Source organism: Ruegeria sp. CI5 (assembly GCF_056536885.1).
Window position 1 is genome coordinate 169,963 of the sequence record NZ_JBQFQN010000002.1, and the last position, 57,671, is coordinate 227,633.

General features: G+C 60.9%; 46 protein-coding genes, 1 tRNA gene and 1 pseudogene (2 of these 48 only partly in view). 25 read left to right on the forward strand and 23 right to left on the reverse strand.

From position 1 onward, the window contains the following. Positions 1-825, forward strand: the end of a protein-coding gene (locus tag ACR0BA_RS09655; RefSeq protein ID WP_480727671.1) for a SulP family inorganic anion transporter. Its footprint begins 912 nt before the window's first position; the window shows 825 of its 1,737 coding nt (coding positions 913-1,737); its start codon lies off the left edge, out of view; its stop codon occupies positions 823-825. Between the two features lie 150 nt (positions 826-975). Here the strand turns inward: ACR0BA_RS09655 and ACR0BA_RS09660 are convergent, their stop codons facing one another. Both ACR0BA_RS09660 and ACR0BA_RS09665 read right to left on the reverse strand, forming a co-directional pair. Then, complete coding sequence (locus ACR0BA_RS09660) at positions 976-1,287, reverse strand: hypothetical protein (RefSeq protein WP_480727673.1); 312 nt, start codon at positions 1,285-1,287, stop codon at positions 976-978. Beyond that, positions 1,284-2,709, reverse strand: a pseudogene (locus tag ACR0BA_RS09665) (ISNCY family transposase). The gene ACR0BA_RS09660 and the pseudogene ACR0BA_RS09665 overlap by 4 nt, the downstream one beginning before the upstream one ends. Positions 2,710-2,874: 165 nt before the next feature. Between ACR0BA_RS09665 and ACR0BA_RS09670 the strand changes: the two are divergent. The 8 genes from ACR0BA_RS09670 to ACR0BA_RS09705 all read left to right on the forward strand — a co-directional run bounded on the left by ACR0BA_RS09670 (position 2,875) and on the right by ACR0BA_RS09705 (position 13,534). Continuing rightward, the gene (locus ACR0BA_RS09670) at positions 2,875-6,435 is read left to right on the forward strand and encodes an AAA family ATPase (RefSeq protein ID WP_480727675.1); all 3,561 of its coding nucleotides are present in this window, start codon (positions 2,875-2,877) and stop codon (positions 6,433-6,435) included. A 30-nt stretch (positions 6,436-6,465) separates the two neighbouring features. Next, positions 6,466-6,723: a DUF4242 domain-containing protein gene (locus tag ACR0BA_RS09675; protein ID WP_093963294.1), complete on the forward strand. Its 258-nt coding sequence runs from the start codon at positions 6,466-6,468 to the stop codon at positions 6,721-6,723. A gap of 105 nt (positions 6,724-6,828) precedes the next feature. Beyond that, entirely contained in the window at positions 6,829-8,244 is a 1,416-nt protein-coding gene (locus tag ACR0BA_RS09680) for an FAD-binding oxidoreductase (protein WP_480727677.1), read from the forward strand. 105 nt (positions 8,245-8,349) lie between these two features. Then, positions 8,350-9,165 (forward strand): ABC transporter substrate-binding protein, encoded by an 816-nt coding sequence (locus ACR0BA_RS09685; protein WP_480727678.1) that lies wholly within the window; start codon positions 8,350-8,352, stop codon positions 9,163-9,165. A 1-nt stretch (position 9,166) separates the two neighbouring features. Further along, a complete protein-coding gene (locus tag ACR0BA_RS09690; RefSeq protein WP_170359543.1) occupies positions 9,167-10,000 on the forward strand; it encodes an amino acid ABC transporter permease in 834 nt (277 codons plus the stop codon). Further along, the gene (locus ACR0BA_RS09695) at positions 10,000-10,731 is read left to right on the forward strand and encodes an amino acid ABC transporter ATP-binding protein (protein ID WP_480727680.1); all 732 of its coding nucleotides are present in this window, start codon (positions 10,000-10,002) and stop codon (positions 10,729-10,731) included. The genes ACR0BA_RS09690 and ACR0BA_RS09695 overlap by 1 nt, the downstream gene beginning before the upstream one ends. Positions 10,732-10,829: 98 nt before the next feature. Next, positions 10,830-12,674, forward strand: coding sequence for an amidohydrolase (locus ACR0BA_RS09700; protein ID WP_480727681.1), 1,845 nt, complete (start codon positions 10,830-10,832; stop codon positions 12,672-12,674). Positions 12,675-12,715: 41 nt separating this feature from the next. After that, entirely contained in the window at positions 12,716-13,534 is an 819-nt protein-coding gene (locus tag ACR0BA_RS09705) for a M90 family metallopeptidase (protein ID WP_480696559.1), read from the forward strand. 7 nt (positions 13,535-13,541) lie between these two features. Here ACR0BA_RS09705 and nadC read toward each other — a convergent pair whose 3' ends face one another. From nadC to ACR0BA_RS09745, 8 genes are all read right to left on the reverse strand, one after another. Next, positions 13,542-14,390 (reverse strand): carboxylating nicotinate-nucleotide diphosphorylase, encoded by an 849-nt coding sequence (gene nadC / locus ACR0BA_RS09710; RefSeq protein ID WP_480727682.1) that lies wholly within the window; start codon positions 14,388-14,390, stop codon positions 13,542-13,544. After that, on the reverse strand, positions 14,363-15,955 hold the full coding sequence (locus ACR0BA_RS09715; RefSeq protein ID WP_480727683.1) for an L-aspartate oxidase: 1,593 nt from the start codon (positions 15,953-15,955) through the stop codon (positions 14,363-14,365). Before ACR0BA_RS09715 ends, nadC begins: the two co-directional genes overlap by 28 nt. 8 nt (positions 15,956-15,963) lie before the next feature. Beyond that, positions 15,964-17,016: a quinolinate synthase NadA gene (gene nadA / locus ACR0BA_RS09720; RefSeq protein ID WP_480727685.1), complete on the reverse strand. Its 1,053-nt coding sequence runs from the start codon at positions 17,014-17,016 to the stop codon at positions 15,964-15,966. A gap of 143 nt (positions 17,017-17,159) precedes the next feature. Further along, on the reverse strand, positions 17,160-18,170 hold the full coding sequence (locus tag ACR0BA_RS09725) for an endonuclease/exonuclease/phosphatase family protein (RefSeq protein WP_480727890.1): 1,011 nt from the start codon (positions 18,168-18,170) through the stop codon (positions 17,160-17,162). Continuing rightward, positions 18,170-19,210 (reverse strand): ABC transporter ATP-binding protein, encoded by a 1,041-nt coding sequence (locus tag ACR0BA_RS09730; protein WP_480727686.1) that lies wholly within the window; start codon positions 19,208-19,210, stop codon positions 18,170-18,172. Before ACR0BA_RS09730 ends, ACR0BA_RS09725 begins: the two co-directional genes overlap by 1 nt. A 10-nt stretch (positions 19,211-19,220) precedes the next feature. Next, positions 19,221-20,105, reverse strand: coding sequence for an ABC transporter permease subunit (locus ACR0BA_RS09735; RefSeq protein ID WP_170391668.1), 885 nt, complete (start codon positions 20,103-20,105; stop codon positions 19,221-19,223). Positions 20,106-20,141: 36 nt separating this feature from the next. Next, a complete protein-coding gene (locus ACR0BA_RS09740) occupies positions 20,142-21,023 on the reverse strand; it encodes an ABC transporter permease subunit (RefSeq protein WP_093963282.1) in 882 nt (293 codons plus the stop codon). Positions 21,024-21,086: 63 nt separating this feature from the next. After that, entirely contained in the window at positions 21,087-22,394 is a 1,308-nt protein-coding gene (locus ACR0BA_RS09745) for an extracellular solute-binding protein (protein ID WP_437342651.1), read from the reverse strand. Between the two features lie 218 nt (positions 22,395-22,612). Here ACR0BA_RS09745 and ACR0BA_RS09750 point away from each other — a divergent pair, with 218 nt between their 5' ends. Next, positions 22,613-23,626, forward strand: a complete 1,014-nt coding sequence (locus tag ACR0BA_RS09750; protein ID WP_170359559.1) for a LacI family DNA-binding transcriptional regulator — start codon at positions 22,613-22,615, stop codon at positions 23,624-23,626. 22 nt (positions 23,627-23,648) lie between these two features. Here the strand turns inward: ACR0BA_RS09750 and ACR0BA_RS09755 are convergent, their stop codons facing one another. From ACR0BA_RS09755 to ACR0BA_RS09780, 6 genes are all read right to left on the reverse strand, one after another. Beyond that, positions 23,649-24,422 (reverse strand): LamB/YcsF family protein, encoded by a 774-nt coding sequence (locus ACR0BA_RS09755; RefSeq protein ID WP_480727688.1) that lies wholly within the window; start codon positions 24,420-24,422, stop codon positions 23,649-23,651. Between the two features lie 16 nt (positions 24,423-24,438). Further along, on the reverse strand, positions 24,439-25,455 hold the full coding sequence (locus ACR0BA_RS09760; RefSeq protein ID WP_480727691.1) for a 5-oxoprolinase subunit C family protein: 1,017 nt from the start codon (positions 25,453-25,455) through the stop codon (positions 24,439-24,441). Beyond that, positions 25,452-26,180 (reverse strand): 5-oxoprolinase subunit B family protein, encoded by a 729-nt coding sequence (locus ACR0BA_RS09765; RefSeq protein WP_480727692.1) that lies wholly within the window; start codon positions 26,178-26,180, stop codon positions 25,452-25,454. The genes ACR0BA_RS09760 and ACR0BA_RS09765 overlap by 4 nt, the downstream gene beginning before the upstream one ends. An 8-nt stretch (positions 26,181-26,188) precedes the next feature. Then, complete coding sequence (locus tag ACR0BA_RS09770) at positions 26,189-27,484, reverse strand: TRAP transporter large permease (RefSeq protein WP_170391549.1); 1,296 nt, start codon at positions 27,482-27,484, stop codon at positions 26,189-26,191. Positions 27,485-27,493: 9 nt separating this feature from the next. Continuing rightward, the gene (locus ACR0BA_RS09775) at positions 27,494-28,045 is read right to left on the reverse strand and encodes a TRAP transporter small permease (RefSeq protein ID WP_480727695.1); all 552 of its coding nucleotides are present in this window, start codon (positions 28,043-28,045) and stop codon (positions 27,494-27,496) included. A gap of 64 nt (positions 28,046-28,109) precedes the next feature. Next, complete coding sequence (locus ACR0BA_RS09780) at positions 28,110-29,081, reverse strand: TRAP transporter substrate-binding protein (RefSeq protein WP_170582766.1); 972 nt, start codon at positions 29,079-29,081, stop codon at positions 28,110-28,112. 182 nt (positions 29,082-29,263) lie between these two features. On the opposite strand from ACR0BA_RS09780, the gene ACR0BA_RS09785 reads away from it, so the two are divergent. Continuing rightward, the gene (locus ACR0BA_RS09785) at positions 29,264-29,785 is read left to right on the forward strand and encodes a winged helix DNA-binding protein (protein ID WP_093963275.1); all 522 of its coding nucleotides are present in this window, start codon (positions 29,264-29,266) and stop codon (positions 29,783-29,785) included. A 44-nt stretch (positions 29,786-29,829) separates the two neighbouring features. Here ACR0BA_RS09785 and ACR0BA_RS09790 read toward each other — a convergent pair. Continuing rightward, positions 29,830-29,914: transfer RNA gene (locus ACR0BA_RS09790), tRNA-Leu, on the reverse strand. Positions 29,915-30,652: 738 nt separating this feature from the next. On the opposite strand from ACR0BA_RS09790, the gene ACR0BA_RS09795 reads away from it, so the two are divergent. From ACR0BA_RS09795 to ACR0BA_RS09850, 12 genes are all read left to right on the forward strand, one after another. After that, complete coding sequence (locus ACR0BA_RS09795; RefSeq protein ID WP_093963272.1) at positions 30,653-31,081, forward strand: hypothetical protein; 429 nt, start codon at positions 30,653-30,655, stop codon at positions 31,079-31,081. Positions 31,082-31,083: 2 nt separating this feature from the next. Further along, a complete protein-coding gene (locus tag ACR0BA_RS09800) occupies positions 31,084-33,096 on the forward strand; it encodes a dynamin family protein (protein WP_480727697.1) in 2,013 nt (670 codons plus the stop codon). Positions 33,097-33,103: 7 nt separating this feature from the next. Further along, positions 33,104-34,822, forward strand: coding sequence for a dynamin family protein (locus ACR0BA_RS09805; protein WP_480727699.1), 1,719 nt, complete (start codon positions 33,104-33,106; stop codon positions 34,820-34,822). Positions 34,823-34,948: 126 nt separating this feature from the next. Beyond that, positions 34,949-35,350 carry a hypothetical protein gene (locus ACR0BA_RS09810; RefSeq protein ID WP_170367238.1) on the forward strand — a complete coding sequence of 134 codons (402 nt, stop codon included), beginning with the start codon at positions 34,949-34,951 and terminating at the stop codon, positions 35,348-35,350. Between the two features lie 26 nt (positions 35,351-35,376). After that, complete coding sequence (locus ACR0BA_RS09815; RefSeq protein ID WP_480727701.1) at positions 35,377-36,231, forward strand: hypothetical protein; 855 nt, start codon at positions 35,377-35,379, stop codon at positions 36,229-36,231. Between the two features lie 71 nt (positions 36,232-36,302). Next, complete coding sequence (locus ACR0BA_RS09820) at positions 36,303-38,345, forward strand: dynamin family protein (RefSeq protein WP_170367236.1); 2,043 nt, start codon at positions 36,303-36,305, stop codon at positions 38,343-38,345. Further along, complete coding sequence (locus ACR0BA_RS09825) at positions 38,342-39,625, forward strand: dynamin family protein (RefSeq protein WP_480727703.1); 1,284 nt, start codon at positions 38,342-38,344, stop codon at positions 39,623-39,625. Before ACR0BA_RS09820 ends, ACR0BA_RS09825 begins: the two co-directional genes overlap by 4 nt. 340 nt (positions 39,626-39,965) lie before the next feature. Beyond that, positions 39,966-42,107: a serine/threonine-protein kinase gene (locus ACR0BA_RS09830; RefSeq protein WP_480727705.1), complete on the forward strand. Its 2,142-nt coding sequence runs from the start codon at positions 39,966-39,968 to the stop codon at positions 42,105-42,107. Between the two features lie 207 nt (positions 42,108-42,314). Then, positions 42,315-43,322: an FHA domain-containing protein gene (locus tag ACR0BA_RS09835; RefSeq protein WP_170529932.1), complete on the forward strand. Its 1,008-nt coding sequence runs from the start codon at positions 42,315-42,317 to the stop codon at positions 43,320-43,322. 3 nt (positions 43,323-43,325) lie between these two features. Next, positions 43,326-44,111, forward strand: coding sequence for a PP2C family protein-serine/threonine phosphatase (locus ACR0BA_RS09840; RefSeq protein ID WP_170439748.1), 786 nt, complete (start codon positions 43,326-43,328; stop codon positions 44,109-44,111). A gap of 22 nt (positions 44,112-44,133) precedes the next feature. Continuing rightward, the gene (locus ACR0BA_RS09845; protein WP_170359584.1) at positions 44,134-45,384 is read left to right on the forward strand and encodes a transporter substrate-binding domain-containing protein; all 1,251 of its coding nucleotides are present in this window, start codon (positions 44,134-44,136) and stop codon (positions 45,382-45,384) included. 44 nt (positions 45,385-45,428) lie between these two features. Then, entirely contained in the window at positions 45,429-46,538 is a 1,110-nt protein-coding gene (locus tag ACR0BA_RS09850; protein ID WP_170365726.1) for a transporter substrate-binding domain-containing protein, read from the forward strand. Positions 46,539-46,588: 50 nt separating this feature from the next. Here the strand turns inward: ACR0BA_RS09850 and ACR0BA_RS09855 are convergent, their stop codons facing one another. Together ACR0BA_RS09855 and ACR0BA_RS09860 are read right to left on the reverse strand one after the other, a co-directional pair. Further along, positions 46,589-47,452, reverse strand: a complete 864-nt coding sequence (locus ACR0BA_RS09855; protein ID WP_480727707.1) for a polysaccharide deacetylase family protein — start codon at positions 47,450-47,452, stop codon at positions 46,589-46,591. Then, positions 47,449-49,224 carry a carbamoyltransferase family protein gene (locus tag ACR0BA_RS09860; RefSeq protein ID WP_480727709.1) on the reverse strand — a complete coding sequence of 592 codons (1,776 nt, stop codon included), beginning with the start codon at positions 49,222-49,224 and terminating at the stop codon, positions 47,449-47,451. Before ACR0BA_RS09860 ends, ACR0BA_RS09855 begins: the two co-directional genes overlap by 4 nt. A 476-nt stretch (positions 49,225-49,700) precedes the next feature. On the opposite strand from ACR0BA_RS09860, the gene ACR0BA_RS09865 reads away from it, so the two are divergent. Next, complete coding sequence (locus ACR0BA_RS09865; RefSeq protein WP_480727711.1) at positions 49,701-51,278, forward strand: carbamoyltransferase C-terminal domain-containing protein; 1,578 nt, start codon at positions 49,701-49,703, stop codon at positions 51,276-51,278. Positions 51,279-51,290: 12 nt separating this feature from the next. Here the strand turns inward: ACR0BA_RS09865 and ACR0BA_RS09870 are convergent, their stop codons facing one another. Both ACR0BA_RS09870 and ACR0BA_RS09875 read right to left on the reverse strand, forming a co-directional pair. Further along, positions 51,291-52,451, reverse strand: coding sequence for a glycosyltransferase (locus tag ACR0BA_RS09870; RefSeq protein WP_480727713.1), 1,161 nt, complete (start codon positions 52,449-52,451; stop codon positions 51,291-51,293). Between the two features lie 64 nt (positions 52,452-52,515). Next, entirely contained in the window at positions 52,516-53,832 is a 1,317-nt protein-coding gene (locus ACR0BA_RS09875; protein WP_480727715.1) for a lipopolysaccharide biosynthesis protein, read from the reverse strand. A gap of 289 nt (positions 53,833-54,121) precedes the next feature. Here ACR0BA_RS09875 and ACR0BA_RS09880 point away from each other — a divergent pair, with 289 nt between their 5' ends. Then, the gene (locus ACR0BA_RS09880) at positions 54,122-55,135 is read left to right on the forward strand and encodes a sulfotransferase (RefSeq protein ID WP_480727717.1); all 1,014 of its coding nucleotides are present in this window, start codon (positions 54,122-54,124) and stop codon (positions 55,133-55,135) included. A gap of 228 nt (positions 55,136-55,363) precedes the next feature. Here ACR0BA_RS09880 and ACR0BA_RS09885 read toward each other — a convergent pair whose 3' ends face one another. Continuing rightward, entirely contained in the window at positions 55,364-56,524 is a 1,161-nt protein-coding gene (locus ACR0BA_RS09885; RefSeq protein WP_480727719.1) for a glycosyltransferase family 4 protein, read from the reverse strand. Positions 56,525-56,608: 84 nt separating this feature from the next. Continuing rightward, positions 56,609-57,671: the 3' portion of a glycosyltransferase family 4 protein gene (locus ACR0BA_RS09890; protein ID WP_480727721.1), read on the reverse strand. It continues 71 nt past the right edge of the window; the window shows 1,063 of its 1,134 coding nt (coding positions 72-1,134); its start codon lies beyond the right edge, outside the window — the gene reads right to left on this strand; its stop codon occupies positions 56,609-56,611.

Genomic DNA, 57,671 nt, shown 5'->3' on the forward strand with positions numbered 1-57,671 from the left:
GAACTGATCGGACTCGGCGCGGCCAATCTGGGCGCCGCGTTCACCGGGGGCTTTCCGGTCACCGGCGGGTTCTCGCGTTCGGTCGTTAACTTCGACGCGGGCGCCGAGACCCCGGCGGCCGGTGCCTTCACCGCCATTGGGCTGGCGATTGCTGCGCTGTTTCTAACACCGCTGGTCTATTTCTTGCCCAAGGCGACGCTGGCCGCGACGATCATCGTGGCGGTGCTCAGCCTGGTGGATTTTTCAATCCTCAAAAAGACTTGGGGCTATTCACGGGCTGATTTCACCGCCGTCGCCGCCACAATCGTCCTGACCCTGATGGCCGGTGTCGAAGCGGGTGTTGCCAGCGGCGTGGCAATCTCGATCCTTCTGCATCTGTACAAGACTTCACGTCCTCATGTGGCCGAACTGGGGCTGGTGCCGGGCACTCAGCACTTCCGCAACATCCTGCGCCACAAGGTCCAGACCGACCCCACGCTGGTCACGTTGCGGGTGGATGAAAGCCTGTACTTCGTGAACGCCCGCTTCCTCGAGGATCTGATCCAGTCGCGCGTGACCGAGGGCTGCGAGATCCGCAACGTGGTGCTGATGTTCTCGGCGGTGAACGAGGTCGACTACTCGGCGCTCGAAAGCCTTGAGGCGATCAATCACCGACTTCGCGACATGGGCGTCGGCTTGCATCTGAGCGAGGTCAAGGGCCCGGTCATGGATCGCCTGAAACAGTCGCACTTCCTGGATGAGCTGAACGGCCAGGTGTTCCTGTCGCAATATGACGCTTGGCAAAGACTGACCGCGCCTGACCGGATCACGTGGGCCGCGGAATGAGTTCTGATCTCTGTTGCAACCAAGTAGAAATGTCACTCGGCCTGCAAAGTAGAAATGTCCCATCTGGGCGCTGATGGGAGCAAAGCCTGACAGGGCGGAGACCTCAGATATCGCAGCCCTGGCTGGCTTTGCGGATGCTGGGTGCGATAGCTACCTGTTCTGTTTTTTTCGTGCAGCCTCGCGGCGTTTTTCCTTGCTGCCGCGCGGGACATGTTCGCGTTGCGCGAGGATCGCCTTGACCTCGGAATACGCCGTCTTCCACCTATCGGTGTTCTTGAATGCGATAAGACCAGCCGCTTCGACGGCATCTCTTTCTTCAGGTAGCCAATCGCTTTCCTCGAATTTTTCCTGGAGGCTGCGCAAGAGTTCGAGCCGCTTTAGCAAGCTGCCAGTGTGTAGCTCCAATAGGAGGGCTTCTGGTATTGGTTCGGCGGTCCGCAGGTTGCTGATGTTAACGGTCATTCATTCAGCTCTTTGACGTTTGAAATCGATCTACACCATAACAGAGCTAATGTCTTTGCAGTAGCTTCAGCCGCCCGTTCAGCCCGCCGCCGTTCATAGTACGCTTCCATCTTTGAAGGTCGACCCGGCGGGCGGCGACCTGTCTTCTTGTAGCCATTCTTTGCGCTGACAGGTTTTACCTTTGGCGGTGGAGCCGCCTTTTCCTGCTCTTCCTTGATGTGGGCCAGTACAGCGCCGAGGCGTTTGTTCTCGGTGATTGCGGCGTGAGTAACGCGTTGCTGGTGCGGTTCGAAGACGGCGCAGGGCAGGGCGACACCTTTTGTGCGCACCTGGATACGGCCATCCGCGAACTCATAGGTATCGACATATTTGCCGACGAGGCCGCGTGTCAGATCGTTGACTTCCAGCCGAATGCGCTTGCGGTCATACTTGAGTGTCAAGTCCTTGGTGACATAGCGTTTGTCGCGCAGACAGAAGACTTCGGCGAGGCGATCTGGCTCGATGTTCAAGGCCCGGTGCAGGTTGTCCTGTTTGGCCGGAGCCTTTGCAAACTTGGCATTGTAGCGCTCGATGAAGCCCGCAAGGAAGGCGTTGCCGTCTTCCATATTGGAGATACCCGCGATGCGCAGCTCTTTAACCAGGCCGGTCTTGCAGCGTACGGTTGGCGCGTTCGACGCGGCCCTTGGCCTGGGAAGAATTGGCGCAGATGATCTCGATGTTCAGCTCAGCCAAGGCACGCCCGAATTGGGTCATGCCCGTCATGTGTTCATTGGGCTTTGGAACACGGAAAACGGTGTGCTTGTCGCTGTAGAACGCGACCGGGCGGCCATGCTTCAGCAGATAGCTTTCCAAGGCCTCGAAATAGCTGAAGGTGCTTTCTGACTTCACGAAGCGCAGCTCCATCAGCGTGCTGGTCGCGTCGTCGATGAAGACGAGCAGGGTGCACGGATCGCCTCGATCCTCGAACCATCTGTGATCTGATCCGTCGATCTGGATCAGCTCGCCGAAGCACTCGCGGGGCAGACGCGGTTGGTGGAATGTCCGACGCTGCTTGCGGGACAACCAGATACCGTCTTCCTGCATCCACTTGCGCACCGTCTCGCGCGAGACTTTTAAGCCATGATGTTCGGCCAGCATCTCAGCCGCCAATGTCGGGCCAAAATCTGGATAGCTTTCCTTGATGATGCTGAGCGCATAGTCACGCTTGGCATGATGAATGCGATTGTTCGGAGGTTTACCGCGCGCTTTGTGCCGGATCGCAGATGCACCGTCCTGGCGATAACGCTTCAACAGCCGGAAAATCTGCCTGCGCGTCAGGTCCAGCATGTTCGCTGCGTTGTTGACACTCAGCCGACCATCATCGACCTGCGCCAGAACCTCCACGCGCTTCAACTCGCGCTCGCTCATAACCACCCATCCCATGTCTGCTCACCCTCATTGATTTTTGAGGGCAGAGTGACATTCCTGAATTGCTCACGGGTGACATTTTAGCTTTGCGGCTACAAATCTCGTTTTCGCGTAATCATGATTATGTAAAGTTTATTCCTCACGCTTGATTGACGAATTGCAACCACGCATGATCCGTCAATGGGGTTCACGGTCAAAACATGGCTGAACGATCTTGGTCTGGGCCAATACGCAGAGACCTTTGCGGAGAATGACGTTGATGCACGCGTATTGCCTCTGCTGACCAATGACGATCTCCGAGAGCTTGGAGTCAGCCTCGGGCACCGCAAGGTCATTCTGGCTGCCGCCCGCGTCCTGTCTGATGAACAAACGCCCGAGCAACCAACATCTGACATCGCAGCAGCCGCAGCCGAAATACGGCCCGACACGGATGGGCAACCGTCGTGCGCTCCGGCCGAGCGGCGCCATCTGACGGTCTTTTTTGCCGATCTTGTCGGCTCGACCGAATTGACCAACCGGATCGACCCTGAAGACATGCGGATCCTGTTGCAGCGATACCAGGATTCCGTCGCAGGTGCTGTCAGCCGATATGGAGGATATGTCGCAAAATACCTTGGCGACGGGCTGTTGGTCTTTTTCGGGTGGCCCCGCGCCTATGAGGATCACGCCATTCGGGCCGTCAAAGCTGGTCTCGAAGCCGTTCGAAGGGTCCGGCAGATGACGACGCCCGACGGAACCCCGCTCGCCGTGCGCATCGGCATCGCCAGCGGCGACGTGGTTGTCGGTGACGCGATCGGTGAAAACTCGTTCGAAGAAGGCGCCATGACCGGACCGGTGTTGAACTTGGCCGCCAGGTTGCAGGAAAAAGCCCCGGCAAACGCCGTCGTCATGCCCCGTACAGACCTGACAGGGTCGTTGGATGGCGTGTTCGAGGTTTCATCCTTGGGCAGTGTGCCCCTGAAAGGCTTCGATGCCGCGCACGACCTGGTTCAGGTCTTGGCTGAGCGCAGCGCCGAAAGCCGGTTTCACGCGGTTCGCGGGGACGGTGCCCACGGGTTCCTGATCGGCCGCAGTTTTGAAAAGGGCATCCTTCTGCAATCCTGGAAACACGCGCAGGACGGCAAAGGCGAAGTGGTCCTGCTGTCAGGCGAAGCGGGAATCGGCAAGTCGCGCCTGATCGAGGAGTTTCTGCAGGACGAAAGTGTGGTCCAAAAGGCCGACATCATCAGACTGAACTGCTCACCCTATCTGACCAGCAGCCCGTTTCACCCGGTTGCCGAACGGATTTCTCAGGATGCGGGCGTCGACCCGGATTTTGACGACGACAGGGTGCAGGAGAGTGTTCACGACATGCTGGCCCAGCGGCAAGGACTGGATCTGGACCTTGTTCTTCCTGCCTTCGCCGCTTTGGTCGCCCCGCGCAGCACCTTGGCCCAGCAGGTCCTGCAACTGTCGCCCCAGGAACAGCGCGACCTGACGATCCAAGCGCTGATCACCACGGTAAAGGCCCGGGCCGTCCAACGTCCGGTCATCCTGTTTGTCGAGGATGCCCATTGGATCGACGCCTCGACCCACGCGTTGCTGGATCGTTTCAAAGCGTTGTGCGTCGACCTTCCCCTTCTGATCGTGATCACGCATCGCCCCGGCTGGGAAATGCAGAAGACCGAAGGGGACAGCCATGTGCAAACCCTGCACCTAGGGCGACTTGATGCCGAGCAGGTCGCCCATCTGGTGCAACGTGTCTCGGGACGCGATCCGGATCCGGAATTGGTCGACCTGATTGTCGACAAAACCGACGGCGTGCCGCTTTTTGTCGAGGAACTGACCCGCGCCATACACGAAACCGGCGGGGTCGGTGTGAACGTGCCCGCGTCCCTCAGCGGAGCGTTGATGGCCCGGTTGGACGCCGTATCGCCCGACGCCAAACAAACGGCTCTTGCCGCGTCGGTTATCGGGCGCGAGTTCGAACCGGCTCTGCTTGCCGCGTCGATGCCGGAAGCCCCGGCAGAGCTCGACACTTGTCTGGCTGAGCTGTGTCGCGCTGGACTGGTCTTTGAAAGCGGGCACCACAAAGGGCACTATGTATTCCGCCATGCATTGATCAGGGACACCGCCTATCAGTCCATGCTCAGCAGCACGCGCAAGGCCCAACACGCCAATGTCGCCCGCGCGCTGATGCAGTTGCGGTCGGCCGAGATTGAACGACGCCCCGAGTTGGCCGCCCGGCACCTGACCGAGGCCGAAGACTGGGCTGCCGCCTATGACCGGTGGCGCGCGGCGACAGAAATGGCCCTGTCACGGTCGGCCAGTCAGGAAGCCCTGGTCAATGCGACGGAAACCCTGAAGGCCGCGCAAAAACTCGGCGCCGAAAAAAGCCCTCAGACGATCGTTGGAAACCTGCTGCTTGGGCGCAGCTACGACAGCGCAGGCAGGTTGCCGGAAGGAATCGCCAAACTGAAGGAAGCCTCGGACGCCGCCCGGCACTCAGGCCGGACGGACCTTGCTGCCGACGCGGCGCATCACTTCGCCGATTCATGCATGATGGCCGGTCAACGGCACGGCCAGGCGATCAGCCTGTGCTTCGAGGCATTGGACAGCCTGCCGCCGACAGATAAGGTTCGGCGGTGTCGTCTGATGGCCCAGATCGCCCGCGCCTACATGTTCATCGGCGACTTTGCCGAGGGCACTAAATATGGCCAGCAATGCATGGAACTGGCCGCCCGGCTGGGCGATCACAAATCCCGGTTCGCCGTCATGATGACCCGCTTCGGCGCTCCCTTCGTGGCGCGCCAGGGCGAAGATCGGCTGAACTGGCGCAAGAACCTCGAATCCATGCACGAAGTGGCGGAAAAGCTTGGAAACATCGATCAGGGTCGCGACCGCACCCTGAGCCTGTTTGTCGGTGCCGAAATGGCGGACCGCCAGTTGGTCGACACCTCGTTGAAACTGCTGACCGAGATCTCGGACAAGGACAACCACCGACAGCTGTACTGGGTCCAGATCCATGCCCGTGCAATGGTGGCCATTCTGGATGGCGATTTTGAACGCGCCGAGACCTATGCGAGCGAAGCCGTCAAAATCGGGCGGCAGACACACGGCGCCCATGTCGAGGGTGTCTACGGCGTTCAGATGTTCACCATCCGGCGCGAGCAGGCCCGGTTGCATGAAGTGGCCCCTGTGATCAAGCGGCTCATGTCCGACAGCCCCGGCGAAACCAGCTGGAAACCCGGATTCGGCCTGATAGCCGCCGAACTGGGGTTTCGCGAGCCCGCCGAGCGTATTCTCAATGAGATCGCGGACACCGGTTTTGACCTGCCTCAGGACGCGATGTACTCGACCACCCTGTCCTATCTGGCGGATATCTGCGTCGCGGTCGAGAACACGCACCATGCCCAAACGCTGATCGACAAGCTGCTGCCCTACCGGGACCTGACGATCACGGCCGGCGCGACAACCGTCTGCACCGGATCCGCGGCCCGGCGGCTGGGAGCTCTGTCCGCCGTGTTGGGTGATTGGGACACCGCCGACGAGCTGTTCGAAACCGCGATCCAAGTGGACACAGCGATGGCCGCGCCGCCGTGGATCGCCCACAGCCAAGCCGCGCGCGCCTGGGCTCTTCGCCGTCGCGGTCGCGCTCAGGATCTGCGCTCGGCCCTGTCGCTTGAGGCCGAAGCGTTGGCAACTGCCCGGGAATTGGGTATGGTTTCCCTTAGGTCAAAACTTGAAGGATCCGCGTCTTAGACTCCGAGCACATGCGCAGGGGGGTGCATAATGCCAAGGTACATCATCGAACGGAACTTCGCCGAACAGCTTGAGCTTGGCGACGATGACAAGGTAAAGATCAAGGAAATCAACGACGAAGAAGGAATCGAGTGGATTTTCTCGTTCCTGAGCGCGGACAAGCGAAAAACCTATTGTCTATACGAGGCGCCGGACGCGGAAAGCCTGCGCAAGGCGGCAAAGCGTCTGAACATTCCGGCTGACGTCATCACGCCTGTTGATCGGATCGATCCCGGCATCTTCGCCTGACACGACCAAATTTGCATTGCGCGCCCTTCGCTCGAATGGGCCGCACAACCCATTGCCCGAGGCAGCACCGCAGGAAGCCTGTCCACCTGATCTGGAGGACTGATCATGTTTGACCTGATAACGCTGAACGGCAGCACCAAAACCGTGGACCAAGAAGCGCTGGACGCTTTGGACGCGTCGCTGCGTGGATCCGTCTTTCTTCCCGGCAGCCCCGAATACGATAGTGCCCGCACCACCTGGAACAGCATCGTCGACCGCAAACCCGGCTTTGTGATCCGGGCGCTCGGGGCCAGCGATGTGCAAAAGGCCGTGAATTTCGTGCGCGAGGCAGGGCTGATCATGTCCGTCCGATCGGGCGGTCACCAGATCGCCGGACATGCGGTAGCCGATGATGCGGTGATGCTGGACCTGTCACGGATGAAATCGGTTCATGTCGACCCGAAGGCGCGCACCGCGCGTGTGGCGCCGGGCGCGGTTCTGGGTGACGTTGACAGAGAGACGCAGGCGCACGGGTTGGTGATTCCGACGGGCATCAACTCGACCACCGGGATCGCCGGGCTGACACTGGGCGGCGGCTTTGGCTGGACCACACGCAAGTTCGGCATGACCATCGACAACCTGATCTCGGCCGAGGTGGTGCTGGCCGATGGCTCGATCGTGACCGCGTCGGAAAGCAGCCACCCGGACCTGTTCTGGGCCATTCGCGGCGGTGGCGGCAATTTCGGCGTGGTCACCTCGTTCGAGTTCCGCCTGCACCCGCTGGGGCCGCAGGTGCTGTCCGGCCTTGTGGTGCATCCGATCGAGCAGGGCCCCACCCTGCTGCCCGAATACGCGCGGATCGCTGACACTGCGCCTGACGAGCTGACGGTCTGGACGGTGATGCGCAAGGCCCCTCCCCTGCCCTTCCTTCCCGAAGACTGGCACGGGCGCGAGGTGCTGATCTTTGCCGCCTGCTATGCAGGTCCCATCGAAAACGGCGAAGCCGCGATGGAGCCGCTGCGCGCCCTCGGGGACCCGATCGTGGACGTGATCTCGCCGCACGCTTTCGTCGACTGGCAAGCCGCTTTTGACCCCCTGCTGACCCCCGGCGCGCGAAACTATTGGAAAAGCCACGATTTTGATGCCCTGCCCGCGGATGCAATCGCAGGGCTTCTGGACAGTATCTCGACCCTTCCGGATCCGTCCTGCGAGGTGTTCATTGCCCATGTCGGCGGTGCGATGGCCCGGGTCGAGGCTGCGGCGACAGCCTATCCCCAACGCTCGGCCCATTTCATCATGAACGTGCACACCCGTTGGGAAGATCCGGCCAAGGATGACACCTGCATCGCTTGGGCGCGCGCGCTCTATGACCGCATGACGCCGCATGCAACCGGCAGTGCCTATGTCAATTTCATGCCAGCGGACGAGGCCGATCACCTGTCCGGCGCCTACGGGGCAAATGCCACGCAGCTGTCGCGCATCAAGGGGCGGTACGATCCCGGCAACCTGTTCCGGGTGAACCACAACATTCCACCCGCGTGACGGCTTGAACTTCTTGCGGTGTCTGGCATAGACCGCGACCAACTGGACAGGGTCGGCGGTCAACACTACCGTGGGCCCGACATTCCCAACAGGAGACCCAGACTCATGTCCAAGATGCTTTCGATCGCGGCCGCAACCCTTGCGTTCACCGCAACTTCGGCCCTTGCGGACGGGCATTGCGCCGCGGGCAGTACCCTGACCGAGGGGAAGTTCACCGTGGCCACCGGAAACCCGGCCTATTACCCGTGGGTGATGGACGACGCGCCCGAGTCCGGCCAGGGCTTTGAAGCGGCCGTCGCCTATGCCATAGCCGAGGAGATGGGCTTCGCCGCGGATGACGTGGTCTGGGTCCGGTCGTCCTTTGACGAGGCGATCCAGCCCGGCGCCAAGAATTTCGACGTGAACATCCAGCAATACTCGATCACGCCCGAGCGCGATCAGGTAGTTGATTTCTCGGCCCCCTACTACACCGCGCCGATGGCGGTTTTGGTCAGCGCAAATGCCGTAGACACCCCGCCCACGCTCGAGGCGCTGAAGGGCCTGCAATGGGGCGCGGTCGGGTCGACCACCGCCGTGCCGAAACTGGCCAGCGTGATCCAGCCGGATGCGGACCCGCTGCTCTATGGCGACAATGCCGATGTGAACGCGGCCATGACCGCCAACCAGATCGACGCCGCGCTGTTCGACCTGCCTACCGCCCTGTTCCTGAGCGCGGTGATGATCGAAGGGTCCAAGGTGATTGGCCAGTTCCCTGCCGATCAAGGCGACAACCCCGACCAGTTCGGCATGTTGATGGAGGAAGGCAACCCGCTGAAATCCTGCGTGGATGCGGCCATCGCCGCGCTGACCGAAAGCGGCAAGCTGGCCGAGATCGAGGCCAAATGGCTGCAGGACACGACGGGCGTTCCGCTGATCAAGTGACATGACACAGAACAGAACGGCGGGCCCGACCCGCCGCGAACTTTTTGAGGCGCAGCAGCGGCGGCGGTCGATCCGGATCGCCGCGACCAGCACCGTTCTGGTCGTCGTGGCGCTGATCGTGCTGGTACCGCTGGCGCCGGGCTGGGCCAAGGTCCAGCAGAGCTTTTTTAATGGCCAGGTCCTGGTCAAGACCTTCCCGAAACTGCTCGAGGCCTTCAAGATCAACGTGATGATCTTTGCCTGGTCGGCGCCCGCGATCGCGGTGCTGGGGCTGCTGATCGCGCTGGCCCGCGACACCAAATCGCCCGCGCTGTTCCCGTTGCGCATCTTCGGCGCGGCTTTCACCGACATCTTCCGTGGCGTGCCCGTGATCCTGACCGTCTATCTGATCGGCTTCGGCATTCCCGGCTTGGGCCTGACCCGGCCATGGAACTCGCCCTATATCTGGGGATCGCTGGCGCTGATCCTGACCTATTCGGCCTATGTGGCCGAGATTTTCCGCTCGGGCATCGACAGCGTACACCACAGTCAGCGCGCCGCCGCCCTGTCGCTGGGCCTGACCGAAGGCCAGGTTATGCGCGATGTGGTACTGCCGCAGGCCGTCCGCAACGTCGTGCCGTCGCAGATGAACATGCTGATCGCGCTGCAAAAGGACGTGTCGCTGCTCAGTTTCATCGGCCCGGTCGAGATCTTCCGCCAGGCGGGCGTGTTCAAATCGCTGCTGGCCAATTTCACGCCTTACGTGGGCGCGGCGATCATCTTCCTGATCGTGACCATCCCGGCGACGCGCTACGCCGACCACCTTATGGCCAAGCAAATGCGAGAGCGGCGCTGATGTCGAAACTGAACCTGCGCAACGTCATCAAACGCTTTGGCGACCGCACCGTGTGCGACGGCATCGACCTGACCGTGGACGAGGGGCAGATGGTCTGCCTGATCGGCGCCTCGGGGGCGGGCAAATCCACCGTTCTGCGCTGTATCAACCTGCTCGAACCGATCGAGGATGGCGAGATCCTGTTGGACGGGGTCGACATTTCGGTGCCGGGTCTGGATCCGCAATCGGTGCGCGCGCGCATCGGCATCGTGTTCCAGAGCTTCAACCTGTTCCCGCACATGACGGCGCTGGACAACGTGATGCTGGCGCCGCGCCGCGTGCGCGGCCGCACGCGCACCGAACTGCTGCCCCAGATCGAAGAGATGTTCGAACGCTTCGGGCTGGCCGACCGGATGCACAATTATCCTGACCAGCTGTCAGGCGGACAGCAGCAGCGCGTCGCCATCGTGCGGGCATTGGCTATGCAGCCCGAGGTGATGCTGTTCGACGAGATCACCTCGGCCCTGGATCCGCAACTGGTGGGCGAGGTTCTGGACGTGCTGCTGATGCTCAAACAGCAGGGCATGACGATGGTGATGGCCACCCACGAGATGGGCTTTGCCCGGCAGGCCGCAGACAAGGTGTGTTTCCTGCAGAACGGCCGCATCGTCGAGGAAGGCCCCCCCGAGCAGCTGTTCGACCACCCGCAGCAAGACACCACACGGCAATTCCTCGCGCGCGCGCTCAAGTAAACGCCGGCGCGCCGTTTCGACAACTGAATATTGCACGGGCCAGACGCGGACTTCGTGCTAGACTCCATCGCATTGCCATATGCTGCTGGAGGTTCGGAATGCGTCTTTCATCCCTGTCTGCCGTGAGCGTTGCTGCCAGTCTGACCTTCGGCAACATGGCTTTTGCCCAACAGGTCGCGGACACGATCTATACCGGTGGTCCGATTCTGACGATCGATGACGCCCGGCCCACGGTACAGGCGGTCGCGGTCAGGGATGGGCGGATCATCGCAATAGGTGAACTGGCCGAGATGCGCAGTCATCAGGGCGACGATACGACGATCTTTGACCTGGACGGGCGCGCAATGCTGCCCGGCTTTGTCGACAGCCACGGCCACGTGGTCATGGGTGGTTTGCAAGCCCTGTCGGCGAACTTGCTGGCACCACCGGATGGCAAGGTCACCGACATTGCCAGCCTGCAGGCGGCGTTGTCCGCGTGGGCCGAGGCCAATAGCGACACGGTCGAAGCGATGGGGATGATCATCGGCTTTGGCTATGACAACGCGCAACTGGCCGAGCTGCGCCACCCTACCCGTTCCGAACTAGACGCGGTCTCGAGCGACGTTCCGATCATGATCATCCACCAATCGGGCCATCTGGGGGTGGGCAATTCCAAGGCGCTTGAATTGGCCGGGATCACCGCAGAAACCGAGAACCCGCTCGGAGGCGTGATCCGAAAGGACGAGGCCGGCCAGCCGAACGGCGTGCTGGAGGAATACGCATTCTTCGGTGCCTTGGTGCCCCTGCTCGGCAGTGTCGGCGAAGACGGGCTGCAGACTTTCGCGCGCGCCGGCAGCCGGATGTGGGCGCGCTTTGGCTACACCACCGCGCAAGAGGGGCGCACCTCGGGCGCGGCGGTTCAAGCCCTGCGCAGGGTGGCCGCGGACGGCGACCTTCCCATCGACGTCGTGGCCTTTCCCGACGTTCTGGAATCGCGCGACTTCATCGAGTCGGACGCCTCGCGCACCTATGCCGACGGGGTGCGAGTCGGCGGGTGCAAGCTGACAATCGACGGTTCGCCGCAAGGGTTTACCGCGTTGCGGGATCGGCCCTACTACGATCCGGTCGGGGATTACCCGCCCGGCTATGCCGGATACGCCGCCATCACGCGCGAACAGTTGCAGGATGCGGTGAACTGGTGTTTCGAGAACGGCCACCAGATCCTGACCCATTCCAATGGCGAGGGGGCCACGGACATGCTGATCGCCGCCATCGACGAGGCGCGGCTGACCTATGGCGATCCGGGCAACCGGCCGGTTCTGGTGCATGGTCAGTTCCTGCGCGAGGATCAGGTGGCCAGCCTCAAACGATTGGGCGTGTTCCCGTCGCTGTTTCCGATGCACACCTTTTACTGGGGCGATTGGCACCGCGACCACACGGTCGGTCCGGTCAATGCCGACAACATCTCGCCCACCGGCTGGGTGACGGAACGCGGCATGATGTTCGGTACGCATCACGACGCGCCCGTGGCGTTTCCCGACAGCATGCGGGTTCTGGCCGCAACGGTCACCCGGCGCACCCGATCAGGCGACATCTTGGGCCCGCACCAGCGGGTCGACGTGATGACGGCCCTCAAGGCGATGACGATCTGGCCGGCATGGCAGCATTTCGAGGAAGACCAGAAGGGCTCGATCGAGGTGGGCAAACTGGCCGATTTCGTGATCCTTTCGGACGACCCGACCGCGGTCGACCCCGAAACGCTTGCCCAGCTTCGTGTGGTGACCACCATCAAAGAGGATGCGGTGATCTTCGACGCCGATACGGCGGTCAAGGAGGGGCGACTGGACCGACGCCCCCTTGCCCCTGATCCGGTGACGGCACATCTGCTGCTGCATGCACTGTATCAGGGCATGGATGTCGAACGGCCTTGGCTGGCGCACTTCACGCAGCGAACGACCGAATGAATCGGCTTTCCGAGGTGGGGCAATAGAGATACCGTCGCCACATGGTGCTTTTTCTGACCCTTGTTGCGACAATCGCCGGTCTGGTGGCCTGGTATTTCTGGTCGAAGTCCAGGGCCAGGGCCGCGCTGCTGCAAACACCGCTGAGCGATGACGAGCGGCGGACCATCCATGCGATGGTGCCGATCCTCGAGCGGCTGCCTGCCAAGCTGCGTGCCACTTTGGAAGGCAAGATCAACCTGTTCCTGAATCAGGTCGATTTCATCGGCTGCGACGGGCTGGAGGTCACGGACGATATGCGTCTGTCGATCGCAGCACAAGCCTGCCTTCTGGTCGTCAACTCGGACCAATGGTACGACAATCTGACGACGGTCCTGATTTACCCAAACGCCTTCAAGTCCCGCCAACAGCGGCACAGTGGCTATGTCGTGACCGAACAAGAGATCATCCGTACCGGCGAAAGCTGGGATCGGGGGCCGGTGATCCTGTCCTGGGCGCACAGCCGGCAGGGCGCGGCAAACGATCATGACGGGCACAACGTCGTGTTTCATGAATTCGCGCATCAGTTGGATGATCTGTCCGGCGGCACCAACGGCGTGCCCGTACTGGCCAAGGGTCAAAGCTATGCCGAGTGGGAACGTGTTTTTCTGGCCGCGTATGACGCGCATCTGCACGCGGTCGAGACAGGCCGGCGCACGGTGATCGACCCCTATGGCGCCACCGGACACGAAGAGTTCTTTGCCGTCACGGTCGAGCTGTTCTTCGAACGCCCCGAGGCCCTCAGGGATACCGCGCCCGAATTCTACGGACAGCTGTCCAAATACTTCCGTCTGGATCCAATCGAATGGCCGAAACCGTCGTGATCCGTGGTCAGAAATCCAGACCCAGATCGACTGTCCGATAGGAATGGGTCAGCGCCCCGGACGAGATATAGTCAACCCCGGTGGCCGCGATCTCGGCCACCGTGTCCACGGTGACATTGCCCGACGCCTCGGTCACCAGACGTCCGCCCACCATCGCCACGGCCTCGGCCAGCATGTCCGGAATCATGTTATCCAGCAACACGACATCGGCGCCGCCGGTTTCCAGAACCTCGGCCAGCTGGTCCAGCCGGTCCACTTCGATCTCGACCTTCATCATGTGCGACGCACGCGCCTTGACCGCCTCCAGCACCGCGCGCACCCCGCCGGCGGCGGCGATGTGGTTGTCCTTGATCAGGATCGCATCGGACAGCGAATGGCGGTGATTGAACCCGCCGCCATGCAGCACCGCAAGTTTCTCGACGATCCGCAGGCCCGGTGTGGTCTTGCGGGTGCAGGTGATGCGCGCCTTGGTCCCGGCGGTCTGCGCCACCAGTTCGGCGGTCAGGGTCGCCACCCCGGTCAGACGACCGGCAAAGTTAAGCGCCACGCGTTCCCCCGACAGGATCGAAGCCGCGCTGCCGGTGATCTCCATCAGGGTCTGGCCCTTGGTGCAGCAGTCCCCGTCGGCCACAAGCGGCGTGATCTTCAACGTCGGGTCCACCAGCCGGAACGCCAGGGCCGCCACCTGCATGCCCGACACCACCGCATCCTCGCGCGCGTTCAGCCGCGCGGCATAGGTCACGTCCGCCGGTATTACGGTGCGGGTGGTGATGTCGCCGCAGGTGCCCAGATCCTCGGTCAGCGCGGCGCGGACCATCGGCTCGAGGATCAGGTCGGGGACATTGGCATAATGCATGTTGCGGTTTCCTTGATGATTTTCGACCGCAGCGCCACGGCCTCGTCCAGTGTCAGATCAGACCGTCGCCCCGGCCCTTCGGCCGCATCCGCACAATCGGATCGGTAGTGCGCGCCGCGGCTTTCGGTGCGCATCAGCGCAGCCGCCGCGATCAGCGTGGCGGTTGCGGTCATGTTACGGAACAGGTGCGACTGACCGTGCAGCGACTCCAACACGGCGATCCGGCCCAAGGCGCGGCGCAGCCGGTCCGCGTCGCGCACCACGCCCACGCAATCGGTCATGACCTGGCGCAGTTCGGTCACTGCCTGCGGGTCGGGCTCGGTACCGCCCGATGGCAGGCGCAGCCGCACCTCGGGTGCGTCGGCCACCGTCAGGGTGCCGGCGATGTCACGGGCGCAGGCGCGGGCAAAGACCAGCGCCTCGAGCAGACCGTTCGACGCCAGCCGGTTCGCCCCGTGCAACCCGGTCGAGGCCGCCTCGCCACATGCCCAGAGCCCGGTCAGAGAGCTGCGGCCGTTCAGGTCGGTTGCCACGCCGCCCATGTGGTAATGCGCCGCCGCCGCCACCGGGATCGGTTGGGTCACGGGGTCGACACCGTTGCGCAGGCAGGCCTCGGTCACCGCCGGGAACTGACTGCGGATCGCCGCGCCGATCGCTGCGCGCGTATCCAGCGCGGGCCGGTTGCCGGCCTTGGTTTCCAAATAGACGGCGCGCGCCACGACATCACGCGGGGCCAGCTCGGCATCCGGGTGGATGCCTTGCATGAACCGTTTGCCGTGGCGGTTGATCAGTACGGCGCCCTCGCCACGCAAGGCCTCGGTGGCCAGAGGCATCGGGTCTTCGCCCACGTCGATCGCGGTGGGGTGAAACTGGATGAACTCGGCGTCGGCGATCCGGGCCCCGGCCCGCGCGGCCATGCCGATCCCCTGCCCGCGGATGCGCGCCGGGTTGGTGGTGCGGGCAAAAAGCCCCGCCGACCCGCCCGTGGCCAGCACATGCGCCGCCCCGCGCAGCAGCACCGGTTCGGCCCCCGGCGCATCGGTCGGCGCCAGATATACGCCCGAGACCTTGGCCCCGTCGCTTTCCAGCCCCACCGCCAAGGCCCCTTCGATCACCTGGACCGAAGCACGCCGCCGCAGCTCGGCGATCAGGGCGCGCATGATCTCGGCACCGGCTTGGTCGCCCTTGACGCGCACCACGCGGGCCATCGAATGAGCCGCCTCCTGCGACTGGATGAACCCGCCATCGGCGTCCCGGTCGAACCCGGTGCCCAGATCGGACAGGTCCAGAATGTGATCCCGCGCCGCACGGGTGACGAACTCGGCCACCTCCTGCAGGACCGACCCCGCGCCGGCGCGCATCGTGTCGCGGGCATGGGCTTCGGGGCTGTCGGACGGGTCCATCGCGGCCGCCACCCCGCCCTGTGCCCAGGCCGAACTGGCACCCGAGCCCAGCGGCTCGGGCGAGATCATCACTACCGGATGCGGAGCAAGCTTGAGCGCGGTATAGACCGCCGCCAGTCCGCCGCCGATGATGACCACCCGAGGGGTCGAGACCGTCTGCATCGCCCCAATCAAATTCCCAGTTTGCGCGACAGGTCGATCATCCTCTGCACCGAATGGCGCGCTTTTTCCGCCACGTCGGAGTCAACTTCGACCTGCCCGGTCATGGTATCGAGCGCATACAGCACCTTTTCCAGCGTGATCTTCTTCATGTAGGGGCACATGTTGCAGGGCCCGACGAAATCGACCTGCGGCAGCGCGTCGGCGATGTTCGACGCCATCGAACACTCGGTGATCAGCATCGCCTTTTCAGGCTTTTCGTCGGTGACGTATTTGATGATGCCGCTGGTCGAACCCGAGAAATCGGCTTCGGCCACAACGTCAGGCGGGCATTCGGGATGCGCGATCAGGCGGGTGCCCGGGTTCCATTCGCGGAACTCGCGCAGGTCCTGCGCCGTGTATTGTTCGTGCACGATGCACGAGCCTTCCCACCAGACCACGTTCTTCTGCGGCACGTCGCGGGCCACGTTCTGCGCCAGGTACTGGTCGGGGGTCATGATGACCGTGTCGCTGTCCATCGCCGCCACGATCTGCGCCGCGTTGGACGAGGTGCAGCAGATGTCGGATGCCGCCTTCACCTCGGCCGTGGTGTTCACATAGGTCACGACCGGCGCGCCGGGATAGCGGCGGCGCATCTCGGCAATGCCTTCGGCGGTGATCGACTCGGCCAGCGAACAGCCGGCCTCCATGTCTGGCATCAGAACCGTCTTTTCGGGGCTGAGGATCTTCGAGGTCTCGGCCATGAAATGCACACCGCATTGCACGATCACGTCGGCCTCGACCTCGGTCGCCTTGATGGCCAGCTGCAGGCTGTCGCCGACGAAGTCCGAAATGCCGTGATAGATTTCGGGCGTCATGTAGTTGTGGCCCAGGATCACCGCGTTGCGTTCGGCTTTCAGATCGTTGATCGCCTTGACATAGGGCGCGTAGATCGCCCAATCCGCTGGCGTGACGACACGCGACATGCGGTCGTAGATATCGCTCATGCTGGCGGCCAGCTCGGGCGACGGGGTCAGGTCGAATTTCTCGGCAAGATGCGCGCGCTGCGCGGGGAGGTCAAACACTGGACTGGTTTTCCGCCTGTTGAATAGGTGGCCTCGTTCTTATGGGGTTTCCAAACCGTTTTCCACAGTCGAACCGCGAAAAAACGCCCCGAAATTCTTCGGGACGTTGGGCCACGTGACCAAATATCGCGGACAGGCCGGAGTCACACGGCGTCAGGCACCTCAACCGTGCACCAGACACAGTCATGATCCGAGAGCGGCTTGGCGTCAGCGGTCAGCGACGAAAGCAGACCCCGGTCGCGGCAGATCATCCCCTTGCCGGCGAACCAGTCCAGCTTCATCACCCGGTCCGGGTGCGGCGTGATCAGGCTGGGCCGGGTGGTGTGGCCTTCGGTCGTGAACTCCCAGGAAAAGCCGCGCTGCTCCGCCAAAGCAAACAGGGTTTCCCGGCGCCAGTCGAAATCCGGTGGCAGGTGGTTGCCGGTATTCAGATCGCCACCGATCAGCACCGGCACCCCGGGCGCAAACTCATCGAGCGCATCCAGCAGAAGCTGAAACTGCGCATGGCGATGCGCGGCCGCGGCGTTGCTTTCCAGATGGGTGGAGACCACGCATACAGGCCCGTTCTCGGTCGCGACTTCTGCTGCAATCGCCATTCGGCCACCCAGCCGCGGTTGTTGCGGATCCGACGCCCCGGACTCGGACGCAAACCAGTGGCCATGGTCGTCAAGACGGATCATGGCCACGCGTTTGAACGGAACCGAGGACAGAATCGCGTTCCCATGCCACCCGAGGGTGTTGAAATCATCCTTGCAAAAGGCGCGCTCGGTCGGACCGCCCAGATCCAGTTCGTGGAACTCAACTCCAAAGGCGTAGACCATACCCAGCTTGTCGGCCATTTCTGCCGTCGTGTGACTTTGACCGGTACGGGACATACCGTGGTCCACCTCGGACAGCAGAACGATGTCCGGGGTCACAGCCGCCAGGTGGGCTGCGCTTTCTTCGGGGAAAAGGCAGCGTTCCACATTCCAAGCCGCAGCCGAGAAACGCGCACCCAGAACGTCCCGGGTTGCGTTTCCGCCCAATTGCACCGCGTTCATCGCCGGTGTCTGCGCCATCAGGGCGCGGTGCGCCTCGGCCGTTCGCGGCGCCGCCAATATGCGGTCTCGGACATCATCCGAGACCGGTGGCAAAGACGACACGATGTTCGTGATCACAGGGCTTTTCCGGTTTCCGGGTGGAACAGGCTGATCGCGTCGGGCTTGAGTGAGATCCGCGTTTCTCCGGGCGCGGCTTCGACATCCTTGCCCACGTGGATCGTGAACTCCTGATCCGCCAGACGCCCGTGCAACAGGCGGTGCGCGCCAAGCTCTTCGATGATGTCGACGTGAAAGGCGATCGAGCCCTCCGCCCCGATCAGTACATCTTCGGGCCGCACACCTACAGTCACCGCGCCGGACCCTTCGGCCGTGGCAAGCACCGTGTCGCCGTTGATCATCACGCGGCCGCCCTCCAGACGTGCGCCGATCAGATTCATCGGCGGAGCACCCATGAAGCTGGCCACGAAGGTCGAGGCCGGGCGGTGATAGATCTCGGCCGGGGTGCCGATCTGTTCGATCCGGCCCGCGTTCATCACAATGATGCGGTCAGCCATGGTCATCGCCTCGACCTGGTCATGGGTGACGTAGATCGAGGTCACGCCCAGACGCCGCTGCAACGCCTTGATCTCGATCCGCATCTGGTTGCGCAGCTTGGCATCGAGGTTCGACAGCGGTTCGTCGAACAGGAACAGCGCCGGATCACGCACGATGGCCCGCCCCATGGCAACCCGTTGGCGTTGACCGCCCGACAGTTGCGAGGGCTTTCGATCCAGAAACTCGTTCAGGTTCAGCATCGAAGCGGCTTCGGCCACCTTGCGGTCGATTTCGTCCTTGGGCGTCTTTCGATTTTTCAGACCATAGGCGATGTTCTTGCGCACGCTCATATGCGGGTACAGCGCATAGTTCTGGAACACCATGGCGATGTCGCGATCGGCCGGATCAACGTCATTCATGACGCGGCCATTGATCGCCAGTTCGCCTTCGGTGATTTCTTCAAGGCCGGCCACCATGCGCAGCAGTGTGGACTTGCCGCAGCCCGACGGGCCGACAAGAACCACGAATTCGCCATCACCGATGTCGAAACTGGACGGGGTCAGCGCCTCGGCGCCGTTGGGATAGATTTTTCGGATGTTCTTCAGGGATACCTGAGCCATTGATTCTGCCTTACTTGTCGGATTCCGTCAGGCCCTTGACGAACCAGCTTTGGAAAAAGATGACGACCATGACCGGGGGGATGATGGCGATGATCGCCAGCAGGTTGGCCCGGCCGTATTCGGGAATGCGGTTGCCCTCCAGCACCTGCGTGATCTGCTTGATCCCGCGCACCAGGGTGAACATGTCCTCTTCGGTGGTGATCATGGTGGGCCACAGATACTGGTTCCACCCGAACACGAACATGATGATGAACATCGCCGCAATCATCGTACGCGACAGCGGCACCAGGATGTCGATGAAGAATTTCACCGGGCCGGCGCCATCGATCCGCGCGGCCTCGACCAACTCTTCTGGAACCGAGCGGAAGAACTGCCGGAAGAAGAACGTGGCGGTCGCCGAGGCGATCAGCGGGATGATGAGGCCCTGATAGGTGTTCAGCATGCCCAGTTTCTGCACCACTTCGTACGAGGGCAGAATGCGCACCTCGAGCGGCAGCAACAACGTGGTGAAGATCACCCAGAAAGCCAGCGTGGCGAAGCGCAGCCGGAAATAGACGATCGCATAGGCCGCCATCATGCCGATGATGATCTTTCCGAGCGCAAAACCGATGCCCAGGATGAACGAGTTTTTGAGCATGTTCATGCCCGTGTTCTGGCCGGAAAAGCCCGAGGCCTCGAACATTGCTTTCTGGAAGTTGGGGCCAAGTTCGTCCCCGATCGTCAGGCTGGGTCCGGTCTTGATCACCTCGACATCCGGAACGGTCGTCATCTGGAAGATCATCAACAGCGGCAGCATCATGAACAACGATCCGACGATCAGAATCGTGTGATCCAGGATCGTGGACAGTCGGATGCCGCGCTTTCGCGTTTGGGTGGATGAAGTGGCGGACGCCATCGCAGGGGTATGTGCTTCGGTCATTGTCTGCCCTCCTTACGTGTAGTGGATGCGGCGCTCGACCAGCCGGAACTGGAACACCGTCAGGGCCAGAACCAGCACCATCAGAACAACCGACTGCGCCGAGCTGCCACCCAGGTCGTTGCCGCGGAAGCCGTCCACATAGACCTTGTAGACCAACGTCATCGGGTTGTTGCCCGGCTCACCCTTCACCATCGTGTCGATCACACCGAAAGTATCAAACAATGCGTAGGTGATATTGATGATCAGCAGGAAAAACCCGGTCGGCGCCAGCAGGGGGAAAGTCACGTCCCAGAACCGGCCCGTGGATGAGCGGTTGTCGATCAAAGCCGCCTCACGCACCGATCGCGGGATCGATTGCAGGCCAGACAGAAAGAAGATGAAGTTCACCGGAACCTGTTTCCAGACCGAAACGATAACCATCGCGGTGGCGGTGTCATTGAAATTCACGCCCAGTTTGAAATCCCACCCGATCGAGCGCGCCAGTTCGGTCAATGGCCCCCAGCTCTGGTTGAACAGGATCAGGCCGATGAAACCCGCCACCGGCGGCGCCACAGCATAGACCCACATCAGCAGCGTGCGATAGGTCTTGGCGCCGCGCAGCACATTGTCGGCCTTCACGGCCAGCAATAACGCGATCGAAAGCGAAAAGAACGTCACCAGAACGGTGAAGATCACCGTGAACCAGGCAATGCTGAGATACTCGGAATTCCCGGCAAGGTCGCTGTAGTTGTCCAGCCCGACGAAGGTCGACCCAAACCCGAACGGATCCTGAAGGAAGAACGAAGACTGCACCGCGTGAGCGGCAGGCCAGTAGAAAAAGACCGCGATGATCAACAGCTGCGGCAACAGCAGAAGAACCGGCAGCCAGCGAGTGGAAAAACCAGCGCGTTTCATGAAAACTCCGAAAAAGGGAGGACGGTCGCACTTCTGCGACCGCCCGTTTCTTGGCGAGTGGGATCAGCTCTGGGTTTTTGCGAAACGCTCGAGCAGACCGTTGGCTTCGTCCTCGATTGCCTTGAAGGCGTCCTCGACCGAGGTTTCACCCGTCAGGATCCGGCCATATTCGCGGTTCATCACGTCGCGGATCTGGACGTAGAAGCCCATGCGATAGCCCTTGGTGTTTTCACCAGCAGGCAGCGACAGCTGCTTGATGCCGACTTCGGCGGCCGGAGCACGGTCATAGTGACCATCGCCCTTCGCCATTTCATAGGCGGCGGTGGTGATCGGAACATAGCCGGTCTCGCGGTGCCACATGTACTGGGTTTCGGGCTTGGTCAGGAACTCGAAGAATGCCGCGGTGGCCTTGTTTTCCTCGTCGCTCTTGCCGGCCATCGCGAACAGGGCCGCGCCACCGATGAAGGTCTGCTTGGGTTCTTTGGTCACAGCTTCCCAATAGGGCAGGAAGGTGGCCGAAAACTCAAACGGCAGGTCCTTCTTGGACAGGCCGCCGAACGAACCGGACGAGCCCAGCCAGATGGCAACCTTGCCTTCTTCGAACGGGGTCTGGTTGTCGCTCCAGCCGGTGCCGTACCATTCGAAGAACCCGTTGTCCTTCCAGTCTTTGACGGCTGTGAAGTGTGCCTTGATCGCGTCGTTGTTGACAAGAATCTTGGTGCCGTCAGCGCCTTCATAGCCGTTGTCGTTGGTGGCGAACGGCAGGTCGTGGCGCGAATGGAAGTTCTCGGTGAAGATCCAGGGCAGATGCGACTGCGACAGGCCGATATAGCCGGCCTCTTTCAGCGCCGGCGCCGTCACGGTCTGGAACTCTTCCCAGGTTTTCGGCGGTGTCACACCCGCTTTTTCCAGCGCATCGACGTTGTAATACATGATGGGCGAGGACGAGTTGAACGGCATCCCGATCATCTTGCCGTCGCTGTCGGCATAGAAGTAGCGAACGCCGGAGATATAGTCCTCGATGTCGAACGCAACGCCATTCTGCTCCAGCAGGTCCTGAACCGGAACGGTCGCACCCTTTGCGCCAATCACGGTGGCGGCGCCGGCGTCGAATACCTGCAGGACGTTTGGCTGTTCACCCGCACGGAATGCGGCGATGCCGGCGGTCAGGGTCTCTTCATACGTGCCCTTGAAAACCGGCGTGATCTTGTAGTCGTCCTGGGACGCGTTGAAATCCTCGGCAATCTGGTTGACGGTGTCACCCAGGGCTCCTCCCATGGCGTGCCACCACGTAATCTCGACTTCGGCCGAGACCGTATTCGCCATCATCGCGAACGCGGCAGCAGCAGCACCTGTTTTGACGTTTATCATGTAGTTCCTCCGATTCATGTTGCGCCCCTACGGGCGGGCCAAAGCCCTGGAAACTATGGGGTATTTTCCCGATGACATATTTCACATCCAGAAAAAGGCTGACACCTTTCGCAAAATGTGCACACGTGTTCACTAGCTTCCAACCGTGACAGTTTGATGAAAGATTCGATTCATTGCAAGAATGTTGAAACCCTCTGAACAGGCGAAACGCAAACCGCATGTGTAGCGAGAGAAACAAGGACGCAAAACGCCCCCGGCGCGCAACGGCCCAGACCGTTGCGGACCTTGCGGGCGTCTCGCGTTCAGCTGTTTCGCGCGCTTTCACGCCCGGTGCCTATGTCGATTCCGAGAAGCGCCGACGGATCCTCAAGATCGCAGCCGATACCGGGTATCAGCCGAATGCCCTGGCCGCTGGCCTCAAGGCCGGGCAATCAAATTTGGTCGCCGTCTTCGTCGGCAACATGCGCAGCCCCTACGACTCGGCCTTTGTCGGTGAACTGGCCCAGGCCCTGAGCGGGTTGAAGAAATGGCCCATTCTGATCGACCGAACCGGCGCCAACACGGATCAGGCGCTGCGAGAGCTGCTGCGCTATCCGTTGGACGCATTGATTCTGCGCGGCGGCAGCATGTCCGAAGAGATCGTCGACAGATGTGCGCGGTTCGGCATCCCGATGATCTCGTCAGGCCGTCCCGTTCAAGGGCCCCGTGTCGACAATGTCTGCTGCCGCAATGCCGATGGCATGACCATGATCACCGACTTGCTGATCAGCCGGGGGCGGCGCCGGTTCGGGTTTCTCAGCGGACCCGAGGAGTTCTATTCGTCTTCACGGCGACGCGCCGGGGTCCTCCAGGCGCTGGATCGGGCGGGGCTTGACCTCGTGGCCGAACACCCGACTGACTACTCGGTCGACAGCGGATACGGCGCCGCGCGCAGTCTGTTGTCCCGCGCCTCTCTGGATGCGCTTGTCTGCGCCAATGACGCCACGGCGATCGGGGCGCTATCGGCTGCGCGCGATCTGTCTCTGAACGTACCCGGCGATTTGGCGATTGTTGGTTTCGACGACATCGCCATGGCGAAATGGCCAACATTCCGCCTGACGACAGTCCGGAACCCCATCGACGCCGCCGTTGACGCGATCATCGCGTTGCTGGAGCGTAGGCTCGTCGATCCCGGACGTCCCGAAGAGAGTATCTTTTTGGACCCCAGCGTCATCGAACGCGAGACGCATTGAACAGCCGCGTCGATCGAGAAGCCTAGGCAGGGCCACCGGCGAACTGCTTGAGCTCAACCCCGCTCTTCTGCAGGGCATGGCGGACACCGGCCGCAATCGACACCGCCGTGGGCGTGTCTCCATGCAGGCAGATCGTGTCGATGCGGGTCGGGATATGCTTGCCGCTTTCGGTGATGATCGCCCCGGCCTTGACCATCTCGACCATGCGGGTGGCGGCGCGGTCGGGGTCGTGGATCACCGCGCCGGGCAGGCTGCGGTCGACCAGCGTGGCGTCGTCGTTGTAGGCGCGATCGGCAAAGATCTCGCAGGCCACCGGACAGCCCAGGTCGCGCGCGGCGCGTTGCTGGGCGGTTCCGGCCAGAACCATGATGATCAGATCCGGAGCCACCGACAACGCGGCCTCGTAGCAGGCACGTGCCATCGCCTGATCCTCGGATGCCATGTTAGCCAGCGCACCGTGCAGTTTCAGATGACGCACCTGCCCGCCGGTTGCCCGTGCCATCGCCTGCGCCGCGCCGACCTGATAGCGGATCAGGTTCTGCAGCGACGGCAGGGGATAGTGCATCCGCTGACGCCCAAAGCCGTGCAGATCGGCAAAGCCGGGATGCGCGCCGATGCCCACGCCGTTTTCGACCGCCTGCGCCATCGTCGTGGCCATCACGTCCCAGTCGCCCGCATGAAACCCGCAGGCCACGTTGGCCGACGTCACGATCTTCAGCAGCGCCGCGTCATCGCCCATTTTCCAGGGGCCAAAGCTTTCGCCCATATCGGCGTTCAGATCGACTTGATGTGCCATGGCACAGGCTCCTTTTCTACAAAACGTCCTCTTCGCGGGCGATGGCGCCGCTGATCAGTTGATAGGATAGCAGGTCGGACATGCTGCGCGGATCGCGGATCAGCGGGCGTAGCGCCCGGGGTAGCGCGGCGCGGGCTTGCGCCGCAGCGCGCTCGGCAGTCACCGCTTCGTCCAGCGACACGAAACGGAACCGCAGGTCGGCCCCGGCCGGGGCCTGCGCCACCTTGGGCAGGTCGCAGGGCAGAACGGTGCCGATGCGGGGATAACCGCCGGTGGTCTGGCACTCGGCCAACAGCACGAAGGGCGTGCCGTCGCCGGTGACCTGGATGTCACCCGGCACGATGGTTTCCGACAGCACGCTGCGCCCGCCAGAGACATGAAAGCCTGGTCCGTCGCTTTCCAGCCGCACGCCCATGCGGTTGGCGCGCGCGTCCCGGCGAAACGCGGTGTTTTGCAGCCGCTCCAGAACGTCGGCGGCGAACAGGTCGGTCTGGAAACTTGCCACGATGTGGATTTCACCGCCCGAGAACCGGTCCTCGGGGTCGAAGGTCATGCCGGTTGCACCGCCCGCGTCCAGGCCGATCGCCAGCCGGTCCCCCGCCTTCAGCACGGCTCCGATCCCCGCCGTCAGATGCGCCGAACGGGCGCCAAGAACCGGGTCGCCCTGCACCCCGCCGCCGATGCTGAGGTATCCATAGCTGCCGGCTACGGCCGGCCCAATGCTGAGCCGGGCGCCCGCAGGCAGGAGGTGCGAGGCGTTCCAGACTGCGGTCGCGCCGTCGATCTGCGCCCGCATCCGCGCGCCAGTCAGGGCGATGCGCAGGTCCTGATCAGCCTGAAATTCGCCGCCCATACCGGCCATTTCCAGGGCGGCAAGACTGTCGGCCTGTCCCAGCAGCGCTGCGCCTTCGGCCAATGCAAGCCGGTCCACCGCACCACCGCGCGACAGGCCCATGTCCAGATACCCGGGTCGCCCCATGTCCTGCACCGTCAGGCCGGGCCCCGCGCGCAATATGGTCAGATGCGCGCTCATGCCAACGGCTCGCAACTGGCGCCGCCGCGCGGATCGCTGCGCATCCGCGCCAGCGTTTCCGGGTCGGCGGGGGTGAACTGCACCTCATCCCCGGGGCGCAGCAGGAAGGGTTGGGGCATATCAGGCTGGAACAAACGGATGGCGGTCTGGCCCACATGTTGCCATCCGGTCGGCGTGGTGACCGAGAACAGCACAAGCTGCCGCAGCGCCACCACCAGCGCGCCTTCGGGTACGCGCGGGGTCAACTCCTTTTGCCGGGGGATGTCCCAGGCGGGCGGCAACTCACCCAGATATGGCTGACCGGGAGCAAAGCCGATGGTCTGCACCCGTACCCGCGCCTCGGACAGCGACCGGACCGCCTCGGCCTCGGACAGGCCCGCCGCCTGCGCCGCCTGCCCCAGCTGCGGCGCCAGATCCGTGCCAAAGACGGTGGGCACCCGCCAGAACCTGTGCCCGCCGGGCAGGTCGGCAGCGTACCAGTCGCGCTGGTCCAACAGCGTCTGCACCTGCCGGTGCAACGTGGCGTGTGTCAGGCGCAGCGGATCGAACCGGACGAAGGCCGAGACCAGCGAGGACGAGGTTTCCTCGACCCCCGCCCAGCCCTCCGCCTCGAGCGCGGCGCGAAAGGCGAGCGCTGCGCGGTTGGCCGGTTCGCTGAGTGCGGCGGCAAAGCTGATCAACAGCCCGTCCACGCCGGCGGTACGTATGATTGGAAAATCCTGCATCGCCCCCGTCACATCTGGTTCGGCAGATAGGTCACGATGCCGGGAAAAGCCACGATGATCACCAGCGCCACGATCATCAAGAAGAAGAACGGCAGCGCCGCATGGGCCACCCGCAGGATGTCGCGCCCGGTCAGCGATTGCAGCACGAACAGGTTGAAGCCCACGGGCGGAGTAATCTGCGACATCTCGACCACGATCACCAGGAAGATGCCGAACCACAGCGGGTCGATCCCCGCCTGCATCACCATCGGCATGATGACCGAAGCCGTAAGCACCACAACCGAGATCCCGTCCAGAAAGCATCCCATGATCACGAAGAACACGGTCAGTGCCGCCAGCAGCGTGAAGGTGGACAGGCCCAGCGACCCGATCCATTCTGCCAACACGCGCGGAATGCCGGTGAAGCCCATCGCCACGGTCAGGAACGAGGCCCCTGCAAGGATGAAGGCAATCATGCACGAGGTCACGGTGGCCCCCATCAGCCCGTCGACGAAGCTGGCGCGGGTCAACGTGCCCTCGCGCCAGGACAGCAGCAGCGCCAGCACCACGCCCACGGCGGCCGCATCGGTGGGCGAGGCTATCCCGGCATAGATCGAGCCGATCACACCGACGATCAGCAGTATCACCGGCACCAGTCGGCGCGAGCGACGCAGTTTTTCCGCGAAACTCGCCCGGATGTCCTCGGTGGGCAGGTTGGCGCGGTTGATCAGCGCCCAGATTGCGACATAGCCCACGAACAGCCCCACCAGAAGCAGTCCCGGCAGAACTCCGGCCACGAACAGGCGGGCGATGGATTGCTCGGTCGCCACGCCATAGACGATCAGGATGATTGACGGCGGGATCAGCAGGCCCAGCGTGGCCGAGCCGGCCAGCGTGCCGATGATCATCTTCTCGGGATAGCCGCGGCGCGAGAGTTCCGGGATCGACAGCTTGCCGATCGTGGCCGCCGTGGCCGCCGACGACCCGGACACAGCCGCAAAGATCCCGCAGGCAAAGACGTTCACATGCAGCAACTGCCCCGGCAGCCGGTTCATCCAGGGCGACAGGCCGGTGAACATGTCCTCGGACAGGCGCGAGCGGAACAGGATCTCGCCCATCCAGATGAACAGCGGCAGCGCTGCCAGCGCCCAGGAATTGCTGTGCCCCCACAAGGTGGTCGCCATGACCAGCCCCAGCGGCGCATCGGAGAACAGCGCCATCGCCGCGATCCCGACCCCCAGCAGCGAAAACGCCACCCACAAGCCCGACCCCAGAAAGGCGAACAACAGAACAAGAAGAATGATGGAAAGCGTGGCAATCGACATCTGCTGGCCCTATTCGCTCAGAAGGTTTTCGCCCTTGCCGTCCCAGCTGGGCGCGTGGCCCGCCAGCAGACCGACAAGTTCGTCGAACAGGGCAAGAGTCAGGATGGCCAGCCCCAGCAGGACCGGCATCTGCACGATCCACAACGGCACCGAGACCATGCCCGGGCTGCGGTCGCCATATTCCAGAGATTCCAGCACCAGCAAGCCCAGATACCAGGTGGCATAGGCGCTCATGGCCAGGGCAATTGTCACCACGCAGATCTCGGTCAGGCGGCGCGGCCCCTTGGGCATTCGCCCGATCAGCAGCGTCACCCGGATATGCCCGCCGGCGCGCAGCGTATAGGCCAGCGCCAGAAAGCTGGATGCGGCCAGAAAGAATCCGGTGAAATCGGCATAGGACGGGATGGTCAGACCCACGCCCCGCCCGGTCAGCGCGGCCCAGATCTTGTCGGCCAGGTTCAGCCCGACCTGCGCAAAGACCAGCACGACGATGGCCAGAATGAACAGCGCCGCCAATCCGCCGGCCGCACGATAGATGAAATCAAGACTGCGCCGCAGCATCGCCATCCCCTCCCCTTGTTGTCGAACCCGGCCGGGCGTTTGGCGCCCGGCCGGTTCGGGTCGTTTACTGCTGATAGGCCTGCAGCAACGCGGCACCGTCCTCGCCGGCGTTGGCCTTCCAGTTTTCGAGCATCTGCGCGCCGATTTCACGCAGGCCAGCCATCAACTCTTCGGATGGCTGTACCACGGTGATGCCGTTTTCCTGCAGAACTGCGGTCTGCTTGGCGGTCTCGGCCTGGCTCATTTCCCAGCCGCGGGCTTCGGCGGCGGCGGCAGCCTCGAGAACGGCGGCCTGGGTCGCGTCATCCAGACGGCGGAAGGCGCGCTTGTTCACCACGACCACGTTTTTGGGAATCCAGGCCTGGATGTCGGTGTAGTGGGTCAGAAAGTCCCACGCCTTCGAGTTCACCCCGGTCGAGGGCGAAGTGATCATCGCTTCGACCCGGCCGGTGCTGAAGGCCTGTGGAATGTCCGGAACCTCGACCTGTGTGGGCGCAGCGCCCGCCAGGTTGGCGAATTCTTCCAGCGTGGCGTTGTAGGTGCGGAACTTCAGGCCCGCCAGGTCATCCACGCTGTTGATTTCCTTGGTCGTGTACAGACCCTGCGGCGGCCACGGCACGGCGTACAGCACCATCATGCCCTGTTCGTCCAACAGACCGTTGATCACGTCCTTCTGTGCCGCCCACAGTTTTCGGGCATCGTCATAGTTGGTGGCTAGAAACGGCAGCGAGTCCGCTCCGAAGGCCGGGTTGTCATTGGCCAGCAACGACAGGAAAAACTCTCCGACGGGCACCTGGCCGCTGCGAACTGCCTTGCTGATCTCGGGGTGCTTGAACAGCGACCCGGCGGAATGGACCTTGATTTCAAGGGCGCCGTCGGTGGCCGCAGCCACGTCCTTGGCGAAGTCGTGGATGTTCACGGTATGGAAGGTGGCGTCCGGATAGGGCGTCGGCATGTCCCAGGTCTCGGCCTGCACCTGCATGGCCAACCCGGCCAGCGCGGCAACCGCGCCACCGGCAATTTTCATCATTTTCATTTTGGCTCTCCCTGCTTGAGTACTGGCGCAGAAGCTGACTCAACGTTTGCGATTTGTCAACGTTTTGTTATCGTTTTAACCAAGACGCTGAAAACTTCAAAGGTCAACACGTTGAAAACATACGCGCTCCATGCCAAAACACTGATAATTTCTCAGCGTTTTGCAGATCAAAAGGCCGCAATATGACCGATTCTTCCCCCGACACACGCCGCATCGTTTCCTCTCGCCACCTGGCCGAGGGCGAAGGCTGGGAACTTTCCGAACTCGAATTCGGCCTGATCATTGTCTACAATGCGTTCTCACGCTGGATGACCCGATGCATGGCCGCAGCCGGGCAGGCCGATCTGGGACCGCTCGACATCCTGATCCTGCACAATGTCAATCACCGCGGACGCGACAAGCGCCTGACCGACATCTGCTTTCTTCTGAACATCGAGGACAGCCACACCGTGAACTACGCCCTGCGGAAACTGCTGAAGGCTGGGCTTCTGACGTCGGAAAAGCGTGGGAAAGAGGTGTTCTACCGCACCTCGCCCGAGGGAGTGGAGCTATGCGATGCCTACCGGAAAGTCCGCCAGCAATGCCTGCTGGAGGGGCTGTCAGCCACCGACCTGTCGGGCCCGGATCTGAGGGACCTGGCCCGCGACCTGCGGGCCCTGTCCGGCCACTATGACCAAGCCAGCCGCGCGGCGGCATCTTTGTAGCGCCTCAGCATCCGCCCACGCAGCATGATCGGTAAGAAAGAAAATGGTGCGGGTGGAGGGACTTGAACCCCCACGCCTTGCGGCGCCAGAACCTAAATCTGGTGCGTCTACCAATTTCGCCACACCCGCAACACGGCGCCGACGCGCCGAATGGAAGGGCTGATAACAAACCTTTTGGACAAGCGCGAGAGGAAATCTTGCCGTCTGCGACGGAATATTGACCCCCGTTCGGAAACAATGGAAATGACCTAGGCGAGGGGGAGATCGACCCGCGCAACGGCGCCAGAATGTGTGGCATCCGGCTTCCCGGTTTATTTTTATCGCCAAATGGAATTCTTAAGGCTGAAACCCGTCGTTTTCGGAACGAAACAAAACGCCATAATTGTTCTGTTTTTGGACACATTCCCAATTTTTCAAAAAATACAAAATTCTCGCTGACGTTGTGGGTCGCATGGGGACGTCTCGACCACCCTCATCAACCCCACACTGAACCCATAGCAATTCGGTCCCTCCGCCTTCTGCCGTGGCGTGCACTCAACCTCTGATCTGGTTTTCTATTTTTCATCTATTTTACAAAACACTAGCTATCTGTCGAATTCATCACGACTAACCCAATCGCACGCCGAAACACACCCCTGATCCAAGCCCGGCAGTCTTGCCTGTTTTGGTTTATACATCCTGAAGTTGCGGCATTGTCATGCAACGGCCACCATAATTGCGCCACATTTCAAACGCCAAAATATCTCAATCACGTCAAAATAACACCGCGATGAAGGTAATTCTGTCTACCAAGGAGTTAATGAGTCTTTTTCGCCTTTTCGGCACCGTACGAGTTTTTTGCTCAACTCCAGTACAAGGGTCTCAGTCGTGACCGAACAGATCAACTCCGCTGCCACCGAGCAAGACGTCGTCTTTCTTGCAAGAGAAAGCTTTGTCGGCGAGCTCAAAAACCTCAACCAGCAATTCCCGAACACGGGTTTCGGCATTGCCCTGAAGACGCATGAGGGCAACGAATACCTGTTGGCAAATGCGCGAATGCCCCTTCCATCGGCCAAATCCAATGGGTTTCCGACCGGACGACGGGTCGCGCGCCTGGACAATGGAACCCGGTTCAGCTCGATCGAAGTGCTGGCCGATTCGCGCGCCTTCGATACCATCTCGCCCGGAACCGAGGCCGAGATGCTGGGCAACGCTCTCGAACTGATCGCCCGGATCGACAGCTTTTCAGGCATGGCGCCTGCCAGTTTGACGGAATCCGGGCATACCCAAATCGCTGCAACCGGAACCGGAGGCTGAACATGGCCCGCAACGACCACCTTTTGTCTGTAGGAAACGAGGCATTGGCGCCGATGTCGGAAGCCATGTCCGCACTGACGACACAGATCGACCAACTGACAGAGGTGGCGGATGCGCGCTCGACTGCGCGGCTGGCCACGCTCAAGACCCGTATGGAAAACTTCACCGCCAGCGTCACTTTCGTCGGCCAGGTGAAGGCGGGCAAATCTTCGATCGTCAACATTCTCGCCGGTCGGCCCGGTCTGCTGCCGTCGGATGTGAACCCGTGGACCTCGGTCGTGACCACGCTGAACATCAACACCCGCATGCCCGGTGAATACAGATCCAAGTTCACCTTCTTCGAGCAGGAAGAATGGGACAATCTTATGGTCGGCGGTGGCCGTTTGGGCGAACTGGCCAATCGCGCAGGCGCCGACGACGAGATGGAGGACATCCGCCGTCAGATCGCGCAGATGAAGGCCAAGTCCGAGGAACGCCTGGGCAAGCACTTCGACCTGATCCTGGGCCAAAGCCACCAGTATGACTATTTCGACGAAGAGCTGATCCAGCGCTATGTCTGCCTGGGTGACGAAGACGATCCGGACATCAATCCGAAAACGGGCCGGTTCGCCGACGTGACCAAAGCCGCGGAATTGTATATGGACATTCCGCAGTACCCGATCGCGCTGAAACTGTGCGACACGCCGGGCGTCAACGACACGTTCATGGTGCGCGAACAGATCACTCTGCGCAGCCTGCGCGGATCGGAAGTCTGCGTCGTGGTCTTGGCGGCAAGCCAGGCGCTGACCACGATGGACATGGCGCTGATGCGGATCATCGCGCAGTTCGAGAACCGGCAGATCGTCCTGTTCGTCAACCGGATCGACGAACTGACCGACCCGGTCAAGCAAGTCCCCGAAATTCGCGACCGCATTCAGGACACGCTCAAGCAGAATGGCATCGACACAAGCACCAGTGTCGTTTTCGGAAGTGCGTTGTGGGCCGAGGCTGCACTGACCGGCAACCCCGATATTCTCACCGACGATTCCCGCCAGGCCCTCAACACGTTCTATCTGGCCGCCGGTTTTGGTGATCAGGCCGCATCGCTGGACAAGATCTGGGCCCTTTCTGGTCTGCCTGACCTGCTGTTGGCCATGAACGAACGGATCGCACAAGGCGCAGGCACGCGCCTTCTGGACCGTGTCCGTCACCGCGCCCGCAACATCGCAAGTCAGATTCGCGCCACCTCGGTCGCAAAGAGCCTGTCGGGCGGAGACGGCGTTGTTCGCGATCTTGACGGCGTGTCACCCGAAGATGCGATCGCCACCGTCGCGGCCGAATATGACAAGAAAGCTGCCGCCCTCACGACGTCCCTGCGCGACAAGGTGTTGGAACGTCTGGCTTCGGCCGAGGCAAACTTCGTCAAACGTGCAACGGACTCGTTGATCGCGCATCTCGAGCAGAACGGCGAACAGGGCACCTGGCAATACGACCCGGCCGGGCTTCGTACCCTGCAGAAGGCCGCCTATTTCAGCTTTGCCCGCGCAATGCGCAAGGACGCCGGCGCGCTGTATTCCGCAGCCGCCGCGGATGTCGAGGCCCTGTATCAGAAGCTTCTGGGTAACCACTTGGGCGAATTCAGCATCGAGGCGCCCATTGTGCCGCGCGTACCGCCTCCATTGGGCATTGGCCGAACGATCGCCCTGGACCTTCAAAGCACATGGTGGCGACGCTGGTGGCAACGCCGCAAAGGGTTTGAAGCCTATGCGGCGGACTACACCCGCCTTATCGCATCAGAAGCCAATTCGATCACCAAGGACCTTGAAGAAACCCAGATCGCAGCCGTTCTGGAAAATGTTCGGGCCGTCCTGTCGGATTTCATGCGCGAGCAGCAGGAAACCCTTCTGAGCATCTCGCAATCGGCCGAGAAGGCACCGGGCACCTCCCCGGACCTGATGGCCGGGCTCGAGCCGAAGAAATCTCGTGACGAAATCCTCGGCGATATCCTCAAAGACCTCAGCAACGAAGCAGCGTAAGAAAGCCATGGCAAAAGATTCACAAATCCGCTTCGTCTCTCCTCGGGCATGGGAACGCATCGAGCAGTGGTCCCGCCGCAAACCAGTTTTTGCGCTGATGGGAGAGTTCAGCGCAGGCAAGTCCACGCTCATGAACTTCCTGCTGCGCAAGCAGGCCCTACCGACGCAGGTGACGGCCACCCAGCTGCCGCCGGTCTGGTTCAGTTGGGGCAATAAACCCGCTTACGTCCAGCGCCATGACGGGACCACTTCTCCGATTGGTTTGGGCGAATTGGACAAGGTGGGCGTCAACGACGCGCAGTTCATCCGCATCTATCTTGAAGCGGACATTCTCGAGGCCGTCGACCTGATCGACACGCCCGGCATTTCAGACCCCAAAATCCAGGCCGATGTCTGGCGCCGTGCGGTGGGTCAGGCCAACGGGGTGCTGTGGTGTACCCACTCGACCCAAGCCTGGCGTGAGACCGAACGCGCCACGTGGGTTTCGTTGCCGGAACGGCTTCAGCACAACTCGCTTCTGTTGGTCACGCGCGCGGACGCACTGGATCTGAAAGACCGCCAGAAAGTGCTCCGCCGCATCAACCGCGAAGCTGGACACCTGTTCAATCGGACAATCCTGTTTTCCGCCCGTGACGCGATCATCGCGCGTGACAAAACGGGCGACGCCGAGCTGTGGTCGCGCAGCGGCGGCGGCAAGATGATCGACAGCTTTCTCGAGATCACCGAGCAGATCATGGACAGCCGTGCGGAAAAGCTCGCCCGCTACCAGATAGACAAGAGCCTCGCCGGCACGCCCCCGGTCCAACCGGTGCGGCCCGAACGATCCGATCGCCAGACCGCAGCGGAAGAGCCCGCGCCTTTCAAGTTGACCAACCCGCTGGATCAGGATGATGGATTCGAAGCGGTCCGGAACTCGGACGATGTGATCGCAACCTTCCCGGTTCGACCGGCCCGGGTGGAGCGCCGCGGCGAGTCGACCGAACGTGAGCGGATCAACCCGGATGACGCCGACCGTTTGCGCGCCGAAATGTCGCCGGTGCCCGATGACGATTTGCGGGCCTTGTTCCGGGACGAGGATGAGGATCGGCTCAGCGTCGCCGCAACTTCGATTGCGGTGACTCAGCTGGACGACGAAGACTTTGACGAGGTCGATGACGATACGCTCGATTTCGAGGACGACGAAATGCTGGTCGCAGACGCCGATGACCAGACCAACGATCAGGGTGCCCAGGACGAAGACCTGCTGGCCACGCTGTCAGAACGTTTGGTTGGCGAGTCCCCCGCGCCGGCAGCAGACGAACAGGACGAGACCTCGGCACCCAGTGTCGAAGACTCGGTCTCGTCCATTGCTTCGCTGTTGTCCCAGCAACAGGGTGACGATGCCACGACCTATGAACCTGAGCCGGAATCGAACGGCTTGATTTCGGCCCAGACCCCTGAAGACCAGGAACCCGAAGTGCCTTGTGAGCAGGTCGGCGAAGGCGAAACCTCGCTGGAACACCTTTTGAGCGTGCCGGCAGGAGCTCCGCTCAGCGCGGCGGCGATGTGGCGGGAAATCGCGGCCAGTGAAGATATCCCCCAAGACGTGGACGGGCTGCACGCCGTGTTCCAGGCCTTTCTTGAGGAGTTCGACAAGATCGCTCACGAGCACACCGGGCGCGACGAACAGGACAGGATTCAACCGGTGCCAAATCCGAAAGACAGGGCGGAGTGGCATGTGTTGTAACCGGGCCTCATGGGACACGTTGGAAACGGTAAACCGTTTCCCATCCCGAACGGCAATGCTACTCAGCGGCGCGACGGTTTCGAACCGCTGCGCCTTTGGGCTTAATAAGGGATAACAGAGCTTTAGATGACGATTGACGCCGCATTGACCACCGCCATGGAGACCATTCCCGACTGCATCGCAGCGGGATATGTCGACATGGAAACGGGCATGCTTCTGGGCATGTCGGCAACCGGGACCGAGGATGGTGCAGCCTTGGAAACCCTCGCCATTGCGGTGGCAAATCTGTTTCAGGGCCGGGGCGTTCAAGCATTCGAAGCGCTGTTGGCCTCGGCCGGACTACAAGATCCGGAGAACCCGGGATTTGGGGAAATCTCGGTGTTTTCGAACGACCGGCTACACATCTTCATGCGGACCCGGGCCTATCCGGAACACGTGGTCTGCTACATCTGCCGCGACAGCGCGAATATCGGGCTGACGCTTACGAAATCACATCTCAGCCTGGGGCCGGTAGCGGCCGCAGTTTAGACGGGACCAGAGGGGGTCACGGCATGATGGCGACAGACATAATCGACATGCTCGAAAACATCGGGCGGTCTGCGACGCCCCGTTTGTCGCCGGCCGTTCGGTTAACCGGGGACACGGCCGAGGCCCGGCGGGCCAGCATACTGAACCTGATCCGAGGAACGGTTCTTCCAAGACGCTTGGAGTTCAACGCCCAGAACGGAACGATCCTGGCGATCGAGGTGAACAGCTCTCGGATCACGGATGTTTATTCCGCAAGCACCGGCGCCCTTCCGGATTTCGAAACCGAACCGCGCGAAGCGCTGATCGAAAAGCTGGCGCGGCTCGTGTCCGACCTGGCAGCGATCGCCCCTCCGATCGAAGTGGTGTCGCTGAAACCGGACGGGCCGCTGGAGGCGGATGACGTCGGCATCACTTTCAGCGAGATGCAGAAAGCCTGTGCCGAGCTCGTTCTGCCGTCAGAGCCGCGGGTTTCGGTTGTCCCGGATCCCGTCGAGGACACGAAAGAGCAGGACAGCGCTGAAAGTGCAGAACTCAGTGTAGCCGCGGCTTTCTTCGACGGCGCCGAGCGGTTCGCCATGGGACGTCTGCTGACAAGTGCCGAGGGGGCGACCCACCAGTTCGATGGCCTGTGCGCCGATGGCCAGCCTCTTCACCCTTCGGATGATCTGTTGACCCGGTTCGCACAGGACCTGGCGGGATGGGATGCGGACAATGCCGGGCTGCTCGAACAGCCGCAACTGATCGTCATGCGGCCGTCAGGTGGCAAGGGCGCGGGTGTCGCTCTGGTCCGGGATGGTCGCAATACAGCCGCCGCCGTACATGACGCGCGCAAGCTGGGTGCCGTCGTCAACCTGTGGAAATCTCTGCGGGAGTCGGTCTGATGACACCGCTTTCGCGACAGTTGAAGTTAAGTTTGAAGCAAATCTTGGGTACCAGTTTTTAGGGTAGTGTTATGAGTGAAACCAACCGCCGGGAATTGATCCGGATCGCCAGCGAAATGAAAGAGGTGAGCAATGACGAGACCTGTCAGTTCATCTCTCGCATCGTTGACGATCTCAGCGGCCTGAAACCATCGATTGCATTCGTCGGGCAGATCAAGGCCGGGAAGTCCCGCCTGATCAACGGCTTTACGGGACAGGCAGAATTTCTGCCGTCGGACGTGAACCCGTGGACGACCGTGATCACCGACATGCATTTCGGTCATCCCTCCGGGCGCACATCGGGGGCCGAATTCCATTTCTTCGACAACCGCCAATGGCAGGCGCTGATCGCCGAAGGCGAAGAACTGCGCAACATGTTCCCCGACGATGAGGACAGCTATAAGCGCGAGATGATCGAGGAGCAGGTCGAGGCGATGAAAAACCGCGCTCGTCTGCGCCTGGGTGACAGTTTCGAACAGCTGATGGGCCAGCATCACGACCTCGAAGAACTGACGTCTGATGACCTTGCCCGCTATGTCTGCGCCGGGGATGATCCGACCGACGAAGCCGAACATGATCCGGGATCGGACCGGGGTTTGTACAGCGACATCACCCGCAAGGCCGAGGTGTATTTTGATCTTGGACACTTCCCGTTCCCGCTGACCGTGACCGACACGCCCGGCGTCAATGATCCGCTGTTGATCCGCGAAGAGATCTCGCGCCAGTACCTCAAGGAATCCGACTTTTTCGTCGTGGTTCTGTCCGCGCACCAGGCCCTTTCGCGCGCCGATTTGAAACTGTTCCGGCTGATGCAGGCGCTTGAGCTGGGTCAGATCGTGGTTTTCATCAACAGGGTCGACGAATTGGGCGGCGGTGCGGAAGACGCGGCGAAAGTGCGCGCCGACGTTTTGGACGGGTTGGAAAAGGCGCTGGGGAAGTCCAGCATCGACGTTCTGATGGGCAGCGCTCAGTGGGCGCATTACGCACTGACCGGGGACGAAACCGGCGTCAACCACGATCACATCCTCGCCTGGCTGCGGGCGCATCCCGAACAGATGAAGCAGTACCTTGCCGGCGTCGAAGAGATCAAACGCGGCCCCGGCCCCATAAGCCGCGAGGCGGTTCTGCGGTATGCCGCGATGATCGCCTCGGGCTTGCCCGATCTGCGCCGGCATGTCACCACCGCGCTGACTGACGGCCCGCGCAACGAACAACTGCGTATGGCGTGGCAACACCTGAACGGCTTTGCTCAGGGCGAGCTGGAACGCAGCAAGGCCCGACTCCGCGCGCTGGAAGAAGATGGCCAACCTTCGGACGATGCGGCTGGCGAGAATGACAAGACCCTCGCCGAGTTGCGCAAGCTGGTATCGGACAAAACCGCAGAAATCACCCGCGACATGGATGATGTTCTGGCAAACTTGCGTGGTGTGATGGATGACACCGTGGCCGAAGCCGTCGTATCGGTTGTGCGCGGACCCGACGGGCAATCCCCGTTGCTTGCCAAAGGTGGCGCAACCGAACTGAACTTTACACCGTTGCGCGAACGCATGCGCGAACTGGTGCAGGGTGCGACTCAGGTCATTCGGCAGCGGATGCTCAGCGAACTCTATGCCATCGACATGCAGGCCAACGCGTCTCTGCGGTCCCTGCCGGGCTGGCAGGAGCCGACCGACAGCCGTATGAACACCAGTGCCGTGCGCTGGTTCCGTCCGGATACCACCGCATTGACCCGAGGGATTACGGTCGAGTTGCGGGTGAACTGGTTGTCGCGTCTGATTTCGCGGAAATCCGTCGTCTCTCGCGCCGAGCGCATGATCGTGCAGGAATTCGAGATGATTGGAGACGATCTGATCGATACCGCGCGTGAGAACCTGCTGGAGCGCCTGAATACCGCTCTGGACCATTTCCTGGCCCTGCTCGCCGGGCATCTTGAAAACCGCACCGCGACGGGCGAGACATGTGAGCGCACCCAGGCGCAGGTCGATTTCGACCGCGCACGCCGGATCGCGGACGAATTGCAATCGACCTTTGGCGCTGAACACAGCGACGAACGACAAGCGGAGGCCGCCGAGTGATTGAATTTCCCGGAACCGAGACGGAAGTGCGTCAGCTTGACCGTTTTCTGACCGCAACCGAACGCCTTCCGTCCACGCCCGAGTTGGACGGCATGCGCGCGCGGGCACAGTCCCACGCCGAGCGGTTGTCAAACGCGGTCTCAATCGGTTTTGCAGGGGAATTCGGCGCCGGGAAGTCCAGTCTTGCCAACATGCTCGCCGGAGCTGACATCCTGCCCACGGGTCCGCAACATCTGAAATTGCCTCTGGTGATTGTCACCTATGCGGACACGCCTGAAACGACCGTTGGGTGGTGGGACCGCGAGCCAAAGGTTTATTCCGGCATCGCCCTGGAAAAGGCCGCGGCCGACAATCCTGATTTTATCTCGGTGGGGCTGAACACCCCTGCCCTGCGCGAAATCTCGTTGTTCGACCTGCCCGGCTCCGGTGCGCTGGACGACACTTACAAACAAACGCTTGATTTGTTGAAATTCGTCGATTGCGCCATCTGGTGCACGAACGGAACCAACGCTTGGCGCGAGACCGAGCGCCATTTGTGGGCACAAGTCCCGCAAAACCTGCGCGACAACAGCTTGCTAGCCGTCACTCACACGGACCTGCCCCCTGTCCGCGACGCCCTCGATCGCGTTCTGTCGCGGTTGGAGAAGGAGAAGTCGGGCATGTTCCGCGCGATCGTACCGATCGGGACACCAGTTGCCGTTCGCGCCATGGCGCAAGAGCCGGAACCGGACTTCGCCTTGTGGGAAACCTGCGGCGGCCAGCACCTTGCGGAGAAGGTGCTTGAAATTGCATCGCATCGCCGCCGAACGGATCTGGAGGCCGCGCGGCAGGACCTTGCCGCTGACTTCCTGCCGTTCTTGGAGACATTGACCGGCGCGGGCGAAGCCGCAGCCTCGGACACCAGAACGGTACAGCCCAGTCTGGAATCTGCGCTGCCGCCGCTGGACAACCCGATCCTCGAAGACTGGCTGGCGGCGATCGCCAGCATTTACGAAGACCTGCGCGACAGTTCGGACATCGAACCGGCCGCCTTCCTGCAAAGCTGTCAGGAAATTGTCGAGGATTTTGCGGAACGGCTGGAAAACGGGTCCGAGATCGATCCCGAAGCCGACTGGATTCCGGGCGAGTTCGAAAAGGCCACCGACCTGCTTCTGCTGCTTCAATTCGAGAGCGGCGAAGGGCCACTCAAGGATGCGATCAGCATACTGGCGCAGCTCAGCGACAACCTGGCGTGGGCCGGCAGCACGGTCGCTTCGGCCCCTCCGAAGACCGGAACCTGAGTCATTCCCGCAAAGATTGAGCCGCGGCGCGGCGAATCGTTAACACTGGAATCATGATTCCATTGTTTCGAATCCGTGGACCATGGGTCGTCTGGCGCCCGGACTGAATCCTTTTTGTTCGCCGGGAGACACTACATATATGTACTCTATCAGCTTCTAGATCAATATATTGATCTGCGCCCGAAACCGTTCTTAGTGAAGCCACGAGGCGGCCCCATTAAAGTCAAATTTGAAACGTCTAACCGTTCTCAAGTGTCCTGCGGTTGTGTTGGTTGTGTGTTCGCGGGCTGATTGCCCGGTTATTTTGGCCGCAAGTTTTTGGAATGATGGGCGGGAAGAAATGAACCACAACCAGGCTGTCGGTGCATCGCACGACGAACCTCAAATTCAAGGTCTGCAACCGGGCGCGAAACTGCTCCGCGGCCAGTACGAAATTCTTCGCTTCCTCAGCAATGGCGGGTTCGGCATCACGTATTTGGCGCGTGACAGCCTGGAACGCGATGTGGTCATCAAGGAATGCTATCCGGGTGCCTTGTGCCGCCGCAACGGTGACCTGGTCGAACCCAATGATCCGGCCTTCAAGGACGACCTGCGCGCGATCATCGACCTGTTCATTCAGGAAGCCCGCAACCATGCTCGCCTGGTCCACCCCAATATCGTCGACGTGCACCAGGTCTTTGAAGACAACGATACTGCATATATCGCGATGGACCTGATCCGCGGATGCGATCTGCTGGATTACATCGAGGACCCCAAGACCGAAACCGGCCCGGACTTTATCGTCCAAGTCACCGAAAAGATGCTGTCCGCGGTGTCGTTCATCCACCAAAGCGGGATGCTGCATCGGGACATTTCGCCCGACAACATCCTGATCGACGAAAACGGCGAACCAATCTTGATCGACTTTGGCGCCGCACGCGAGCAGGCCGCCAACCAATCGGCGGCCCTGTTGACGCTTCGAGTGATTAAAGACGGGTACTCGCCGCACGAGTTCTACGTGCGCGGCTCGGAGCAGGGTCCCAGCAGCGACTTGTATGTGTTGGCGGCAACGCTCTACCACGCGATCAGCGGCGAGCGCCCGATCGACGGCCAATCGCGCCTGAATGCCTTCAACAACGGCCAGAAAGATCCCTATCAGCCGCTGACCGGTCGCTTCCAGGGTTACCCGGATGGCTTCCTTGAGGCGATCGACAAGGCCATGGAGGTCCACGCGACCGACCGCCTTCAATCCGCACTGGACTGGTTGCGGATGTTCCGCGGCCCCGGTGTCGAATTCGACAGCTTTGCCTATCGCCCCGTTTCGGTAATTGTCGCCTTGGACCGCAAGGACGAAGAGGCCGAAAAGGCCCGTATCAAGGCGGAAAGCGAAAATGCCGAAGCGGTGGTAACAGCCCTGCTGGCCGGCAATTCCGATCTGGCTCTTGGGCATGGCGAAAAGAACGACGACGGCCCGGCAAGTTTTGCCCAGAAGGACGAGCCTGCAACGGCAGTGGACACGGTCGTCCAAAAAGGATCGGGCGGCAACGGCAAGTTGATCGCGGGTGTCGCCGCAATCGCGATTTTGGCCGCTGGTGGATTCTTCGTGATGTCCGGCGGCTCGACCGAGACGGACCCGACACCGATCCAGACCGCGACGCCCACCGAGACGGCCGAACCTGCCGAAACGCAGACGGCCGAACCAGTGATCGCACCCGAAACGACCAAGGTAGAAGAAACCGCAGCAGCAACCGAAACAGAACAGCAGGTGGCAGAAGACCAGCCTGTCGAGCAGGCCGCAGCGGCTGTCACACCGCCGGCGGTGGAAACACAGGAAGAAGTGGCTCAGCCCGAAGAACCTATCGAAGTGGCGGCGGTTGCACCGAGCGCTCCGGTCAATCTGGCCGAGACCCAAGTCAGCTATGCCCATTGGGATGTCAAAATCCCGTTCTCGACTTCGCAGCGGCGCGCTTCGACCGGAAACATCATCGCCATCACCGGTGTGGATGCCGACCAGGACATGTCCACGATCGGTGAATGGGTTCAGCGAGGCGCAGCGATCTATACCCTGAACGGCAGCCCTGTGCGCGCCGGAACGACGCTTGCCGCACAGGTTCTGGACAACCTTCAGGTTGACCCGGACGGCTATATCCGTGTCGCGGCGCGGTATCGCCCCATCGGACAGACCCGCGCGCAGAACGGCCTGCTGGCCCTGCCCGCAATCCGCGAGTTCGGGCTGGCCAACGGTTACTCGTTCGAAGCCCGCGGCGCCGATTTGCCCGAATGGCAGACGGTTGTTGCCGGAGCACCGGCCGCAACGGCAGGTGGCCTGCAGACCGGCGACATTCTTGTCAGCGAGACTGTCTCGGGAACTGAGATGATTGCTGCCGACAGTCTGGATACCGCGCTGAACGCGTTGGTTTCCGAAAACAAGCCCGAAGCACGTTTGGTTGTGCTTAGAAGCGGGGCGGAAACAACCGCCGTGATGCCTTTGGCGCAGGAGTGATCAGACCGGTACGTATTTGATCCGCCAGTTTGTGTTTGCTGAGGGGGATGCCGCGTTTTGGCCCTCCTGGTGGGGACCGGCCCACCGCGGAAGGTAAGAGTGTTTCAGGTTTCCAACTTCATCAGTGCCGCTGCGCCATGCGCAGAGGTTCGTAGCAGCCCCACGGGTCACCTAAGCCCGTGCAAGTAGTCAAAAGGTGTCGACACCATGTTCAAATACAAAAGCCCACTCAGCCGGCTTCTCGAGGGTGCCGGCAAAGCCAAAGAAGCCGAAGGGTCGGAACCCGAAGTCGAAACGACCGACAAGGCCGAGCCGATTGCGGACTTCAATGCACTGCGCCAGGCTCTGGCTGGTGGAAACCTGAGCACGGACAGCTACGAGGAAACCGACGAGCTGATCCCTGAAGAGAAGATGCCCGATTTCGCCGAGACCGAACAGACGGTGGAAGAGGCAACAGAAAGCGAAGAAACAGCCGAAGCCGCGCCTGAAGCGCCGGAAGAAGCCGAACAGGTCGTGACGCTGCACGTTGCGGCAACCGAAGAAGAAGAGACCATCCAGTCGGTCATGGCCGAAACTGCCGAACCCGATCTGGAGGAAGTCCAAGAGGAAGAGGCCTCGGCGCCGACCCCGTTCGAGTTGCCGGAACCCATTGCAATCGAAACTGCCCCGGACGAAGCAGCGGCAGATGCCGAACCTGTGGCCACCGAGCCCGAAGAACCCGAAGCCGCCCCGGAAGCCGCCGAAGCGCCGGCCTCGGATCGTCGGTCGCGCGTCAAGACCACCTTCCTCGGGTTCGAGCGCCCTGACACACATGTGCAGGAACTGATCGAAACAGCCGAGCCGGTGGCCAAGACCGAAACCGCAGGCGCGACATTCCCGGTCGGTTGGCTGGCAGTAACCAGTGGCCCCGGGCGGGGGTCCAGCATCACGCTGACCGAAGGGCTTATGCAGATTGGCCGCAACGATGACCAGGCGATCCAATTGGATTTTGGCGACACCGGGATTTCACGGTCGAACCACGCCGTCATTGCTTATGACCCCGAAGACCGCAAATGCTATCTGGGCCATGGCGGCAAGGCAAACCTTGTGCGCCTGAACGGCAAACCCGTCCTCAGCACCGTGCCGCTGTCCAGCGGCGACCTGATCCGCATCAGCGAAACATCGCTGCGGTTCGTGGCCTTCTGTGACGAAAACTTCGACTGGCGGGACGCATAACGGATGCTGGCTACTCCGGCATATGACATTGCACTGATCCTGGATCAGGGTCAGCGCGACACGCAGGAAGACGCGGTTGCCTCGCGGGTCTTTGATGCCGCCAACGCCGGTTATGTCGTGGTGGCAGACGGGATGGGCGGTCACGCCGCGGGCGAAGTGGCCTCGGATCTGGTGGTCAAGTCTTGGTGCGAAGTGCTCGACGCAGTTCTAGAGACTCCGGAATTGACCGAGAATACGCTGCTGGATGCGCTGCCCATGGCCGCAATGCAAGCCAACGCGGCCGTAGCAGGATATGGCGACGACCAGCAACAAGGCTTCAACATGGGCTCGACCCTGCTGGGAGTTCTGCTGCTGGGCAACAAAGTGTTCTGGATCTCGATCGGCGACAGCCCTTTGTACCTGTTCCGCGACGGCGTGCTGTCCCAGATCAACGAAGATCACTCGATGGCGCCCGTCATCGACGCACAGGTGACCCGAGGGGAGCTGTCCGAAGCCGAAGCGCAGTCCCATCCCGACCGCAACCAGCTGACCTCGGTCATCATGGGCGCGGCGATCCCCAAGGTCGACTGCCCCGAAGACGCGCTGGAACTGACGACCGATGACATCCTCATCCTCGGCAGTGACGGGCTGCAGTATCTGGGCAACCACGACATCCAGTCCATCCTTCAGGACAACGCTTCGGCCCTCTCCCAGGACATCGCGGACAGCCTCCTCAAGGCACTGATCGCCAAGGGTGATCCGGATCAGGACAACATTTCAATCGCCGTCATCAAAACGGCCCGACAATAACAAAAGCAAAGCAACAGGACCCATGAGAACACACCTGATCATATCCAGCATTGCCCTGGCGGCAGCCACGGGGGCAGCCTCGGCGCAAGAGGCATGCTCGACCTACGAGATCCAGCGCGGCGACAGCCTGCGTGAACTGGCCATCAAGGTCTATGCGACCGAAGACTATCGCATCATCTACGACGCCAACCGCGACACGATCGGGTCCAACCCCAACATCATCCGCGTCGGCGACGTTCTGACCTTCCCCTGCCTCGAGGATGTCGGCCGCGCCGCGCCTGAACCGGAAACCGAGGCCGAGCGCATGGCCGCCGAGATGGCAGCCGAACTGGTCAAGGCCGCGGAAGAACGTGCCGCCAAGGCCATCGCCGAGGCCGAAGCCCGCGTTGCGGAGGCCCAGCAGGCCAGCGACAAGGCCGTCATCGAAGCCAAGGCAGCCGCGAAGAAGGAAATCGAGGCCGCCCGCGCGGAAGGTGCCGCGTTGATCCGCAACGCCGGTGACGGCACCCGCCCTGAGATCCGCGACCGGCAGTTGCTGCTGATCACCGGGGGCAACTACGCGCCGTTTACCGACGAAGCCCTGCCCAATCGCGGTCTGTACACGAACCTAGTCGAAACCGCGATGCTGCGGGCGGCGCCGGAACAGGCCTACAAGATCCAGTTCGTGAACGACTGGTCGTCGCATCTGGACCTACTGATGCCCACCCTGGCCTTTGATGCCACGTTCCCTTGGTCGCGCCCAAACTGCGAAGAAGCCGAGGCACTTTCGGAAAGCGACCGGAACCGGTGCGAGACCTACAACTTCTCGAACCCGTTCTATGAAGTGGTCGATACGTTCTTCGCGAAGGATGGCTCAGGCTACGAAACCTCGCTCAGCTACGCGGAATTCGTCGGCACCACGATCTGCCGCCCCGAGGGCTGGTCAACCTCGCATATGGACGCTGTGGGTCTTTACGAGCCTGCGATCACCATCTTGCGCCCCGTCGATCCGGACGAGTGTTTCCACGCAGTCATGGACGGGCGGGCTGACCTTGTCGCCATCGAAGCGCATCTGGCCGTCGAGGCCATCGGTCGGCTGGGCTACGAACACAAGATCATCGAAAACCCCAACCTGGCGGCGATCAAGTCGCTCAACGTCATGACCCACAAGGACAATCCGGATGGGGAAGCGATCCTCGAGACGCTCAATCAGGGTCTGGCGATCATGCAGCAATCGGGCGAATGGCGCGACATCGTCTCGACCGCCCTGCGGTACCAAATGGAAAACGGATAAGGGCCGGCAAGGTCTGACAAAACAAAAGTCTGGAGGAAGTGGACATGTTTGAAATCAATCTGAAGAAACTGGTGGCGGCAGCCACCGCAGCAACCGCCCTCAGCGCCGGCGCCGCCGCCGCTCAGGAGGCCTGTACCAACTATACGGTTCAGGACGGTGACACGATGGCAACCATCGCCATCGCGGCCTACGGCACATCGAACTACCAGCCGATCTTCAACGCAAACCGCAACGTCATCACCAACCCGAACTCGCTTGAGCCGGGCATCGTTCTGGCCCTGCCCTGTGAAGACGGCAGCCTGCCGAATGGCCGCAGCGCGCAGGAAATCATCGCCGCGGAAGAACAGCGCGCTGCAAGCGTGAAACGCTCGAGCGTCTATGAGCCGCCGATCAAACTGGTCACCGGTAACGGCTGGGCGCCCTTCGCAGATGAATCGCTGAATGGCGGTGGCATCATCCCGCGTCTGGCAACCACCTCGTTGCAGCGGGGCGGCAACGCCCGCGACTATTCGGTTAGCTTTGTTGACGACTGGAATTCGCACCTGGAAACCCTGCTGCCGCTGGGCGCGTTCGACGTGTCGATGGCATGGAACATGCCGGACTGCACCAACCGCAGCTACGAATGGTCCTGGGAAACCGAGGTGCGCTGCACGCAGTTCGACTCGTCGGTCCCAGTCTATGACATCGTGGTCGGTTTCTACACCCTGCCCGAAAGCCAGTTTGCCAACGCGACCACCTTTGACGAGCTGAAAGGGTCGACCATCTGCCGCATGGACGGCTGGTTCATCCACGATCTGGAACAGCAAGGTCTGATCAATGGCGACACCATCACCTTGATGCAGCCGATCACCGCGCGGGAATGTCTGGATGCCGTGCTGACCGGCACTGCAGATGTTGCAACCTTCGAGGTCCAGCTGTTCTCGGACACCATGGTTGAAATGGGCCTGAACCAGAACGACCTGATCGAGAACCCCTTCGTGACCTCGCTGTCGTCGCTGCGTTTCATCGCGCACCGTTCGAACCCGTTCGGCAAGCAGTACCTGGCCATGCTGAACAAGGGCCTGAACGAAATGCGTGAATCCGGCGAATGGTACGCGATCGTTTCGGACTCGCTGCGCGAGCACAACGACAAACTGATGGCCGCGTCGAACTGATCCCTCGGTTCCGCGAATGACTGGGGCTGGTCGACTGACCGGCCCCTTTTTTATTCTCCGGCCAAGTGATCCAGCCGACCCGCAAGGCCGCCTGCGGGGATCAAACCCTCGACCTTGCGCAAAAGTCGCGCGCCGCCAAAGTTCAGCCACTGAGACTGCCGCAACGCCCAGTAAGCGGCTTTGGCAGTTCCCAAGGCCACGAGTTGGTCCCGTGAAACCATGAATGACCGAGGTTCCACGATCTCGTAGGGATGCAGATAGACTTGCGGCGGGATGCCGGCCTGTTCAGACCGTTCGATCAATGTCCCCGCCAGATCCGAAGTCATGAACTTTAGATAGCTGCCTCCCAGACGCACCATGGGCCCCCTGCCCGCCAATGGCGTCATGAACAACGGCAAGATCCGGAGCGTGGTCAGCCCCATTTCCTGCGAAAACCGATCACATTCCTGCTCCGAGGCGAAGAATGATGAACAGTCGTAGTCGAAATGACGTTCAATCAGGCGGTACTGTTCAGGCGTTGCGCGGTTCAATCGAAAGCGCGGGGCGCGAAACCCTCGAACAGGGGTGTTCCCGGCCTCTTCCAAAGCTTGCCGCGCCTGACCCAGCATACGGTCTATGGTCTCCGCAGACTGCAGGTCCATGCTGTCATGAAAATAGTAGTGGCAAGCAACCTCGTGGCCCCGCTTTGCGATTTCGGCCACCAGATCAGGCGCGTCGCGTGCCACGACCCCCGTGCAGAAGAACGTTGCGGCGCAACCCGTCGATCCGCCATGTGAGCGAAGAAAGCCATCAATGGTTTCGAAGCTTTGCCACAGCTCTTCAACTCTGAGGGGTCCGGTTTCCCAGACCCCCAGAAGGCGTTTCAGATCATGCGCAAAGTCTTCGAAATCGACGCTGATAAACAGTCGGGTCACGCGACAGCTTGGGCCCGGGCGCTGTCATCCTTCAGCGCTTCGCGCAGTACGACGTAGTCACCGATCACCAACGCATCCACTCCCGATGCCGCAAATGTCGCGCAAGCATCCAGAGGCGAATAGATGATGGGCTCCTGGATATTGAACGAGGTATTCAACAACACGGGCACTCCGGTCTTTTCACCGAACCGGGTCAACAAGGCGTGGTACAGCGGGTTCGCCGATTGCGACACCGTATGTACGCGTGCCGTCTGGTCAGTATGGGTGATTGCCGGGATGTCTGCCGCCCGATCGTCACGCACACGAGCAACGATGTTCATGTAGGGGCTGGTCTGATCAATCTCGAAAAAGGTCGAGGCCGCCTCCTCCGCAACGCTGGGCGCAAAGGGCCGGAAATGCTCGCGTTTCTTGATCTTGACGTTCAGATCGTCGCGAATGCTGTCCTTGCGTGGGTCTGCAAGGAAGGATCGGGCACCCAGAGCACGCGGGCCAAACTCTGCCCGCCCCTGGAACCAGGCGATGATCTTGCCTTCGGCCAGCAGGTCGGACACACGGTCCAGGAACTGGTCGACAGGCAGGGCCTGCTGCGGTTCCGCACAATACTGATCCAAGGCAGCGGTGATGTCGGCATCTGCCCAATCGGCACCCTGATATGGGCTGCGGACCGAGGGCAGATCGACCTGCTCGCTCGGAATGCAGGCCAGCGCTGCGCCAACTGCACAGCCAGCATCATGTGGGGCCGGTGGAATGATGACCTCGTCAAACGTGCCGTCCGCGATCAGTGTTCCATTCGCCGTGACATTCAACGCGCAGCCGCCGGAAATTACCAATTTGCGCAGGTCCGGATTGGCTTTGCGGACCGGCTCCAGAATATGGTGCAGGGCTGCCTCGAACGCGGCTTGCACGGATGCCGCCAGGTCCACGTGGCGTTCGTTCGGCGCGGTGCCAGGCTCGCGCCGGGTGCCGAACAGTTCTTCCATACGTGGATGGAACTCGCCGCGCAGGGCTGAGTGATAGTCGCACAGCGCGGTGTTCACGCGGTAGCCGCCGTCATCGTCCAGGATCAGAATTTCGCGCAGGATGGCGTCGCGATAGATGGGTTTGCCGTACGGCGCCAAGCCCATCATCTTGTATTCACCTTCGAGCATCTTGAAGCCAAGAAAACCGGTGAAGGTCGAGTAGAAATGACCCAGCGAGTTGGGCCAGCGATGATCCGCAAGACCTTCCCGCTTGCCGTTCCGCACAACTGACACGATGGTCGAGCTTTCCTCGCCGCCACCGTCATAGGACAGCGAAACGAAGCTGTCCCAGTCACGCATCGCTTCGGCGTACAATTGATGGGTCAGATGGTGGTTGATGTAGTGCAACTTGAAATCGGCCGGACCATGCTCGGCCGTCAGGATCTTGCGGATGCGGAACAGGTCCATCCAGCCGCTGTCCTGTGACTCTTCCGACGAGGCATCTGACACGAACAGTGCCCCGATCCGCGCCGTTACGCTTTTGGCGGCCGAGGGTCGCTGCAAAATCTTGCGCATCGTGCCCATTCCACGGCCGACCATACGCCAGGGCTGCCAATAGACCGCAACCTCATCGATGTCCGAGAACTTCAGCCCGGCAATGCGCAGAACTTCGGCGATCGCCTGATGGGGAAATGCCCCGTCATTCTTGACCCGCGTCAGCCGCTCTTCTTCGATTGCGGCAACCAGCTTGCCGTCCTTGAACAGCGCGGCAGCGCTGTTGCTCATTGTAGCCAAACCCAAAATTACTGACATAACCTAAAACACCCTTGGCCAAAAAACTTGCCTGATAACGCGGCCACGTTAACGGTCAGAGGCTGGTAGGTGCAACCCGGATGAAGGTGCCGCTCGATCAATTTTCAGCCTTTCCCGGCCAACCGGAAGCCATGCAAGTGTGATTCACCGGACTTGTCAGCCTGTTGCACAGGTCTGGTGCCGGGCACTGCGCAGGGTACGCAACACCCACCCAGTGAACAATCGCGCCAAAAGTGCCCTTTCGTTCACGAATAGCCACTGCGTTAAGCCCGACGGCAGCCGGTTGCGAACTTGGGTTCCCCCAAACACCGAGCTTCTGCTAGGCTTAATCGTGGCATTTGTTTTGGTATTCGTGGAATGGATTTGCGGTTAATTCGATCCGTCAGCGCCCCGGCATTTTTGACCCGACGGACTGTCACATCTGTTTGCGAGGCACCTGGTCTTTGGACCGTGACTTGTCGAGGGAAGGGCTATTCATGAAAATCCTGTCTTTCAAATCCGGACATGACGGCACAGTTGCGGGTGTCGACAGCACCGACGGGCGTCTGCTGTTTTCCTACGAGGCGGAAAAGAACAGTTTCCCAAGGTATACGCCCGTTACGCCCGACACGTTCATTGACGCGGGTCTATGGTTCAAGGATTTGCCGGACGTCCTGGCCCTCAGCGGGTGGTCAAGCAACGGGGCCGACCACGTTACAACTTCGGGGGCCGGATACTTCGGCATCGGCGCGGGGTCCGAAACAGTTGGCAAACGAACCTTTTTTGGAAAGTCGGTCGATTATTACTCATCAACTCACGAACGGGCGCATATCTGGTGCAGCTATGCCATGTCCCCCTTTCGTCAGGGCGAACCCTGTTCTGTGCTTCTGTGGGAAGGCGCATTGGGAGATTTCTACGAGATCGACAGCGACCTGACAATTTATCACCGAGGGCAGGTGATGACGGCACCGGGCTCGCGCTTTGCGTTTCTCAATTCCCTCGCCGACCCCGACTTTCCGGTCACGGGCAAATCACCCCGGCCACAGGATCCCGGCCGCCTGATGGCAGCCTGCGCATTTGGCGAAGACGGTCCACCAGATGCGGACGAGACGGAACTGATCAACCGGTTGCTTTCCTCGGACCAGGGCGGCGACGCACTTCGCAAAAGCGATTTTGTAACCTCACCTTTCTTCAACATTGGAACGGATAGCCAAAAGTTGAAGAACATGGCCACCAAGCTGTCCAAAGCGATATTCCAGAAGTTTCGCGATTATGCGGAACAGAACCTGCCTGAAAAGCATCCGCTGCTGATCGCCGGCGGGTGTGGCCTGAATGGACACTGGAACACCGCGTGGAAGCAAAGCGGGCTGTTCCGCGAGGTCTTCGTTCCGCCGACGACCGGCGACTCGGGATGTGCTATCGGAACCGCCGTGGACGCGATGCGCCACTATACCGGCCAAGCCAAACTGGAATGGTCGGTCTATTCCGGCCAGTCCTTCTGCGACGACCGCATCGATACGCAGGGCATGACCGCAACTGAACTGAACCTCAACAGGATCGCCAAAGACCTGCTGGACGGAAAGATCATTGGCTGGACCCGCGGTAATTGCGAGATTGGGCCGCGCGCTTTGGGAAACCGGTCGATCCTGGCCGCGCCATTTTCCCCGGAGACACGTACGCGACTGAACCGGATCAAGGGACGGGCCAGCAACAGTCCAGTGGCGCCGTCTTGCCTGGAAGAGGATGCAGCACTGCACTTCGACATCAGCGCGCCCTCGCCATACATGATGGGTTTTTACCGCGTTACCAATCCGGACCTGGCCGCAGTAACCCATGTCGACGGTTCGGCGCGGGTACAGACAGTCAACCGCAACCAAAACCCCTATTTTTACGACCTTCTGGCCGCGTTCAAGGCGGTGTCGGGGGTGGGCGTGCTTTGCAACACCTCGCTCAATTTCAAGAACTCCGGCTTCATTAATACAACCCGGGATCTGGCACATTACGCCCGCCAGGTCGGGTTGGATGGATTCGTCGCGGGCAATACTTATTACACTTTCGACAACCCGGGTTGTTGACCGAACAAGCTATCAAGCCAGCAACCGATCATAGATCTCGCAAACCCCGTGCACATGAATATCCAATCCGAAATTTGCACGGGCATAATTCTTTGACGCTTGTGAAATCTTCTCGAACAACGCTCTGTCCTGATGCAACTTGCGCACGGGTTCCACGAATGCCTGAGGGTCGTCGGGGTCGACCAGCACACCGGTTTCCCAGTCCGTGATCGCTTCGATGTTGCCGCCGTGACGGGTCGCGATGACTGGAGTTCCCAAATACATCGCTTCGATCAACGTACGGCCAAACGGTTCGTCCAGAGCGGTCACCAGATTGGCATCCATTGCAGCCATGTACCCATCGATCGGCTGTCGGAAACCCATCATATGGATATGCTCGCTGGTCCCCGCCTCATTTGCGATGCGAAGGCAGGTCTGGCGCAACGGTTCGTCCCGCTCGGCCGCGCTGCCGAACAGAAGACCATGCACCGGAGTGTCGGGCATCGCATTTTGCACAGCCGCGATGACCCTTACAAAATGGTCGGGACGCTTGCGCGTGACGAAGTTTCCGAAATACCCGAGAAGCAGCGCGTCATCGGGCAATCCCATCTCGGCGATTACGGCTGCTCGGGCTTCGGACCTATCCGGTGGGTCAGGGTTGAAATCAAATGGGCTGCGGATCACGGTGAACTTCTTGTCGACCGACCGCACCGGGTTGCTGGGCTTCGAAAAATGCGAAACGCTGATGATGTGGTCGGAAAATAGCGGCGCCAGCTTGTTGATCCCGAACGCGGTCGGATCCTGCCGGTGGTGCCAGATGTGTTTCCTGCCCGCCAGGCGGGCCGGCAACACCCAGTTGGCATGCATGCGACCTTCGTTTGTGTGAACGATGTCGGCATCGATGCGCTTTAGGACACTTGCCAGCCTCCATGCGCTGGAAGTCAGGTATCGCCCCGGACCACAGTCGCGCGGATAGCTGAGCCCGCCCGGAGACATCAGGCTGGGATCGTGCAGGATTTCGACGTCAAGTCCCAGCGATCGGGCATACTCCGCCGCCGGGCCGGCCTCGTAGTGGACGAGGATGTGGGGCACATATTTCGACCGGTCCAACGCCGCCGCAAGTTTCAAGGCTGACACGTGACTGCCGCCAATAACGGTGTCACCTTCGAAGGGAAATAGAATACGTCTTGGCATAGATGGTCTCAAAATACTCGTTACTTAAGGGATTAAGGGACAGGGCAGGAAGAACACCAACCCATCATGTTTCGTGTTTTCTGGCCAGATAAGACCGGATGGCGAATATGCAGCCCACCGTCCAGACCAGATTGAACAACAAATGGGCCAAGGCAATGCCTTCGATCCCCATCCAATATAGCAACGGCAGAAATGAGGCCGTAAAGATCACCGTCGCAACAATCGTCGTGCGCACAAGCGCGCTGTCCAGCCCCATGCTCAGCAAGGCGGGGTTCAACACCAAGCCCCCCAGATACACGATCGCGGCATACATCAAGATCGTCATGACGGGCGCTGCGCCACGGAACTCTGGCCCGAACAGCAGAATGGCCAACTCTGGCATCTTCAGCGCCAACGGAATGGAGACCAGGATCGACACCCCGCAAACCGAGAGCGACACCAGCCGTACAAGACGCCAGAACCGGCCGAAATCGCCGACGGCCCATAGGCGGGTCATCTCGGGGTACAGGACTTGCCTGACGGGGCCGCCAATCCGAACAACATTGGCCATGATGCGCTTGCCCACCTGATAGAAGCCCACCGATGTCACGTCCAGCAGGGCGCCGACGACAAGTATGTCCAGCCGCTGAGTGGATTGTCGCAGGATTACGTTGAAATTCGAATTCCAAAGGAACCGCAGATACCCGGGGTTATGGGCAAAAGCCCGCCGCAGCGGCTGGGACAAAAACCTGTGCAAGTTGCGTTTTTTCAATTCGGTCAGTGCCAGAAAGAACGCAACCAGCCCGGTCAGGATCTGATGCATCAGCAACAGAGCCACAAATGCCCAGATCCCCAAGTCCAGCAGAAAGGCGATGATGACTCCGACAAGCCGAAGGCCGGCGATTACCATGTCCGAGATCGCCAGCACGTCGAACCGGTCGAAAATTCGAAGAACTCCAATGCCGGTTGGTCGGAGCGATAGAAACAACCCAAAGGCAACAAGCGTGATATAGGACGCGCCTTCAGGTTCAGACAGCCCGATGAACGGAGCAAGCTTTGGCGCCAGCATTATCGCCACCGAACCAGCCAGCAGCCCGCCAAGGCAATCGGTCACCACAGACATCTTGATCAATTGTCGGAATCTGTTCGGATCCTCTTCGATCAGAGCCTCGCTGCCGTACTTGATGGTTGCCTGCCATGGCTCGAGCCGGAACAACCTGTCCATCACCTGAATGTACGCGTCCACCAGCGCCAGAATCCCAACCGCAGCCGGCCCGATTGCGCGAGCCGTAAAGATGAGGCTGGCCAAACCGAACAGACCAACCAAAATCTGCGACAAGAACATCCATGACATGTTCTTGGCCAGCCGCTTCAACAGCGGCTTCGAGCTTGGCTCACTCATCGGTTCACGCGAAACCACGCGGCACTATCCACGCGGCGTTCAGGAAGCGGGTCATCAATTCACCCATGCACTCGGTACAATTCAATACGTTTCCAAAATTTGTGGCGGGTTAAGTCATGTTTCCGGTTGTTTCCGTTTCTATCATTTAGTTGTCTTGGATTATATCGTTTTACGAAAGCGCAGTTTGCCGATTGAATCCAGTACTGATTGTTGAAAGGGCTTTTGAAGTTGCGACAGAAACCAATTCTTGTTCGGAGCACCTGTCGGGGTGCCAACCGGTCCGGGTCGGATGCCGACCGCGCCCGGAGCCAGACTGAAAATACCCGGTCCGAAGGTTGAATACCCCGTCATGACCCGTGCACCCGTTCTTGTCCATATCGGCTATCACAAAACCGCTACGTCGTCCCTGCAACAGCAGCTGTTCTCGGCGCCGGACGCACCGTTCGCGACTCCGCATGGCGATCGCAAATACATTCTTTCAAACCGGATCGTACTGCCGCAGCCGATGACCTATGATCCCGCAGAAACTCGCGAGATGTACGAGAGTTTCCTGAAAAAATCGCAGGATAGCGGGCAGGTTCCGGTGTTCTCTCACGAGAGATTCTCTGGTTACCCGGCCAGCGGCGGGTTCGACAGCACCATCATTGCCGACCGTCTGCAACGCACGTTTCCCGACGCCTACATCTTGGTCGTATTCCGCGAGCAGTTGTCGTCGATCCTGTCGATGTACAGCCAGTACATCACCGATGGCGGCCACGGATCGCTCAAGACATATCTGTCCGAACCTGAACCGAACCTGCGACGTGCGCCGATGTTCTCGGAGGAGTTCTACCGGTACCACCGCTTGTTCAAGTTCTACCAGGACAAGTTCGGCAAGGATCGTGTGCTTGGATTGGCCTACGAACAGTTCATTTCCGAGCCGGATTCTTTTGTGGAAACCCTGTGCAATTTCGTCGGCGTCGAGCACAAGAAGCGCGAATTTGAAGTCACTAACGAGAAGAGATCGGAGTGTTTTCAGATTCTGCAGCGATTTGTTAATTTCACACTCAGCGACAACCAACTGAGCAAGGGCGCATTGTTGCCATTTCCGAATGCAACGCGCAGATTCGGAAAATTGAGCCGACCGATCGGACGCATCTTTCCCGGCAAGTTGGATCAGATGCTCAAAGACCGGCTGGTCGGCAGAATTCAGTCCCGATTTGACGGTGCCTTTGCTGAGTCAAACGCCGAACTCCAATCCTTGACTGGCCTCGATCTAGGTCAGTTCGGGTATCAGCTGCCTTCGACCACAAGCACAGACTGAACTGCGCTTTTCTGCCCCCAAAATACAAAATGACCAGCACCCCATATGCTGGTCATTTGTCGAGTGAGTGGTCGGGCCAACGGCCCCACCGGTCGAATTTCGTTGTTGAAATAAGGTTAGCCAGTCTCAGGCGGCCTGGGAATTAGGGGTTTCCCGTAGTTTCTGCGAATTCTTTCAAATATTCCCGTTTATCATTAAATAACAAATGCTTGGCAGAGCCGCCACCCCTCAATTTGCCTTGTCCTCTCGGGTACTGGCCGAAAATCCCATCTTGCCGAGAAGGATCGAATTGATCCGACGCACATCGAACGAATCCTCGGCACGTTTCCGCGATGCCTGACCCATTCGGGCCACCAGATCAGGATTCTCGACGAACGAGGCCATGGCGCGGCTCAGCGCCTCGGGGTTCCGGACTGGCACGACGTAGCCAGTCTCGCCGTTGATGATCGGATCAGCGCAACCCGGCGCATCCGACGTGATGACAGCCCGCCCCGCGGACATCGCCTCGAGAATCGTGCGCGGTATCCCCTCGCGGTAGGCCGACGGCAGCACGAAGACCGAACACGCTGCCAAATAGGGCCGGACGTCCGAAGTTTCTCCCAAGTATTCGATCACGCCTTCGCGCGTCCATTCGTCGATCTCGCGTTGGCCGATGGAATCCGGGTTGGCGTCCATCGGACCAAGCAATTGGCATCTTGCTTGGGGGTGCGTTTCTTTCAGTAAACGGGCAGCCTGAACGAAATCAAACACGCCCTTCTCGCGCAGCAGGCGCGAGATCATCAGAAATACGGGCGGCCCAGCTGGCGGATCGGTAAATCCGTAGCGATCCAGATTTACACCAGACCCGGGCACGATGCTGAGCTTGGCATCTGGTGCAACAAGGCGCCTTTCTCGGAACTCTTCGGCATCTGCGCGGTTGTAGACCAGCACCTCGTCCACACCTTTCAGCGCAATACGATACAGAACCGATGACACAGCGCGAACCGCACGCCTCCGAAAAGTCAGGCCATGGGTGCTGTAGACATAGCCCAACCCGGTGTTCATGGCATAGATCCGGTCCACTCCCGCCCATTTTGCAGCCAGGCAACCATAGATGATTGGCTTCATGGTGTAGGCAAAGACAATGTCGGGTTTGAATTCCTTGAAAACGTGCACAAGAGCACGCAGCGTGCGCATGTCCTCAACCGGGTTCATCCCGGCACGTGACAGCGGAAACTGCACGAACTCCACACCGATTTCTGCGAGCGCAGTTTCCGTCGCTTCATGGCGCTCGGGACCGCAGGCGACGACCTCAGCCCGCTCCGACAACTCCTTCAGCAGGTCATAGCGAAAATTCAGCAAAGACGCAGTCAGATTGGCGACAACCACGATCCGTGGTCGCGCCCGCATGGGGAGGGAGACCTGCGGTTTCAACTTTTGCAACAATGCCAACTCCTGATGGCAGAGCAGGCGCTGCGGCCCGCCTGGTTTGGTTCAACTCTCCCGGCGGCAGCTGCTATGGCCATGTTCGACCCCCGCTCCAACCCTGCGATGAGCGGCATCGGCAATGATCCGGTCCCATTTCTCAAGAATACTGCCGGGAGCCAGCCAGTCCCTGTTGTGTTGGTATCCTTGACGCATCTTGTCCAGCAATTCCGGATCGTCGCTCAGCTGCAGCACTGCGCGGGCCAGTTCCTCCGTGTCTTCAGGCGCAACAAGCAATCCATTCTCACCGTGTCGGATCAATTCTCGTGGTCCGTAGGGGCAATCAAAAGACACAACCGGCAAGCCTGCGACGGTCGCCTCTGCCACCACATTGGGAAACCCCTCGAAGCGGGAGGAAAACACCAGTATGTCTGCGCCATCCATCCACGCTCCGGGTGTGTCGCTCGCGCCCGGCAGGGAGATGACGTCCTGCAGACCCAACCGGTCCCTCTGCGCCTCGAGCGCGGCACGTTCCGGGCCTTCCCCGAAAATCGTCAGGCGCGCGTCCGGGTTATTCTGGATGATTTCCGACATTGCGTCGATCAACAGATCGAACCCCTTTTGCGGATCCAACCGCCCCACCGCGACCAGCCGATTGCCACCCGAGCCAAGGAGCGTGGCTGCACCATCGATTGGCGCACAGGGATTTGGAATGACCCGCGCCTTGCTCCGCAATGATGGCGGCAGGTCCTGGCGCACCCGCTCAGTCTGCATGACCACGGTGCTGGCTCGATGTCCAAGGATGTTTTGAGCGTGGCGCCAGACAGGGTTGGCGTTTTGCACGATCGGGTTGTTCCGCTCTGAAACGATCACCGGAACATCCCGCCCCAGAGCTGCAGCGAGCGTCAGGACATTGATTTTAGTCAGAAAGGATACCACCACGTCGGGGTTCTCGTCCCGGATGAAGCGACGAATCCGGCGCAGGCGGGCCAGCTGTTTCAGCCCCCTTAACCCGTCGTTTCCGCCTTCGGCTACCAGCAGGCTGACGCCGTCAGGGAAAGAAAAATACGACCCGTCCTCGGGCATGGTCATGCCCGCAACCGAGACCTGGTCGCCAAGGCCGATCCGATGG

What these genes read in the sequence shown, in the direction of transcription:
- ACR0BA_RS09850 (WP_170365726.1), top strand. Translation starts at nt 45,429, where the DNA reads ATGTTTGAAATCAATCTGAAGAAACTGGTGGCGGCAGCCACCGCAGCA.
- ACR0BA_RS09755 (WP_480727688.1), bottom strand. Translation starts at nt 24,422, where the DNA reads ATGGCACATCAAGTCGATCTGAACGCCGATATGGGCGAAAGCTTTGGC.
- ACR0BA_RS09675 (WP_093963294.1), top strand. Translation starts at nt 6,466, where the DNA reads ATGCCAAGGTACATCATCGAACGGAACTTCGCCGAACAGCTTGAGCTT.
- ACR0BA_RS09845 (WP_170359584.1), top strand. Translation starts at nt 44,134, where the DNA reads ATGAGAACACACCTGATCATATCCAGCATTGCCCTGGCGGCAGCCACG.
- ACR0BA_RS09815 (WP_480727701.1), top strand. Translation starts at nt 35,377, where the DNA reads ATGGCGACAGACATAATCGACATGCTCGAAAACATCGGGCGGTCTGCG.
- ACR0BA_RS09840 (WP_170439748.1), top strand. Translation starts at nt 43,326, where the DNA reads ATGCTGGCTACTCCGGCATATGACATTGCACTGATCCTGGATCAGGGT.
- ACR0BA_RS09670 (WP_480727675.1), top strand. Translation starts at nt 2,875, where the DNA reads ATGGGGTTCACGGTCAAAACATGGCTGAACGATCTTGGTCTGGGCCAA.
- ACR0BA_RS09810 (WP_170367238.1), top strand. Translation starts at nt 34,949, where the DNA reads ATGACGATTGACGCCGCATTGACCACCGCCATGGAGACCATTCCCGAC.
- ACR0BA_RS09685 (WP_480727678.1), top strand. Translation starts at nt 8,350, where the DNA reads ATGTCCAAGATGCTTTCGATCGCGGCCGCAACCCTTGCGTTCACCGCA.
- ACR0BA_RS09860 (WP_480727709.1), bottom strand. Translation starts at nt 49,224, where the DNA reads ATGTCAGTAATTTTGGGTTTGGCTACAATGAGCAACAGCGCTGCCGCG.
- ACR0BA_RS09820 (WP_170367236.1), top strand. Translation starts at nt 36,303, where the DNA reads ATGAGTGAAACCAACCGCCGGGAATTGATCCGGATCGCCAGCGAAATG.
- ACR0BA_RS09700 (WP_480727681.1), top strand. Translation starts at nt 10,830, where the DNA reads ATGCGTCTTTCATCCCTGTCTGCCGTGAGCGTTGCTGCCAGTCTGACC.
- ACR0BA_RS09875 (WP_480727715.1), bottom strand. Translation starts at nt 53,832, where the DNA reads ATGAGTGAGCCAAGCTCGAAGCCGCTGTTGAAGCGGCTGGCCAAGAAC.
- ACR0BA_RS09780 (WP_170582766.1), bottom strand. Translation starts at nt 29,081, where the DNA reads ATGAAAATGATGAAAATTGCCGGTGGCGCGGTTGCCGCGCTGGCCGGG.
- ACR0BA_RS09745 (WP_437342651.1), bottom strand. Translation starts at nt 22,394, where the DNA reads ATGATAAACGTCAAAACAGGTGCTGCTGCTGCCGCGTTCGCGATGATG.
- ACR0BA_RS09775 (WP_480727695.1), bottom strand. Translation starts at nt 28,045, where the DNA reads ATGCTGCGGCGCAGTCTTGATTTCATCTATCGTGCGGCCGGCGGATTG.
- ACR0BA_RS09750 (WP_170359559.1), top strand. Translation starts at nt 22,613, where the DNA reads ATGTGTAGCGAGAGAAACAAGGACGCAAAACGCCCCCGGCGCGCAACG.
- ACR0BA_RS09870 (WP_480727713.1), bottom strand. Translation starts at nt 52,451, where the DNA reads ATGCCAAGACGTATTCTATTTCCCTTCGAAGGTGACACCGTTATTGGC.
- ACR0BA_RS09660 (WP_480727673.1), bottom strand. Translation starts at nt 1,287, where the DNA reads ATGACCGTTAACATCAGCAACCTGCGGACCGCCGAACCAATACCAGAA.
- ACR0BA_RS09740 (WP_093963282.1), bottom strand. Translation starts at nt 21,023, where the DNA reads ATGAAACGCGCTGGTTTTTCCACTCGCTGGCTGCCGGTTCTTCTGCTG.
- ACR0BA_RS09865 (WP_480727711.1), top strand. Translation starts at nt 49,701, where the DNA reads ATGAAAATCCTGTCTTTCAAATCCGGACATGACGGCACAGTTGCGGGT.
- ACR0BA_RS09805 (WP_480727699.1), top strand. Translation starts at nt 33,104, where the DNA reads ATGGCAAAAGATTCACAAATCCGCTTCGTCTCTCCTCGGGCATGGGAA.
- ACR0BA_RS09830 (WP_480727705.1), top strand. Translation starts at nt 39,966, where the DNA reads ATGAACCACAACCAGGCTGTCGGTGCATCGCACGACGAACCTCAAATT.
- ACR0BA_RS09735 (WP_170391668.1), bottom strand. Translation starts at nt 20,105, where the DNA reads ATGGCGTCCGCCACTTCATCCACCCAAACGCGAAAGCGCGGCATCCGA.
- ACR0BA_RS09730 (WP_480727686.1), bottom strand. Translation starts at nt 19,210, where the DNA reads ATGGCTCAGGTATCCCTGAAGAACATCCGAAAAATCTATCCCAACGGC.
- ACR0BA_RS09770 (WP_170391549.1), bottom strand. Translation starts at nt 27,484, where the DNA reads ATGTCGATTGCCACGCTTTCCATCATTCTTCTTGTTCTGTTGTTCGCC.
- ACR0BA_RS09800 (WP_480727697.1), top strand. Translation starts at nt 31,084, where the DNA reads ATGGCCCGCAACGACCACCTTTTGTCTGTAGGAAACGAGGCATTGGCG.
- ACR0BA_RS09835 (WP_170529932.1), top strand. Translation starts at nt 42,315, where the DNA reads ATGTTCAAATACAAAAGCCCACTCAGCCGGCTTCTCGAGGGTGCCGGC.
- ACR0BA_RS09715 (WP_480727683.1), bottom strand. Translation starts at nt 15,955, where the DNA reads ATGCAGACGGTCTCGACCCCTCGGGTGGTCATCATCGGCGGCGGACTG.
- ACR0BA_RS09690 (WP_170359543.1), top strand. Translation starts at nt 9,167, where the DNA reads ATGACACAGAACAGAACGGCGGGCCCGACCCGCCGCGAACTTTTTGAG.
- ACR0BA_RS09765 (WP_480727692.1), bottom strand. Translation starts at nt 26,180, where the DNA reads ATGCAGGATTTTCCAATCATACGTACCGCCGGCGTGGACGGGCTGTTG.
- ACR0BA_RS09705 (WP_480696559.1), top strand. Translation starts at nt 12,716, where the DNA reads ATGGTGCTTTTTCTGACCCTTGTTGCGACAATCGCCGGTCTGGTGGCC.
- ACR0BA_RS09760 (WP_480727691.1), bottom strand. Translation starts at nt 25,455, where the DNA reads ATGAGCGCGCATCTGACCATATTGCGCGCGGGGCCCGGCCTGACGGTG.
- ACR0BA_RS09695 (WP_480727680.1), top strand. Translation starts at nt 10,000, where the DNA reads ATGTCGAAACTGAACCTGCGCAACGTCATCAAACGCTTTGGCGACCGC.
- ACR0BA_RS09880 (WP_480727717.1), top strand. Translation starts at nt 54,122, where the DNA reads ATGCCGACCGCGCCCGGAGCCAGACTGAAAATACCCGGTCCGAAGGTT.
- ACR0BA_RS09785 (WP_093963275.1), top strand. Translation starts at nt 29,264, where the DNA reads ATGACCGATTCTTCCCCCGACACACGCCGCATCGTTTCCTCTCGCCAC.
- ACR0BA_RS09680 (WP_480727677.1), top strand. Translation starts at nt 6,829, where the DNA reads ATGTTTGACCTGATAACGCTGAACGGCAGCACCAAAACCGTGGACCAA.
- nadC (WP_480727682.1), bottom strand. Translation starts at nt 14,390, where the DNA reads ATGCATTATGCCAATGTCCCCGACCTGATCCTCGAGCCGATGGTCCGC.
- ACR0BA_RS09885 (WP_480727719.1), bottom strand. Translation starts at nt 56,524, where the DNA reads ATGCGGGCGCGACCACGGATCGTGGTTGTCGCCAATCTGACTGCGTCT.